48 protein-coding genes and 1 riboswitch are annotated in these 47,741 nt (G+C 69.9%); of the genes, 14 read left to right on the top strand and 34 right to left on the bottom strand.

All coding sequences use genetic code 11. The annotated features are described in order from the left end of the window. The first annotated feature begins 56 nt into the window (after window positions 1–56). Window positions 57–1,214 (top strand): acyl-CoA dehydrogenase family protein, encoded by a 1,158-nt coding sequence (locus ACFWF2_RS19120; protein ID WP_379308765.1) that lies wholly within the window; start codon window positions 57–59, stop codon window positions 1,212–1,214. A 1-nt stretch (window position 1,215) separates the two neighbouring features. Here the strand turns inward: ACFWF2_RS19120 and hisF are convergent, their stop codons facing one another. The 6 genes from hisF to ACFWF2_RS19090 all read right to left on the bottom strand — a co-directional run bounded on the left by hisF (window position 1,216) and on the right by ACFWF2_RS19090 (window position 6,043). Further along, on the bottom strand, window positions 1,216–2,031 hold the full coding sequence (hisF, locus tag ACFWF2_RS19115; RefSeq protein ID WP_379308764.1) for an imidazole glycerol phosphate synthase subunit HisF: 816 nt from the start codon (window positions 2,029–2,031) through the stop codon (window positions 1,216–1,218). A gap of 5 nt (window positions 2,032–2,036) precedes the next feature. Further along, window positions 2,037–2,858, bottom strand: a complete 822-nt coding sequence (locus ACFWF2_RS19110; RefSeq protein WP_379308763.1) for an inositol monophosphatase family protein — start codon at window positions 2,856–2,858, stop codon at window positions 2,037–2,039. 8 nt (window positions 2,859–2,866) lie between these two features. After that, window positions 2,867–3,598, bottom strand: a complete 732-nt coding sequence (gene priA, locus ACFWF2_RS19105) for a bifunctional 1-(5-phosphoribosyl)-5-((5-phosphoribosylamino)methylideneamino)imidazole-4-carboxamide isomerase/phosphoribosylanthranilate isomerase PriA (RefSeq protein ID WP_379088469.1) — start codon at window positions 3,596–3,598, stop codon at window positions 2,867–2,869. Window positions 3,599–3,661: 63 nt separating this feature from the next. Beyond that, on the bottom strand, window positions 3,662–3,853 hold the full coding sequence (locus tag ACFWF2_RS19100; protein WP_379308762.1) for a hypothetical protein: 192 nt from the start codon (window positions 3,851–3,853) through the stop codon (window positions 3,662–3,664). Window positions 3,854–3,929: 76 nt separating this feature from the next. After that, window positions 3,930–5,150, bottom strand: a complete 1,221-nt coding sequence (locus tag ACFWF2_RS19095; protein ID WP_379308761.1) for an RNA-guided endonuclease InsQ/TnpB family protein — start codon at window positions 5,148–5,150, stop codon at window positions 3,930–3,932. Window positions 5,151–5,440: 290 nt separating this feature from the next. Next, window positions 5,441–6,043, bottom strand: coding sequence for a maleylpyruvate isomerase family mycothiol-dependent enzyme (locus tag ACFWF2_RS19090; RefSeq protein WP_379308760.1), 603 nt, complete (start codon window positions 6,041–6,043; stop codon window positions 5,441–5,443). 224 nt (window positions 6,044–6,267) lie between these two features. On the opposite strand from ACFWF2_RS19090, the gene ACFWF2_RS19085 reads away from it, so the two are divergent. From ACFWF2_RS19085 to ACFWF2_RS19075, 3 genes are read left to right on the top strand one after another with little or no spacing between them, the layout of a single operon-like run. Continuing rightward, window positions 6,268–7,506, top strand: a complete 1,239-nt coding sequence (locus ACFWF2_RS19085) for a DUF2786 domain-containing protein (protein ID WP_379308759.1) — start codon at window positions 6,268–6,270, stop codon at window positions 7,504–7,506. A 52-nt stretch (window positions 7,507–7,558) separates the two neighbouring features. After that, entirely contained in the window at window positions 7,559–8,335 is a 777-nt protein-coding gene (locus ACFWF2_RS19080; protein ID WP_379308758.1) for a helix-turn-helix domain-containing protein, read from the top strand. A 54-nt stretch (window positions 8,336–8,389) separates the two neighbouring features. Beyond that, the gene (locus ACFWF2_RS19075; protein WP_379308757.1) at window positions 8,390–9,373 is read left to right on the top strand and encodes an alpha/beta fold hydrolase; all 984 of its coding nucleotides are present in this window, start codon (window positions 8,390–8,392) and stop codon (window positions 9,371–9,373) included. 17 nt (window positions 9,374–9,390) lie between these two features. Here ACFWF2_RS19075 and hisH read toward each other — a convergent pair whose 3' ends face one another. From hisH to ACFWF2_RS19025, 10 genes are all read right to left on the bottom strand, one after another. Beyond that, complete coding sequence (gene hisH / locus ACFWF2_RS19070) at window positions 9,391–10,026, bottom strand: imidazole glycerol phosphate synthase subunit HisH (RefSeq protein ID WP_379308756.1); 636 nt, start codon at window positions 10,024–10,026, stop codon at window positions 9,391–9,393. Further along, the gene (gene hisB / locus ACFWF2_RS19065; RefSeq protein ID WP_189033963.1) at window positions 10,023–10,637 is read right to left on the bottom strand and encodes an imidazoleglycerol-phosphate dehydratase HisB; all 615 of its coding nucleotides are present in this window, start codon (window positions 10,635–10,637) and stop codon (window positions 10,023–10,025) included. Before hisB ends, hisH begins: the two co-directional genes overlap by 4 nt. A gap of 18 nt (window positions 10,638–10,655) precedes the next feature. Then, the gene (locus ACFWF2_RS19060; RefSeq protein ID WP_379308755.1) at window positions 10,656–11,783 is read right to left on the bottom strand and encodes a histidinol-phosphate transaminase; all 1,128 of its coding nucleotides are present in this window, start codon (window positions 11,781–11,783) and stop codon (window positions 10,656–10,658) included. After that, window positions 11,780–13,117 (bottom strand): histidinol dehydrogenase, encoded by a 1,338-nt coding sequence (hisD, locus tag ACFWF2_RS19055; protein ID WP_379308754.1) that lies wholly within the window; start codon window positions 13,115–13,117, stop codon window positions 11,780–11,782. Before hisD ends, ACFWF2_RS19060 begins: the two co-directional genes overlap by 4 nt. A gap of 153 nt (window positions 13,118–13,270) precedes the next feature. Then, on the bottom strand, window positions 13,271–14,869 hold the full coding sequence (locus ACFWF2_RS19050) for a serine/threonine-protein kinase (RefSeq protein WP_379308753.1): 1,599 nt from the start codon (window positions 14,867–14,869) through the stop codon (window positions 13,271–13,273). An 88-nt stretch (window positions 14,870–14,957) separates the two neighbouring features. Continuing rightward, window positions 14,958–16,739, bottom strand: a complete 1,782-nt coding sequence (locus ACFWF2_RS19045; RefSeq protein ID WP_379308752.1) for a penicillin-binding transpeptidase domain-containing protein — start codon at window positions 16,737–16,739, stop codon at window positions 14,958–14,960. A gap of 8 nt (window positions 16,740–16,747) precedes the next feature. Beyond that, the gene (locus tag ACFWF2_RS19040; RefSeq protein ID WP_379308751.1) at window positions 16,748–18,829 is read right to left on the bottom strand and encodes an acyltransferase family protein; all 2,082 of its coding nucleotides are present in this window, start codon (window positions 18,827–18,829) and stop codon (window positions 16,748–16,750) included. Between the two features lie 131 nt (window positions 18,830–18,960). Then, the gene (locus tag ACFWF2_RS19035; RefSeq protein WP_379308750.1) at window positions 18,961–19,824 is read right to left on the bottom strand and encodes an arylamine N-acetyltransferase; all 864 of its coding nucleotides are present in this window, start codon (window positions 19,822–19,824) and stop codon (window positions 18,961–18,963) included. Window positions 19,825–19,906: 82 nt separating this feature from the next. Beyond that, window positions 19,907–20,896 (bottom strand): TAXI family TRAP transporter solute-binding subunit, encoded by a 990-nt coding sequence (locus ACFWF2_RS19030; protein WP_379308749.1) that lies wholly within the window; start codon window positions 20,894–20,896, stop codon window positions 19,907–19,909. A 33-nt stretch (window positions 20,897–20,929) separates the two neighbouring features. Beyond that, entirely contained in the window at window positions 20,930–23,056 is a 2,127-nt protein-coding gene (locus ACFWF2_RS19025; RefSeq protein WP_379308748.1) for a TRAP transporter permease, read from the bottom strand. 157 nt (window positions 23,057–23,213) lie between these two features. Between ACFWF2_RS19025 and ACFWF2_RS19020 the strand changes: the two genes are divergently transcribed. After that, on the top strand, window positions 23,214–24,392 hold the full coding sequence (locus ACFWF2_RS19020) for a winged helix DNA-binding domain-containing protein (RefSeq protein WP_379308747.1): 1,179 nt from the start codon (window positions 23,214–23,216) through the stop codon (window positions 24,390–24,392). 51 nt (window positions 24,393–24,443) lie between these two features. On the opposite strand, the gene nadC is transcribed toward ACFWF2_RS19020, so the two are convergent. The 3 genes from nadC to nadA form a co-directional block, all read right to left on the bottom strand. Beyond that, window positions 24,444–25,304: a carboxylating nicotinate-nucleotide diphosphorylase gene (gene nadC / locus ACFWF2_RS19015; RefSeq protein ID WP_379308746.1), complete on the bottom strand. Its 861-nt coding sequence runs from the start codon at window positions 25,302–25,304 to the stop codon at window positions 24,444–24,446. Window positions 25,305–25,391: 87 nt separating this feature from the next. Further along, window positions 25,392–27,047: an L-aspartate oxidase gene (locus tag ACFWF2_RS19010; RefSeq protein ID WP_379308745.1), complete on the bottom strand. Its 1,656-nt coding sequence runs from the start codon at window positions 27,045–27,047 to the stop codon at window positions 25,392–25,394. Between the two features lie 38 nt (window positions 27,048–27,085). Further along, a complete protein-coding gene (nadA, locus tag ACFWF2_RS19005; protein ID WP_379308744.1) occupies window positions 27,086–28,123 on the bottom strand; it encodes a quinolinate synthase NadA in 1,038 nt (345 codons plus the stop codon). Between the two features lie 78 nt (window positions 28,124–28,201). Between nadA and ACFWF2_RS19000 the strand changes: the two genes are divergently transcribed. After that, window positions 28,202–28,930, top strand: a complete 729-nt coding sequence (locus ACFWF2_RS19000; RefSeq protein WP_379308743.1) for an NUDIX domain-containing protein — start codon at window positions 28,202–28,204, stop codon at window positions 28,928–28,930. A 10-nt stretch (window positions 28,931–28,940) separates the two neighbouring features. On the opposite strand, the gene ACFWF2_RS18995 is transcribed toward ACFWF2_RS19000, so the two are convergent. After that, a complete protein-coding gene (locus tag ACFWF2_RS18995; protein ID WP_379308742.1) occupies window positions 28,941–29,615 on the bottom strand; it encodes a TetR/AcrR family transcriptional regulator in 675 nt (224 codons plus the stop codon). Window positions 29,616–29,710: 95 nt separating this feature from the next. On the opposite strand from ACFWF2_RS18995, the gene ACFWF2_RS18990 reads away from it, so the two are divergent. The 3 genes from ACFWF2_RS18990 to ACFWF2_RS18980 are packed head-to-tail and all read left to right on the top strand — an operon-like array spanning window position 29,711 to window position 31,990. After that, on the top strand, window positions 29,711–30,664 hold the full coding sequence (locus ACFWF2_RS18990) for an ABC transporter ATP-binding protein (RefSeq protein ID WP_379308741.1): 954 nt from the start codon (window positions 29,711–29,713) through the stop codon (window positions 30,662–30,664). Then, window positions 30,661–31,467: an ABC transporter permease gene (locus ACFWF2_RS18985; protein ID WP_379308740.1), complete on the top strand. Its 807-nt coding sequence runs from the start codon at window positions 30,661–30,663 to the stop codon at window positions 31,465–31,467. Before ACFWF2_RS18990 ends, ACFWF2_RS18985 begins: the two co-directional genes overlap by 4 nt. A 34-nt stretch (window positions 31,468–31,501) precedes the next feature. Further along, window positions 31,502–31,990 carry a nitroreductase/quinone reductase family protein gene (locus tag ACFWF2_RS18980; protein ID WP_379308739.1) on the top strand — a complete coding sequence of 163 codons (489 nt, stop codon included), beginning with the start codon at window positions 31,502–31,504 and terminating at the stop codon, window positions 31,988–31,990. A gap of 7 nt (window positions 31,991–31,997) precedes the next feature. On the opposite strand, the gene ACFWF2_RS18975 is transcribed toward ACFWF2_RS18980, so the two are convergent. The 6 genes from ACFWF2_RS18975 to bioB all read right to left on the bottom strand — a co-directional run bounded on the left by ACFWF2_RS18975 (window position 31,998) and on the right by bioB (window position 35,989). Then, a complete protein-coding gene (locus ACFWF2_RS18975) occupies window positions 31,998–32,165 on the bottom strand; it encodes a hypothetical protein (RefSeq protein ID WP_379308738.1) in 168 nt (55 codons plus the stop codon). A gap of 94 nt (window positions 32,166–32,259) precedes the next feature. Then, entirely contained in the window at window positions 32,260–33,363 is a 1,104-nt protein-coding gene (locus tag ACFWF2_RS18970) for an AI-2E family transporter (protein WP_379308737.1), read from the bottom strand. A gap of 123 nt (window positions 33,364–33,486) precedes the next feature. Beyond that, window positions 33,487–34,020, bottom strand: a complete 534-nt coding sequence (locus tag ACFWF2_RS18965; RefSeq protein WP_379308736.1) for a DUF1353 domain-containing protein — start codon at window positions 34,018–34,020, stop codon at window positions 33,487–33,489. Window positions 34,021–34,092: 72 nt separating this feature from the next. Next, window positions 34,093–34,737, bottom strand: coding sequence for a DUF2567 domain-containing protein (locus ACFWF2_RS18960; RefSeq protein ID WP_379308735.1), 645 nt, complete (start codon window positions 34,735–34,737; stop codon window positions 34,093–34,095). A 2-nt stretch (window positions 34,738–34,739) separates the two neighbouring features. Further along, the gene (locus ACFWF2_RS18955; protein ID WP_379308734.1) at window positions 34,740–34,949 is read right to left on the bottom strand and encodes a hypothetical protein; all 210 of its coding nucleotides are present in this window, start codon (window positions 34,947–34,949) and stop codon (window positions 34,740–34,742) included. Window positions 34,950–34,975: 26 nt separating this feature from the next. Next, on the bottom strand, window positions 34,976–35,989 hold the full coding sequence (gene bioB, locus ACFWF2_RS18950) for a biotin synthase BioB (protein WP_019046302.1): 1,014 nt from the start codon (window positions 35,987–35,989) through the stop codon (window positions 34,976–34,978). Window positions 35,990–36,139: 150 nt separating this feature from the next. On the opposite strand from bioB, the gene ACFWF2_RS18945 reads away from it, so the two are divergent. Further along, window positions 36,140–36,724 (top strand): TetR/AcrR family transcriptional regulator C-terminal domain-containing protein, encoded by a 585-nt coding sequence (locus ACFWF2_RS18945; protein ID WP_379308733.1) that lies wholly within the window; start codon window positions 36,140–36,142, stop codon window positions 36,722–36,724. 7 nt (window positions 36,725–36,731) lie between these two features. Here ACFWF2_RS18945 and ACFWF2_RS18940 read toward each other — a convergent pair whose 3' ends face one another. Then, entirely contained in the window at window positions 36,732–36,869 is a 138-nt protein-coding gene (locus ACFWF2_RS18940) for a hypothetical protein (protein WP_379085493.1), read from the bottom strand. A gap of 61 nt (window positions 36,870–36,930) precedes the next feature. Further along, window positions 36,931–37,683, bottom strand: a complete 753-nt coding sequence (locus ACFWF2_RS18935; protein ID WP_379308732.1) for a DUF6597 domain-containing transcriptional factor — start codon at window positions 37,681–37,683, stop codon at window positions 36,931–36,933. 62 nt (window positions 37,684–37,745) lie between these two features. Here ACFWF2_RS18935 and ACFWF2_RS18930 point away from each other — a divergent pair, with 62 nt between their 5' ends. Then, on the top strand, window positions 37,746–38,324 hold the full coding sequence (locus ACFWF2_RS18930; RefSeq protein ID WP_379308731.1) for a TIGR03086 family metal-binding protein: 579 nt from the start codon (window positions 37,746–37,748) through the stop codon (window positions 38,322–38,324). 40 nt (window positions 38,325–38,364) lie between these two features. Here the strand turns inward: ACFWF2_RS18930 and ACFWF2_RS18925 are convergent, their stop codons facing one another. The 5 genes from ACFWF2_RS18925 to ACFWF2_RS18905 form a co-directional block, all read right to left on the bottom strand. Beyond that, window positions 38,365–39,561, bottom strand: a complete 1,197-nt coding sequence (locus ACFWF2_RS18925) for an MFS transporter (RefSeq protein ID WP_379308730.1) — start codon at window positions 39,559–39,561, stop codon at window positions 38,365–38,367. Between the two features lie 73 nt (window positions 39,562–39,634). Then, window positions 39,635–40,984: an LLM class flavin-dependent oxidoreductase gene (locus ACFWF2_RS18920; protein WP_379308729.1), complete on the bottom strand. Its 1,350-nt coding sequence runs from the start codon at window positions 40,982–40,984 to the stop codon at window positions 39,635–39,637. Then, window positions 40,981–41,742, bottom strand: a complete 762-nt coding sequence (locus ACFWF2_RS18915) for an ABC transporter ATP-binding protein (RefSeq protein ID WP_379308728.1) — start codon at window positions 41,740–41,742, stop codon at window positions 40,981–40,983. Before ACFWF2_RS18915 ends, ACFWF2_RS18920 begins: the two co-directional genes overlap by 4 nt. After that, entirely contained in the window at window positions 41,718–42,581 is an 864-nt protein-coding gene (locus ACFWF2_RS18910; RefSeq protein WP_379308727.1) for an ABC transporter permease, read from the bottom strand. Before ACFWF2_RS18910 ends, ACFWF2_RS18915 begins: the two co-directional genes overlap by 25 nt. Further along, on the bottom strand, window positions 42,581–43,672 hold the full coding sequence (locus ACFWF2_RS18905) for an ABC transporter substrate-binding protein (protein ID WP_379308726.1): 1,092 nt from the start codon (window positions 43,670–43,672) through the stop codon (window positions 42,581–42,583). The genes ACFWF2_RS18910 and ACFWF2_RS18905 overlap by 1 nt, the downstream gene beginning before the upstream one ends. A 114-nt stretch (window positions 43,673–43,786) precedes the next feature. Continuing rightward, a riboswitch (cobalamin riboswitch) is annotated at window positions 43,787–43,909 on the top strand. Between the two features lie 33 nt (window positions 43,910–43,942). Here ACFWF2_RS18905 and ACFWF2_RS18900 point away from each other — a divergent pair. The 3 genes from ACFWF2_RS18900 to ACFWF2_RS18890 are packed head-to-tail and all read left to right on the top strand — an operon-like array spanning window position 43,943 to window position 47,084. Continuing rightward, entirely contained in the window at window positions 43,943–44,974 is a 1,032-nt protein-coding gene (locus ACFWF2_RS18900; protein WP_379308725.1) for a FecCD family ABC transporter permease, read from the top strand. Next, window positions 44,971–46,053 carry an ABC transporter ATP-binding protein gene (locus ACFWF2_RS18895; RefSeq protein WP_379308724.1) on the top strand — a complete coding sequence of 361 codons (1,083 nt, stop codon included), beginning with the start codon at window positions 44,971–44,973 and terminating at the stop codon, window positions 46,051–46,053. Before ACFWF2_RS18900 ends, ACFWF2_RS18895 begins: the two co-directional genes overlap by 4 nt. Further along, window positions 46,053–47,084 carry an ABC transporter substrate-binding protein gene (locus ACFWF2_RS18890; RefSeq protein ID WP_379308723.1) on the top strand — a complete coding sequence of 344 codons (1,032 nt, stop codon included), beginning with the start codon at window positions 46,053–46,055 and terminating at the stop codon, window positions 47,082–47,084. The genes ACFWF2_RS18895 and ACFWF2_RS18890 overlap by 1 nt, the downstream gene beginning before the upstream one ends. 21 nt (window positions 47,085–47,105) lie before the next feature. On the opposite strand, the gene ACFWF2_RS18885 is transcribed toward ACFWF2_RS18890, so the two are convergent. Beyond that, window positions 47,106–47,573, bottom strand: a complete 468-nt coding sequence (locus ACFWF2_RS18885; RefSeq protein WP_379308722.1) for an SRPBCC domain-containing protein — start codon at window positions 47,571–47,573, stop codon at window positions 47,106–47,108. Between the last annotated feature and the right edge of the window lie 168 nt (window positions 47,574–47,741).

The raw sequence follows: 47,741 nt of genomic DNA, 5'->3' as shown, positions 1-47,741 counted from the left end.
ACCCCCGCGGGGGCGGCCCGGCTCGTGGCCGTTTCCCGGCCGGTAAGGAATTCCTGATGCGCAGAACAGTTTTCGACGCCGATCACGCCGCGTTCCGGGCGACGATGCGCGCGTTCATCGAATCCGAGGTCGTACCGAGCTTCGGCAAGTGGTACGACGACGGGCTCGTGCCGCGCGAATTCTATTACCGGCTCGGCGAACTCGGCGTCTTCGGGCTCGAGGCGCCGGTCGAGTTCGGCGGGGCAGGGCGCGAGTCGTTCGGATACCGGACCGTGCTCGCCGAGGAGATCGCGCGGGCCGCTGTCTCCTTCGGTGGTTCGAGCGCCCACGTCACCCGGTGCCTGCCGCTGGTCAAGACGCTGGCCACTCCGGCGCAGCAGGCGCGGTGGATGCCCGGCATCGTCACCGGCGACATGATGTTCGCGCTGGCGGTGGCCGAGCCGGGCACCGGTGCGGAACCCGGCGAGATGCGCACCACCGCACCGCTGTCCGTCGACGGCGGCACGTATGTGGTGAACGGATCGAAGACCTACGTCACCGGTGGCGTGCACGCCGACCGGGTCATCGTGTGCGCGCGCACCGCCGCGCCCCGCCCCGACGACCCGTCCTACGGTCTGTCCCTGCTGGTCGTTGACGCGACGGCCGCGGGCTTCCGGGTCGGGCGCCAGCTCGACACGCTGGGCCGCAAGGTCAGCGGCACCGCCGAACTGACCTTCACCGATGTGCGGGTGCCCGCCGCCGACCTGCTCGGCACGCCACACCAGGGGATCACCCATCTCGCCTGGCAGCTGCCCCAGGAACGCCTCGGCATCGCCGTCGGCGCCTACGCCCAGGCCAAGGCCGCGATCCGCTTCGCGCGCAAGCACACCCAGGACCGCGTCGCGTTCACCCACCCCGTCTCGGCCTTCCAGAACACGAAGTTCGAACTCGCCGCCTGCCAGACCGAGGTCGACGCCGTCGAGGCGGTCGTCGATCGCGCGCTCGCCGCACACGACCGCGGCGAACTCGGCGCCGCCCACGCCGCCTCGGCGAAACTGTTCGCCACCGAAACCGCGGGCCGTGTCATCGACCGCTGCCTGCAATTGCACGGCGGCGCAGGCTATCTCACCGACTCCCCCATCGCCCGCCTCTACGCCGACCACCGCATCGACCGCATCCAGGGCGGCAGCAGCGACGTGCTGCGCACGATCATCGCCGCCGAAATGGGGCTGTAAGTCAGCGGACGGTGATTCCCTCGGCGCGCATCGCGGCCTTGACCTGGCCGATGGTGAGGTCGCCGAAGTGGAACACGCTGGCGGCCAGGACCGCGTCGGCGCCCGCGTGCACGGCGGGCGGGAAGTGCTCGACCGCGCCCGCGCCGCCGCTGGCGATCACCGGGACGCTCACCGCGGCGCGGACCGCGGCGATCATCGGCAGGTCGAAGCCCGTCTTGGTGCCGTCGGCGTCCATCGAGTTCAGCAGGATCTCGCCGACGCCGAGTTCGGCGCCGCGGATGGCCCATTCGACCGCGTCGATGCCGGTGCCGCGCTTGCCGCCGTGGGTCGTCACCTCCCAGCCGGACGGGGTGTCGGGCTGACCGTCGGGCACGGTGCGCGCGTCGACCGAGAGCACGATGCACTGGGCGCCGAAGCGCTGCGACATCTCGAACAGCACCTCGGGGCGGGCGATGGCGGCGGTGTTCACCGACACCTTGTCCGCGCCGGCGCGCAGCAGCCGGTCGACGTCGGAGACGGTGCGCACGCCGCCGCCGACGGTGAGCGGGATGAAGATCTGCTCGGCGGTGCGGGTCACCACGTCGAGCATGGTGCCGCGATCGCCGGTGGAGGCGGTGACGTCGAGGAAGGTCAGTTCGTCGGCGCCCTGGGCGTCGTAGGTGGCGGCCAGTTCGACCGGGTCGCCCGCGTCGCGCAGGTTCTGGAACTTGACGCCCTTGACCACCCGGCCCGCGTCGACGTCGAGGCAGGGGATCACGCGAACGGCCAAGGTACTCGGCGCCGCCGTCTCCGGCCGTTCCTCGGTGCGCGGTGTCATGGTGTTCACCCTCGTTCTTCTTCGGTGACCGTGCAGATCATGTCCAGGAGTTCTTCGTGCACCCCGGGCGCGGCGGCCAGCACCGAACCGGAGGTGATCGTCCACGGCGCGCCTGCCAGGTCGGTGACCACGCCACCCGCGGCCCGCACCAGCGCGACACCGGCCGCGTTGTCCCACGGATGGTGCCCGAACACGACCGCGCCGCCGAGCACGCCGGAGGCCGTGAAGGCCAGGTCGATGCCGGTGGCGCCGTGCATCCGCACCCGTGAGGACAGCCTGCTCAGCGCGCCGAGCAGGTCGAACCGGAACTGGCCGGGGATGCGGCCCGCCGAGTCGAGATTGAACGCGCCGAACCCGATCATCGCGTCGGCGAGCTTGCCCGGCTCCAGCGGCGGCATCGCGACGCCGTCGACGAGCAGCGGACCGCCGGCGACCGCGGAATAGCGGTGGCCGAGCAGCGGCAACCAGGTCAGGCCGATCACCGGTTCGCCCTCGTGCACCAGCGCGAGCAGCGTGCCCGACATGGGGTGGCCGGAGGAGTAGTTGAAGGTGCCGTCGATCGGGTCGAGCACCCACGCCGTGCCCGAGGTGAGCGCCGGGCCGCCGAATTCCTCGCCGTGCACCGCGATTCCGGTGCGCTGCTGCAGTTCGGCGGTGATGGTGCGTTCCAGCTCGAGGTCGAGTTCGGTGGCGAAGTCGTTGCGGCCCTTGGCGACCGCGCTCGGCGCACCGATCCCCTCGACGAAGCGCGGGACGACCCCGTCCAGTACCTGGGTGGCGACGGCCAGCAGGTCGGTCAGTTCGGCGGTGCTCGGTGCGGCGGTCATCGTGGGGGTCAGCGCACCGCGGCCAGGGCTTCGGGCAGGGTGAACCGGCCCGCGTAGAGCGCCTTGCCGATGATCGCGCCCTCCACGCCCTCCTCGGCAAGGCCCGCGATGGCGACGAGGTCGTCGAGCACCGAGATACCGCCGGAGGCGACCACCGGTGCCTCGGCGGCGTTGGCGACCTCGCTCAGCAGCTCGAGGTTGGGGCCGGTCAGCGTGCCGTCCTTGGAGACGTCGGTGACGACATAGCGCGCGCAACCGTCGCGCTCGAGGCGTTCGAGCACCTCCCACAGATCGCCGCCGTCGGTCACCCAGCCGCGACCACGCAGCCGCCATTCCCCGTCGATCTGCTTGACGTCGAGCCCGACCGCGATCCGGTCGCCGTACTCACCGAGCACCCGCGCACACCACTGCGGGTTCTCGATCGCCGCGGTACCGATGTTGACCCGCGCGCACCCGGTGGCCAGCGCCGCCTTCAGCGAGTCGTCGTCGCGGATACCGCCGGACAGCTCGACCTTGACATCGAGCTCACCGACGACCTGGGCGATCAACTCCCGATTGCTTCCCTTGCCGAACGCCGCGTCCAGGTCGACCAGATGCACCCACTCGGCACCGGCCTGCTGCCATGCCAGCGCCGCGTCCCGCGGCGACCCGTAGCTGGTTTCGCTACCGGCCTCCCCCTGCACGAGGCGCACGGCCTCACCATTGGCGACATCGACAGCGGGCAACAGCACAAGACTCACAAGGGCAGCTTAGTAGGTCCGGACTCCGGTTCCCTTCATCGGTCTGCCGAGGTGAGGCCCGTGTCACCCGGGCAGCGGAAGCCGTGTGACGTTCACCCAGGTGGGCCGCAGCGGATTGCAGAGTTCAGGTATTCCACCGCCGATCAGCTCGTCGAGGACGACGCTGCGGCCACCGACCGAGAGGGTGATGGCCTCGCCTCCCCTTCCCCGAGCCTCCAGTCCGTCGCCCCACGACAAATGGATGTCGGAGGCCACGAATTGCAGCCCGGGAAAAGCACAAGACTCACATGTTGACGTCCTCCCGCGGCTGAAGCCGGGGATTCCAACCTACCTAGACGGTAGTTGGGTGGTATCGCCTCGCGGTTTTCCCACCTGGTTCCTGCTTCGCAGACCGGGTAGCCCCGAGGTCTCCACAGGCCGACACGGCATGCCCTGCCGCGTACAGAATATTCTTGGCCGCGTTAACATCCGCGTTCCCACTGTGCCCGCAGTTAGTACACCTGAACACCGCTTGGCTCTCACGGTTTTCCGGGTCCACACTGCGGCAGCCCGAACACGTCAAAGACGTATACGCCGCCGGTACCTTCACGACCTGAGCGCCCGTGTACCGGGCGACACCGTACAGAGCCGACTCGAAGGCATACCAACCCTTGTCCAGAATGGAGCGGTTGAGCCCGGCCTTCTGCCTGACCTCGCTGCCGGGATGTTCTAGCGTTCCCTTCGCAGAGGCGGTCATGCTATGGATACGCAGATCCTCGAGCGCGACGAGGGCATGCCGTGTGGCGAGCCGGCTCGAGGTCCACGCACAGAAATCGGCCCTGCGGTCACGCTCGCGTCGCCGAATCACCCGCAGCGCGGCAAGCGTCTTCTTCCGGTTCGCGCTGACTTTGCGCTGCCGGGCCAACTGCTGCTGCAACCGCCGATACCGGACCGCCTCACCCCGGGTGCGGAACTGCCGGTCCCACAGGGTGCCGTCTGACACCGCGACCGCCACCTTGACACCACGATCCACACCAACCGCCGAAGTCCCGACATGTTGGGGCGGGGTGGTGTGGCCGTCCTCGACGAGGAACGAAACAAACCAGCGCTGTCCGTCTCGCGATACCGTGGCCGACCGCACCATCCCACCCAGACTGCGTGACCAGCGAAACCGCACCCACCCCAGCTTCGGCAACTTCGCTCGCCCCCACCGCTTACCGAGCCGCTCGACAGCAATCTGTTTTCCGGCGGGAAACCGGAACGACGGCGACCATGCCCGGCCGGACCGCCACCGCACCTGAAACGTACCGTGCTGGCGGCAGGCTCGATCCAGATCCATCAAGGTTTGCTGCAACACGTGCGACGGCGCGGTCTTCAACCAGTCATGGGTGTTCTTGGCACCGGCGAGTTGCGCAGCCTGCTCGTGGTAGTTGATCCACGAGCCGCGGCGGCGGTACTCGCGTCGCTGCTCGAGCCCGGTGTTCCACACCGACCGGCAGATCGCCCCGATCGTTTCGGCGAACTCGGCCTGCCCGTGCGTGAACTCGACCCGATACTTACGTCCGGTAAGCACGGCTCACCTCGAATCCCCGAGATCGCCCCTCCCCAAGCATTCGCCCATTCTCACTGCTGCCGCGAGGAATCCAAAATCACTGGCGATGCGGCTTGCAGCTACCTGAACAAACCTTGCGCTCGACCCGGGCGTCCTGGTGATCCAGGCCTAGTTTCGGAGGGAACACGGTGCGCAAGGCTGGGTCGATTGACATAGGTGGTCTCCGCCCCGACGTCTTGGGTGCGGGTGGTCGACGTACGCCACCGCACTCCCAATGCGTCCGGGTACTGCGGGCGGAAAGCCGGCCGAAGTCAGCCACAGCGGCGGCGGAGTTCGGGAACACCCCCGCCGGTGAGTTCGTCGAGGACGACGGTGCGGCCCACGACAGCGAGGGCGATGGCCTCGCCGGGGCCGCGGACTTCCGGGCCGTCACCCCAGGACCATTTGATATCGGTGGCCACGAACCGCAGGCCCCTGGTCCGCTTGCCCGGGGAGGCGAACGGATCCGGATAGGACAGGACCGCGATCAGGCGATCAGCGGGAATGGTGCGCGGGCGCCGCAGTGGCCGCCGGATGTCCTGCTGGTGCACCATCAGATCCGACAGCATGAGCCGCGGCGAGAATTTCGACAGCTTGCCCGATTCGTGTTCGAACTTGTGCACCAGCTGCGCGGTCGGCAAGTCCGCGAACGAGGCGGCGAGCGCGTTGTTGATCCGGTCCACCGAACCGCGGTTGCGGGCCGCGGCGGCCGCGTAGTCGAGTGGGCCGAGCGTGTCCGTCAGCAGGTGACCGACGACGTCACGCACCCGCCAGCCCGCGCACAGCGACGGTGTCTCCCACTCCTGCTCGGTGAGCCCGCGTAGCAGTTCGACCAGTTCCCGGCGTTCGTCGGCCAGCATCCCCCGATAGCTCATGTCGTCACCCTAAGCCAGCGCGGCGCGATCTGGAACCGCTTCGGCTCGGATCCCCTTGGGCGAGAAACGAAGTCGATTCGCCGGTGCCGGGCACTCCCGAACGTTGCTGATCGACCGGATGAGCACGCCGCGCCACCGGGGCCGTACGGGACAATGGACGACGCGAACAATTCGCTGCTGCCCCCGCCCGGCAGTTCCTCCGACGGACAAGGATCCCGCAGCTCGTGGCCAAGCAGAACCGTCGTCGCCGCACAGGACGGCGACCGGCGGCCGCCGTCGGACTTCCGGTCGAGGCCGCGCTGTCGGGTGATCTGGCGCAGGTCGCCGACGCGATCGCGACCGTCGCCTTCCTCGCCGCCCAGGGTGACACCACCGCGATCGAGCGCTTCGCCGAGCAGGTCGCCGGTGCGGACCTGGCTCGGGGAGTCGAGCTCGCCGGTGCCCGGATCATCGACCGGGCGTTCGAGTTCGGATGGTTGCCCGCCGACATCCATGCCGCCGCGCGCAGGCGGGTGGACGAGTTCGCGGCCGGTTATCTGACGGATCTGATGGCCGCGCACCGCGTCGACTTCGCCGCCGAAGCCGTCGACGAGATCTGGCAGTCGCAACTGGACGAGGTGGGCGCCACGGTGTGGTGGACAGCGCAGCGCTCGCACCTCGCGCAGTGGGCCGACCGCACGCTGCTCACCGCTTCCGAAGCGCTTGTCGCCGCACTGACCGCCCTCGCCCTGCTCATCCGCCTGCCGAAACTCGAACAGATCCTGCCGCTGCCCGGCACCGCGCGCAGGCACGCGCACCACCATGTCGACGAGAAGACCCTCGGCCGGGTCCGCGGGCTCCTGGCCAAAGCCGAGTCGACCTCCTTCGCCGAGGAGGCGGAAACCCTCTCGGCCAAGGCGCAGGAACTCATGACCAAATACGCGATCGACCGCGCCTTGCTCGACCACGGAACCCCCGGCCACGACCTCCCCGCCGCCCGCCGAATCTGGCTGGAAACCCCCTACACCGACGCCAAAGCCCTCCTCGTCGACATGGTCACTCGCGCCAACCGCTGCCGCGCGATCTTCCTCGCCGACTGGGGCTTCGTCACCATCGTCGGCGACGACACCGACCTCGACGCCGTCGAACTCCTGTCGACCTCGCTGCTGGTCCAAGCGACCCGCGCGATGATCGAGACCACGACCACCGAGGAATCCCGCTCCCGCCACTACCGCAAGGCCTTCCTCACCGCCTACGCCGCCCGCATCGGCGAGCGCCTCACCAAGGCCGCCGAGGCGACGATCGCCGAATCCCCCGACCCGGACCGCCTGCTCCCGGTCCTCGCTTCCCACCAGCAGCGAGTGGACAAGGCCTTCGACACCTACTTCCCCACCGTCCGCACCAGGGGCATCACGATCCGCAGCGAGCAGGGCTGGGACGCGGGCACCGAAGCCGCCGACCGCGCCCGCTTCGACAACCACTGACCCGTTGCCGGGACGGCCACCACGCTCGTAGTCTCGAACGGTGCGGCCGATCATGTCCGAACGTGAACTCGCGGGCTGGGAGGTAGCCGGACCGAGCGCACCCTCGATCGATGGGGTGGCGATGGGCGGTTTTCGCGATCGGGTCGGCACCGGGGCCGACATGCAGGTCGTCGCCCGGCCGGACGTCATCGTGGTCGTCCAGTTCGGCGAGAGCAGACTCGCCGTGGGAAATACCCTCGGGCAGAACAGCTTCGGTGGTGTGGTCGCCGGCCTGTCGCCGGGACCGCACCGTGTCGGCACACACCGATTCGAATGTCTCGAGGTGCGTTTGTCGCCGATCGCCGCCTACCGGCTGCTGGGTGGTGTACCCGGCGATCTGCGCGACACCGTGGCCGATATCGGCGACGTCTGGGGCACGGCGGCGACACTGCTCCGCGAGCAATTGGCCGAAACGGCAACGTGGGCAAACCGATTCGCTCTGACGACCGGGTTCCTCACCGACCGGGCATCGACCAGGTCAGCCGACCCCGAAGTCGCCGCCTGCTGGCATCGCGTCGTCGCGAGCAACGGTGACGTGCGGGTACGGGACCTGGCCGAGCTCACCGGGTGGAGTCGCAAACGCGTGTGGTCGAGATTCACGGCGCAGGTCGGGGTGACGCCCAAACGTGCCGCGATGGTGGTCCGGTTCAGGTCGGCGTTCGACCTGCTGGTGTCGGGCCGCTCCCCCGCCGATGTGGCGGTGGCCTGCGGATATTCGGACCAGTCACATCTGCACCGTGATGTCTTGGCCTTCGCCGGGATCACGCCGGGCGTGCTCGCGGCGCCCTGACCGCCGGAACATTCGTTCAAGACGCCGCCCGCACCCGAGCCCGACAGTAGGTGCATGAGCAAATCCCAGGGACTCGAACACCGGATCCGAGCGGCCGAACAACGGGTGGCCGACACCTACGGACTGACCACCACCGAACGCCTGGTCACCCTCCGCGACCCCTCGGTGCAGGTCCGCGTCCTGACGACAGGATCCGGTGACCCTGTCGTCCACATCAACGGCATCTCGGCACCCGTCATGGGCATGGCGCCCCTCGTCGCCCAGTTGCCCGGGTTCCTGCACATCCTCGTCGATCTGCCGGGCCACAGCCTCGCGCCCCCGTATTCCTGGCAGGGACGGACCGTCCGCGAGCTCGCGATGGGCGTGCTCACCGGAACTCTGGACGCGCTGGAGGTGGAACAGGCCGCGTTCGTCGGCAGTTCGCTGGGCGGCCTGTTCACCCTGTGGGCGACGCTGGACGCACCGGACCGGCTGACGCGAGCGGCGATCGTCGCCACCCCGGCCACCGCACTACCCGGATCCCGGGGCATCGCCGAGATGGCATCGCTGACCTCCCCGATCCGTGGCGGTCTCGACCAGCGCCTGATGCAACTACCGTCCCCTCGGTTCGTCGCCCGCTTCGCCCTCACGGAGGCGATCGGCGCCCCCGCGGCACGTGCCATGTCCGACGACCTGCTCGACCTGCACCGCCTGCCACTGCGCCTGCCCGGCCAAGCCGCGTCGTACCGCGCCCTGCTGTGCCGACTCATGCGCGGCCGCACCCCGCGTCCCGAAAATGTCCTGACCGACGACGAACTGGCACGGATCGACACCCCGGTGCTGTTCGTCTGGGGCGAGCACGACGTGTTCAGCTCACCCGGTCAGGCACGACCATCGGTGACGAGGATTCCCGGCGCGCGTCTCGTCGTCGTCCCCGGTGGCCACGCCCCATGGTTCGACGACGCTGCCCGCTGCGCAGCACCGATCGCGGGCTTCCTGGCAGGCGAACCGCTCAGGCCCGCGACCGCGGAAGAAAGCCACCGCACAGGGAGCCGCTGAGCAGAGCAGCGTCCGAGCTACAGCGACCCGATCCAGTTGCGCAGCAGCTGAGCACCCGCGTCACCGGACTTCTCCGGGTGGAACTGGGTGGCCGAGAGGACACCGTTCTCGACGGCGGCGAGGAAGGGAACGCCGTGCTCGGCCCAGGTGAGCTTCGGGGGCGCGATGTGCTCGTTCTCGGGGAGTTCCCACTGCTGGGCGGCGTAGGAGTGGACGAAGTAGAAGCGGGTGTCGGCGTCGAGGCCGGCGAACAGGGTGCTGTCGGCGGGGGCCTTGACCGTGTTCCAGCCCATGTGTGGGAGGACGGGGGCGTCGAGACGGGCGACGGTGCCCGGCCACTCGCCGCAGCCTTCGGTTTCCACGTCGAACTCGACGCCACGGTCGAACAGGATCTGCATGCCGACGCAGATGCCGAGGACCGGTCGGCCACCGGCGAGGCGCTGGCCGATGATCCGCTCACCACGCACCTCACGCAGCCCCGCCATGCACGCCGCGTACGCGCCGACACCGGGGACGACCAGCCCGTCGGCGGCGAGCGCGGCCTGCGGGTCGGCGGTGACCTCCACCTGCGCACCGGCCCGCACCAGCGCGCGCTCGGCGGAGTGCAGATTGCCGGAGCCGTAATCCAGCAGGACGACGGATGTCGAACTCACAGCACACCTTTCGTCGACGGAACGCCGCTCACCCGCGGGTCGATCTCGACGGCCGCGCGCAGAGCCCGCGCCACCGCCTTGAATTCGGCCTCGGTGATGTGGTGCTGGTCGCGGCCGTAGAGCACCCGCACGTGCAGCGCGATCCTGGCGTTCTGCGCGATCGACTCGAACACGTGCTTGTTGAGCACGGTCGAGTACGAGGCGCCGGGGCCCGCGCTCGGAATGATGGTGTGCACCAGGTGTTCCGGCTCACCGGTGAACACGCAGTACGGCCTGCCGGACACGTCGACGGCGGCGTGCGCGAGGGTCTCGTCCATCGGGATGAACGCGTCGCCGAAGCGGCGGATGCCCTTCTTGTCGCCCAGCGCCTTGCCCAGCGCCTGACCGAACACGATCGCGGTGTCCTCGACCGTGTGGTGTGCCTCGATCTCGATGTCGCCCTCGGCCCGCACGACCAGGTCGAACCCGGCGTGCGCGCCCAGCGCGGTCAGCATGTGGTCGTAGAACGGGACACCGGTGGAGATCTCGGTCTGCCCGGTCCCGTCGAGGTTCAGCTCGACCAGGATGCTGGATTCCTTGGTGACGCGCTCCACCCGCGCTGTTCTGCTCATATCGGTTGCCTCCAGCGGTCAGTGGGTGAGGTCGGTGCCCGCGATGTCGCGGCTCACGCGCAGGAACTCGTCGTTCTCCGCGGCGAGCCCGACGGTGGCGCGCAGGTAGCCGGGGATGCCGACGTCGCGGATGAGCACACCGGCATCGAGGTAGTGCTGCCAGGCGCGTCCGGCGTCGGTGAACCGGCCGAAGAGGATGAAGTTGGCGTCGCTGGGAATCACCTCGAAGCCCTGCTCGGCCAGCGCGGCGGCGACCCGGTCCCGCTGCGCCGCCAGTTCCGCGACGCTGCCCAGGGTTTCGTCGGCGTGCCGCAGGGCGGCGCGCGCGGCGGCCTGGGTGACCACCGACAGGTGGTACGGCAGGCGAACCAGCAGGATCGCGTCGATCACGGCGGGCGAGGCGGCCAGGTAACCGAGGCGCCCGCCGGCGAAGGCGAACGCCTTGCTCATGGTGCGGGTGACGACAAGCTTGGTCGGGAACCGGTCGATCAGCGTGATCGCGCTCGGCGCGGCCGAGAACTCTCCGTACGCCTCGTCGACGACGACGATGCCGGGCGCCGCCGCGAGCAGGCGCTCGAGCTCGTCGATCGGGATGCTGTGCCCCGTCGGGTTGTTCGGGCTGGTCACGAACACCACGTCGGGGTGGCGTTCGGTGATCTGCGCGACGGCGTAGTCGATGTCGAGGGAGAAGTCGCCGCTGCGCTTGGCCTCGATCCACTCGGTGTCGATGCCCTCGGAGATGATCGGGTGCATCGAGTACGAGGGCACGAAACCCAGTGCGCTGCGGCCCGGTCCGCCGAAGGCCTGCAGCAGCTGCTGCAGGATCTCGTTGGAGCCGTTGGCCGCCCACACATTGGCGGTGTCGACGGCGACGCCGGTCTGACGAGTCAGGTACGCGGCGAGATCCGCGCGCAGGGCGACGGCGTCCCGGTCCGGGTACCGATGCAGGTCGGCGGCCGCGGCGCGTACCGATTCGGCGACGTCGTCGATCAGCGCCTTGCTCGGCGGGTGCGGGTTCTCGTTGGTGTTGAGCTGCACCGGCACCGTCAATTGCGGTGCGCCGTACGGGGATTTGCCGCGCAGGTTGTCGCGCAGCGGCAGCTGGTCCAGGGTCGCCGAGGCGCCGGGAACGGTGGGAGTACTCATGACAGCGCCTCGAAACGCGCCCGCACGGCCTGGCCGTGCGCGGGCAGGTCTTCGGCGTTGGCCAGGGCGACGACGTGTCCGGCGACATCCTTCAGCGCGGCCTCGGTGTACTCCACGATGTGGATGCCACGCAGGAAGGTCTGCACGCTCAGGCCGGACGAGTGCCGCGCGCAGCCCGCGGTGGGCAGCACGTGGTTGGAGCCTGCGCAGTAGTCGCCCAGGCTGACCGGCGCCCACGGGCCGACGAAGATCGCGCCCGCGCTGCGCACCCGCGCCGCGACGGCCGCGGCGTCGGCGGTCTGGATCTCGAGGTGCTCGGCGGCGTAGGCGTCGACGACGCGCAGGCCCTGGGCGATGTCGTCGACGAGGACGATCCCGGACTGCTTGCCGCTCAACGCTTCCCGCACTCGCGCGTCGTGCTTGACCACGGTGAGCTGGGCGTTCAGCGCCGCGTCGACCGCATCGGCCAGCGCGACGGAGTCGGTGACCAGCACGCTGGCGGCGAGCACGTCGTGCTCGGCCTGGCTGATCAGGTCGGCGGCCACGTGCACCGGGTCGGCGGTGGCGTCGGCGAGCACCGCGATCTCGGTGGGGCCCGCCTCGGCGTCGATGCCTACCAGCCCACGGCACAGCCGCTTGGCCGCGGTGACGTAGATGTTGCCGGGTCCGGTGATGAGGACGACCGGTTCCAGCGCGGCGCCGTCGGTGTCGGTGCCGCCGTAGGACAGCAGCGCCACGGCCTGCGCGCCGCCGACCGCCCATACCTCGTCGACGCCGAGCAGCGCGGCGGCCGCCAGGATCGTCGGGTGCGGCAGTCCGCCGAACTGGGCCTGCGGCGGCGAGGCGACGACCAGCGATTCCACGCCCGCGGCCTGGGCCGGGACGACGTTCATCACGACCGAGGACGGGTAGACGGCATTGCCGCCGGGCACGTACAGCCCGACCCGCTCCACCGGCACCCACTTCTCGGTGACGGTGCCGCCGGGCACCACCTCGGTGACGGTGTCGGTGCGGCGCTGGTCGGCGTGCACCTTCCTGGTCCGCTCGATGGCGACCTCGAGCGCGGCGCGCACGGCCGGGTCCAGCTCCTCGAGTGCCTTGGCCAGCTCGGCGACGGGGACGCGCACCGCGGCGGGGCGAACGCCGTCGAACTTCTCGCTGTAGTCCAGCGCGGCTTCGGCGCCCCGGTCGCGGATGTCCTCGACGACCGGCCGCACATGATGCAGCACCGAGTCGACGTCGACCCCTCCGCGCGGCAGCGCGGTGCGCAGCTCGGCAGCGGAGGGAGTACGACCGCGCAGATCGACGCGGGCGAGCTCGATGCGGGGAGTCATATCGGGGTGCAGTCCTGTCTGTGCGTGGCTCAGGTCAGGTACCAGCCTAATGGGCGCCCGCCATCGCTTTTCCGGCACATCCCGCCGAAGACGACGGACCCGGCAGGGTTGTCCCCGCCGGGTCCGTCATCGATCCGTTGTCCGGGCCGGCTGTCAGCGGGTGTCGCCGTCGATCCGCAGGCTGCCGCCGGAGTTCACGACCCGCATGACCATGGCCTTGGTCTGGCCGTTGATGGTGATGCTGGCCAGGCGCATGTCGGTCGAGCCGTCGGCGTTGTTGCCCTTGACCGCGGTGATGCTGGCAAAGGTGTCGACGGTGCGGTCGTTCCAGTACTCCCGGAACGCGGCCTCACTGCCGTAGACCTTCTGCGCGGCCGGGGTGAGCAGCGACCACGAACCGGCCGGGTTGGAGAAGAAGTCCTCCACCAGCAGGCCCGCCGAGCCGATGTCGACGGTGCCGACATTGGTGGTCTGGCCGAGCGCGGCCGGGACCGCGCTGGGCGACGCCGGACCGGCCGAGGCCTGCACCGAGGTCGACGGGTTCGCCTGCACCTGCGGCGAATTCGAGTCCGAGCTGTTCATCGCGCTGACCGCGACGGCGATGGCGGCGATCACGGCGCCGACACCGGAACCGATCAGCACCGCACGGCCCTTGCCCGCCTGCTTGCGCGGCAGGGGCGCGGGCTGGGTGGTTGTCGGCGGGTGCGCTGCGGTGTCGTGGCGCATCGGCGGGCGCGGGTTCGACCGGATCTGCCTGGTCGTCGCGGTGGACGCGCCCGCATGCGAGGTCCGGTGCCCGGACTGCCGGATCACCTGGGTCGCGGCCGACGAGTTGCGGCGGCCGTAGGCCTCGCTGGCAGGCACGAACCCGGCGGGCACGGCATCGGCGTCGGCGAACGCGGCCAGCGCGTCGCGGGACTCGGTCATCGTCGGCCGGTCCAGCGGGTCCGGGCTGAGCAGGTCGAGCAGGAAGTCGGTGGCCGGGCCCGCATTGCGCGGCTCGCGCACCTGACCGTTGGCCGCCGCGTAGAGCACGGCTAGTGGATTGGCGTTGGCGCCGTAGGGCGGTTCACCCTCCAGCGCGTGGAACAGCGTCGCACCCAGCGCGAACACGTCGGCGGCCGGCGTCGGATCGGCACCGCGCGCGACCTCCGGCGCCAGGTAGGCGGCGGTGCCGCAGATCAGGCCCGTCTCGGTGAGGGTGACGTCACCGGCAGCGCGGGAGATGCCGAAGTCGGTGATCTTCACCTCACCGTGCTCGCCGAGCAGGATGTTGCCCGGTTTCACGTCACGGTGCACGAGTCCGGCCTGGTGGGCGGCGATCAGCGAGGACGCGACCTGCTCACCGATGCGGGCGACCTCGGTCAGCGGCAGCGGACCCTTCTGCCCCAGCTCGGCGGCCAGGCTGACCGACTTGAGGTACTCCATCACCAGGCACGGGTCACCGTTGTGCTCGGTGATGTCGAAGACGACGATGGCGTTGGGATGCTGGAATCGCGCCGCGTTGCGGGCTTCCCGAATCGCACGCTGGCGCAAGACATCCCGCTCACCCTCGGGCAGGCTGGGCTTGATGTGGATCTGCTTCACAGCCACGGAGCGTTGGAGGCGTTCGTCGACAGCGCGCCATACAACGCCTGTGCCGCCGCTACCAATACGCTCGACCAGGCGGTAATGCTCCGCGATCTTCTGACCGGTATCGATGGCGCCTACTCCGAACCTTCTCGAAATTGTGACATCCCGCGTATTGACCATGGATATGGTCCGTCGACGAGTGTAGCTGGCCCGGTGCGGACCGCGTGCGGCAGCGGGGGGATTGCCCGCCCACCTAGGGTGACATAGATCATTGTTTGGCTCTCAGCATCCGTCCGGCCGCCTCCACCGCGGGCCCCGAACTGCCCGCGTCGGCGACGAAGACCGCGAACGCGAGGTCACCGTCGATGCCGACGAACCAGCCGTGCGCGTGCTCGTCGTCGAGGTATTCGGCGGTGCCGGTCTTGCCGAGCAGCCCCGGAATATCGCGTAACGCGGTGGCGGTTCCGGCGGACACCGTCTCCCCCATCATGGTCTCTATCTGCGACGTCACGTCGGCGGGCACCGCCGCGGACGCCCGGTCCGCGGTACCGGGCCGCCCGCGCACGATGGCGGGCGCCGGCGCGGAGCCGTGCGCGAGCGAGGCGGCGACGAGCGCCATCCCGAACGGCGAGGCGGTGACTGTGCCCTGCCCGATGCTCGACTCCACCCGCTGGGCCGGGTCCTGCGCGGGTGGGACCTTCCCGGTGACGGTCGTCAAGCCGGGTGTCACATAATCCACCCCCAGACCGAGCTGCGCGGCGGCCGCGGTGAGCCCGTCGGCGGGCAAGCGCACGCCGAGTTCGGCCATCGTGGTGTTGCAGGAGCGAGCGAACGCGGTATGCAGCGGCACCGGTCCGAGATCGAAGCCGTTGTCGTTGGGAATCGTGCGGCCCTCGATGGTCGCGCGGCCTGGGCAGGGCAGCACGGTGTCGATGTTCACCCCGCCCGCCTGCAGCGCGGCCGAGACGGTGACGGTCTTGAAGGTGGAGCCGGGCGGGTAGAGGCCGGTGAGCGCGATCGGGCCTTGCGCGTCGGCCGGTGCGTTCTGCGCGACGGCCAGGACTTCCCCGGACGACGGCCGCAGGGCCACGATCGCGGCGGGCTGGGTCAGCGGGGTCAGGGCGGCCTCGGCGGCGTTCTGCAGGTCGATGTCGACGGTGGTCGCGATGTCGGTGGTCGGGGTCGGGTCGGGTCCGGCGATGCGCTGGGTGCCCTGGGCGGTCTGCGCGCGCACCGCCCACCCCGCCGCGCTGTCGGCCTGCTGCTGCCAGAGTTCGGCCAGACCCGATGTCGTCGGTCCGGCCAGGGACTTGTCGACGGTGAGCAGCCTGGTCTGCGGTGCGAGCGTCACGCCGCGCACTCCGCTCAGCGCTTGCTGGACCGGGGCGATGTCGGCTTCGCGCAAGGCGACCGCGGTGATCGGTTTGCCCTGCGCCGCAGCCAGATCCGCCCGCAACGTGGCCTCGCTGACACCGTGCGGCGCGAGCAGCGCGGCCGCGGCGGCCAGATCGGCGTCGGGTGCGACGGTCACCAGCGTCACCACCTGCTGGGTCATCAGGTCACCGCCCGAGGAGTCCAGCACGCGCGCGGGTTTCGGATAGACGGGGCTGTAACCGAGCGGTCCGAGCTCGAGCCCGGGGGCGACGGTCGCGGGATTCCAGTCGATCTTCCAGCCGTCGGTGTCGGCGGCGGTGCCGGTGCTGGTGTAGGTCCACTCGTTGCGGCCCTCTGGGCCGAATTTCCAGGTCGATTCGAGGGTGAAGGAGCTGTCGTCGGTAGCCGACACCCGGACCGAGTCGTTCTTTCCGAGGTTCTCGAACAGGGTGGTCAGCACCGGACGGGCCTGGTCGGGAGCGTCGGTGATGGCCGCGGCCGCGGCGGCGTCACCGCTGCTCAGGGCAGCGGCGAAAGCGTCGGCGACGGTCTGTGGCTGATCGGGTCCCGACGAGCACGCGACCGGCAACAAGGCGAGCGCGAGGAGCAGGACCGGTGTCTTGCGGGAGATGCGCACAGGGCCGAGGGTAGCCGGAGTCGCGGCGTCGGTACGCATCTCGCTCGTTACCACCAGCCGGTGATCGCCCCGATCTGGCGCCCGAGCTCGGGGGCGAGCGAGCGCGCGTAGCTGGCGGTCAGGTGGTGTTCGTCGCGGTAGATGAGCACATTGCCCTCGACGACCCGGCACCGCTGCGGCCTGCACACGGCATCGGAGAGATCGAGCAGAGAGACGTTCGGGTACCCGGCCGCCGGTTCCGCGGCCGGGTCGACGGCGTCGAGCGCGTCGGCACGGTCCAGTCCGCAGCTGTCGGGATCGCCGCGGTGGGCCAGGCAGTCGGTGGCGCGGTAGAGGACGCCGTCGCGGCGCAGTCGCGGAGTATCGCGCAGCGCCAGCACATTCAGGCCGCGGTCCTGCATCGCCGACCACACCTCGAGGTATTCGCCGGGTACCTCGTCACCCAGACCGTCCTTGCGATACCGCGTGGACAGGGTGAGCACCCAGTCCGGCGGCTCGGCGGCCAGCCGGTCGAGCACCTCCACCGACCATTCGTGGCATTCGGGGAACGGCCATTCGGCATACGAGGGCTGATCGGCGAGGGTGACCGGGCATCCCTCCTTGAGATAGGAGACCACCCGGATGCCGTGCTCGACGCCGAGCAGTTCCAGCGCGGGAATCCAGTGCTCGGAGTGCGATCCGCCGACCACCGCGATCGAGCGGGTGGCGGTGTGGTCGCCGTAGGTACAGGTGCGGACCTCGCGGTTGGGGGTGATGCAGCCGTCGGTCGTCGGCGGCGGCGAGTCGGCCTGCCCTTCGAACACGGTGGGGCGCATCGGTTCCGGCGAGTACTCCGCGCCCGACAGCAGGGCGGCCGCCCCCGGATACCGGTCGACGTCGAGTGCCTGCGGCGGCACCGCAGGATTGGCCCGCAGCACCAGCTGCCAGCTCAGCGCCGAGGCGAGCACGGCGACGGCGAGCGCGCCGACCAGCACCCCCGTCGGCCGATGCCTGCCGACGGGGCTGTCCTGGCCGGTCGGCGGCAGCCGCAACGGCGTCTCGATCAGGCGGGTGGTGGCATACGCCAGCACCAGCGAGACGCCGATCACGATCAGCCCGTCGGCAAGGCCGGCGTGCGCGCGGCCGGATTCGGCCAGATAGAAGATGAGAATCGGCCAGTGCCATAGATACAGCGGGTAGGCGATGGCGCCGAGTTCGGTGCAGACCCGCCCGGCCAGCACCCGGTTCGGCCACGCCGCCACCCCCGCGACACCGAATCCGGAGGCGATCACCAGGCACGCCGCGGCTACCGGCCACAGCGCCGCCACCCCGGGAAACTGGATGGCGCCGTCGAAGATCGGACCGCACGACAGCACCATCAGCAGACCCACCGCGGCGGCGAATCCACGCATTCGCCGCGGCAACCGCAGCCACGGCGCGGCCACGGCCAGCGCCGCACCGGCCAGCAGTTCCCAGCCGCGCGCGACGCTGTCGTAGTAGGTCCACGCCTGATGCTGCGCGGAGCCGGACGCGGCGTACCAGAACGAGAGCAACCCCACCCCGGTCAGCACCATCAGCAGCGCGGGCCGACCGGCCGCGCCACGCCGTCGCAGCCACGCCCACCCGGCCAGGACCGCGAGGATCACCAGATAGAACTGACCCTGCACCGACATCGACCACAGATGCTGCAACGGGCTGACCGACGGATCGGGCGCCAGGTAGTCGAGTTCGGCGGTCGCGAGATACCAGTTCTGCACGTAGAACATCGAGGCCAGCGTCTGCGCCGCCGTCTCACCCAGCTGGGTGTACGGCCGCAGGGCGACCGTGGCGAGCACGATGGCCGCCAGCACCACCACCAGCGACGGCATCAACCGGCGCACGGTGCGCCGCGCGGTCACCCGGGCGGACACACCACCACGGCGTTCGACCCCGCGCACCACCGCGCCGGTGAAGAAGAACCCCGACAGCACGAGAAACACGTCGACCCCGCCGGATACCCGGCCCGCCCACACGTGGAACGCGACGACCAGCGCGATCGCGACACCACGCAACCCGTCCAGGTCCTGCCTTCGCCCGGCCGAGGCGACGACGGGTCGACGAAGAACCGCCGTCTCCGGCGCAACCGCGGACGCGGACTGAACTTTCGGCACGAACGACCCCAACGATTCGGACCCCACAGCACACAGCGGGGGTTGTTTCCCGGCAAGTAACCATCAATTTGCCGTAGCGTCACGTGGGAAGCAAACCGCCGAGCCGTGGTCGAGGCCCGAGATGTGGGCCGCTAGTGGGTCCGCCAGGGCATCGTCACCAGCGTGGCCGCGTCGGATTCGTCGAGGTCGATGTCGAATACCTCGGTCAGCACCTTGGGCAGTTCGCCCGGTTCGAGTTCCCGCGAGTACCCGGTGCCGTCGGGATATTCGGTGGTCATCGTCATATCGTCGAGAATGTGGTGGACCTCGGGCAGGAACCGCTGCAGGAAGGGCCGGGTGGTGAACGGCGATCGCGGCGACGTCGAGACGAAGTGGTTGCCGACGGCGTAATCGATCCGGTACTGCGGGTTCTCGGTGAAGGTGTAGCGATCGATCCAGCCGTCGCGGCCGAACTGGAACAGCACCCACAGGTCGCCTGCGCGGCGTTCGAGGCGGTAGCGCCACTCGCCGAGACTGAATTCACCACGCCCGTCGACCAATTCGAACGGTTCGAGCGGGCCGAAGCCGAAGCCGACGTCGCAGATCCAGACGCGATCGTCGTCGGGTGTCGTCACCCGCAGCAGGGCGTGGGTGGCGGGCCGGATCGCCCCGTCGGCGAGCGCGCCGTAGGTGACACGGCCGCTCAGGCCGGAGACACCGAACCCGAACCGTTCCAGCACGGCGGCGAACACGCCGACGTTCTCGAAGCAGTAGCCACCGCGGCGGCGCCGGATCAGCTTGTCCTGCAACGCCTCCAGCTCGAGTGGAATCCCGCGCCCGAGGATGATCTCGAGATTTTCGAAGGGAATCGTCGTGGTGTGGCCGCGAACCAGCGCACGCAACGTGTCGACGGAGGCGGTGCGCGGTCCGTCGTAGCCGATCCGGGCCAGATAGGCCCCCAGATCCAGGTCCTCGCCCAGCCAGCGGTCGTCGCGTCGCGCAGCAGCCTCGGTCATACGTCGCACAACCGCGCGGCGGCGATCCTTGTTCCCGGCCGTGACCGTCGCGACCGCACCCGCGGACGCGACGGTCCAGCACTCAGCCCAGCGCGACCGCCGACCCGCGGTGCAGCTGCACCGGCTCGGTCTTGCTCGCGGTGTCGGCATCGATGCCCTTCGCGGCCGGATTCGCCTGCTCCAGCTGCGGCTTGCGGTCGAGCAGCGTCTTGGTTAGCACGCAGGCCAGGTTCGCGTCCAGGTCGTCGCGGACGACGAGCAGGTTGGGCACCACGATGGTGGGCACGTCGGCGGCGAGGCCGTAGGTGGCGGCGGGGATGGCCGCCGTCTCGTACACCGGGTTGATCTCCTTCAGCTTGGGCAGCACCCCGGTGATGTCGAGGAAACGGACCTTGTCCCTGGCGGTGGTGAACAGGTCAGTGATGCCGGGCGTCGGCAGGCCACCCGACCAGAACATCGCGTCGATGGAACCGTCCTTGAGGCCGTCGACGGTTTTGGTCAGGTCGAGGCGTTGCGCGGAGACATCGCTGTCAGGATTGAGACCGGAGGCTTGCAGCACGCGCTGCGCGATGACCTCGGTGCCCGATTTGGGCGATCCGGTGGACACCCGCTTGCCGCGCAGGTCGGCCAGCGAGTTGATCCCGGCGTCGGTGCGCACGATCACCTGGGTGTAGTTGTCGTAGAGCCGGGCCAGCGCGCGCACCGGCTGCGGGCTGGTGAAGCTGCCCTTGCCCTGCACGGCGTCGGCGGCGGAGTCGGCCAGCGAGAAGCCCACCTGGTAGGTGCCGCCGACGACCTGCTGGATGTTCTGCACCGACGCGCCGGTCTCGGCGGCGGTCGCCTTGACCGTGCCCCCGGTGGCGGCCGAGATCTGCTCGGCGTAGGCATTGCCCAGCGCGAAGTACACGCCGGTCGCGTTGCCGGTGGCGATGCCGATCCTGGTGTCCTGCTTCACTTCACAGGTCACCTCGCCGCCCGCGTCGGCGGTCGGGGTGTCCTGCCGCCCGCCGCATCCGGTGAGCAAGGCCGCCGCGGCGGATACCGCGACCACGGCGACAACTGTTCTGACCATGAGGTCCCTCTCGTCGGAGCTGATGTCCACGGATCACGATGTGTCCGTGGCTGTTCGGCGTCGCATCCGGTCGACGACGCCCGCGAGTACGGCGACGAGCAGCACCGCGAGCCCGATGCCGGTCGCGGTCGGATTCGGGTAGAGCAAGGTCAAACCGGCCACCGCGGCCAGCCCGCGCGGGACCGGCCCGACCGCGCCGATGCCGAACAGCCAGCCGCCCGTCGCCGCCGCCAGCGCCGCCACGCCGACACAGGCGGCCGCGCTCACCCACAGCACGTCGAGCAGGGCGCCGCGGCCGAGCAGGTGCTGGCCGGAGTCGGTGAGCACGAACATCAGCGGCACCAGGAACGCGGGCAGCGCGTATCGCAGGGCCGCCCACATGGTGGGCATGGCTTTCGCTCCGGTGACCGCGGCCGCGCCGACGGCGGCCAGCGCGGTCGGCGGCGTCACCTCCGAGAGCACCGAGAAGTAGAAGACGAACATCGCGGCCGCCGGCGCGGCGACGTCCAGGTCGAGCAACGCGGGCCCGATGATCACCCAGCCGATGACGAACGACGCCGTCACCGGCACCGCCAGCCCCAGCAGCGACAGCGCGATCGCCGCCAGCACCGCGGTCGTCGCCAGGACCACGGCGGGGTCGTCGGACAGCACCGACCCGGCCCGCACCAGCAACGACGCCAGTTGCGCGCCGAGGCCGGTCTTGGTGGTCATCGCCGTGATCACGCCCGCCGCCGCACACACCGCGACCACGGGCAGCGCCGAGCGCATGCCGAGCGACAGCGCGCGCAGGGCCTCCAGCGCGAACTGCCCGATCTCCTTGCCCGACCACCGCCGCCCGTCGGCACTCGGAACAGCTTGTTGGCCAGCTACTTTCGCGTCTTCGTCGCCGGATGCCGCCCGCGCGCGCAGCATCCGGTCCGGCACGGCCAGGATCAGGGCGAGCACCGTGGCGTAGACGACGGCGCGGGTCGCGCTCATCCCGGCCAGCAGCAGCACGACGATCACGATCAGCGAGGAGAAGTGATACCCGAAGCGCCCCAGCAGTTTCCACCACGGCGTCGGCAGCGGTCCGTCGGCGAGGTCGGCGGGCGAGCGTCCTTCGGCGTGGATGCGGCGGGCGTCGATCTCGACCGACAGCAGGATGCCGAGGTAGTAGAGCAGCGTCGGGATCAGCGCCCAGCCGAGCACTGTCACGTACGACACGTCGAGATATTCGGCGACGATGAACGCCGCGACGCCCAGCGTTGGCGGCGACAGGATCGCACCGACACCGGCCGCGGCGAGCATGCCGCCCGCCTGTTCGGGCCGGTAGCCCGCCCGGCGCAGGATCGGCCAGGTGACCGCGCCGGTGCTCACCGCGGTCGCGGTGCCCGACCCGGAGACGGTGCCGAGCAGGAACCCCGACACCACCGCTGTCCGTCCCGCCGCGCTGTGCGAGCGACGGAACAGCGAAACCGACAGATCGACGAAGAACCGTGCGGCACCGGAGAATTCGAGGACGGCTCCGTAGAGGGTGAACAACACGATGTAGCTGGCCGCCACGTCCAGCGGCGTCCCGTAGAAGCCGCTGCCGGAGTTGTACAGGGCGTCGACGATCTGGTCGACATCGAGTCCGGCGTGCGCGATCGCCCAGTCCTGCGGCAGCAGTCCGCCGTAGTAGCCGTAGGCGAGGAACACCAGGCACACCGCGGGCAGGATGATCCCGGTGGTGCGCCGGCACGCTTCCAGCACCAATACCAGCAGCAATCCGCCCATCACCACATCCAGTGGCGCCAGCATCCCCTGCCGGTCGAGGAACGCGTTGTAACCGCCACCCGCGTCGCCGATGCGCACCGGCAGGATCGGATACAGGCACACCAGCAGCGCGACCGCGGCCAGCACCCAGTCGAGCGCGGCGGGACCGTCGGCGCGATCGAGCCTGCCCCACCAGGACCGGTAGCTCAGGTACACCAGCGGCAGCGCGACGGCGAGAAACACCACCAGGTAGTACTGACTGCCTTCGGCCAGCGGCCGGAACACCTGCCACACCGACAGCAGCGCCAGCCCGAGCGCGACCACGGCGACCAGCAGGCCCGCGAACCCGGACAGCACCCGCGCAGGCCGCTCCTCGTCGTCCACGCCCAGTTCAGCGGCAGTGACGACCGGTGGCGCTGAGCTCATGAGCGGACCATAGCAACGGGATTCGCGCGTCGGAGTGAAAACGACGACCGCACGGTCTGCACAAAATGGACATTTCGCGCCGGTCGATTCGGCCGCCGATCAGCGCAGCGAACCCGCGGATGGCGAGACTGTCGGTGCCCACACCTACGATCCGGACATGCTCTCGATCGATGTCGCGCAGCGACGCGCACGCCTGGCGACCCGGCATCGCCTCGCGCCGTCGGCTCGCTCGACCGACCCCGTCGACATCGCCCGCTCGATGGTGGTGCTGCACGCCACCGATCCGGCGACGGTGTACCTGTCGGTCGGCGCCCGCGGCATCGATCTCACCCCGGTGGATGTCGAGAAGGCGCTCTACGACGACCGCACCCTGCTGCGGCTGCTCGCCATGCGCCGCACCATGTTCGTCGCGCCGACCGAATTGCTGCCGGTCCTGCAAGCCTCCACCTGCGATGCGCTCGCGCACAAGCAGCGTCGCGCCTACGGCCGCTATATCGAGCAGGCCGGGGTCGTCGACGGCGACATCCAGTCCTGGCTCAGCGATGTCGAGGCCGAGACGCACACCGCGCTGCTGGCCCGCGGGGCGGCGACCGGCGTGCAGTTGAGCAAGGACGTGCCGCGCCTGCGCACCCAGATCGATACGGCTCCCGGCAAGTCGTATTCGAAGCCGACCAGCATCACCACCTGGGTCCTGGTGGTGCTCGGCGCCGAGGGCCGGATCGTGCGCGGGCGCCCGAACGGCAGCTGGGCCAGTAGCCAGTACACCTGGGCGCCGGTCGAAACCTGGCTGCCACAAGGGTTCTCCCCTGTTCCGGCCGAGCAGGCCCGGGTGGAACTGGTGCGCCAGTGGCTCCGCGCCTTCGGGCCCGCTCCTGTCACCGACCTGAAGTGGTGGACCGGCTGGACCCTCGGTGAGGTCCGAAAAGCCCTGGCGCACCTGGATACCGTCGAGGTCGACCTGGACGGAGTCACCGGCATCCTCCTCGCCGACGACCTCGACCCGGCGCCCACCCCGGAGCCCTGGGCCGCCCTGCTCCCCGCCCTCGACCCGACTCCCATGGGCTGGCAGTCCCGCGACTGGTTCCTCGGCCCGCACGCCGAGGCCCTGTTCGACCGCAACGGCAATATCGGCCCCACCATCTGGGCCGACGGCCGCATCGTCGGCGGCTGGGCCCAACGCTCCGACGGCGAAGTGGTGACCGGGCTCCTCGAAGACATCGACGCCGACACCCGGAAGCTGATCGATGCCGAAATAGACCGCACCACAACCTGGTTCGGCGAAGTCCGCGCCATCCCCCGCTTCCGCACCCCACTACAACGCGAACTCACCGCCTGATCCTGCCCGCCGTCGAGGCGGGCGCCTCGGAACCGGTGACCGGTTACCTGCTCACATATCGAGGCCGAGGTCGAGCACGCGGACCGAGTGGGTGAGGGCGCCGATGGCGAGGTAGTCGACGCCGGTGCGGGCGTAATCGGCGGCCTGTTCGATCGAAAGCCCGCCCGAGGACTCGAGTTTCGTGTTCGGGGCGGCGGCGTCGCGGCGCTGGACGGCGGCCTGGGTCTGCCACAGCGGGAAGTTGTCGAGCAGGACCAGTTCGACGTTCTCGGCCAGCACCGCGTCGAGCTGTTCGAGGCTGTCCACCTCGACCTCGCAGGCGATGTCGGGAGCGAGCTCACGGACGGCACGCAGGGCGTTGACCACCGAGCCCGCGGCGACCACGTGGTTGTCCTTGATCAGTGCCGCGTCACCCAGCCCCATCCGGTGATTCACACCGCCACCCACGCGCACCGCGTACTTCTGCAGCGCCCGCAACCCTGGCAGCGTCTTGCGGCTGTCACGGATCTCGCAGTCGGTGCCGTCGACCTCGTCGACCCAGGCCGCGGTGGCGGTGGCGATGCCGGACAGGTGGCACACCAGATTCAGCATGGTCCGCTCGGCGGTGAGCAGACCGCGCGTCGGGGCCTCGATGCTCAGCACGGTGGTGCCCGGCTCCACCCGGGTGCCGTCGGCGACCCGGTCGGTGACGGTGTAGTTCCCGGCGCCGATCACCTCGTCGAGCACGAGCAGCCCGACATCGAGCCCGGCCACGGTGCCGTGCTGGCGCGAGACCACCGAGGCCTTGCTCACCGCGTCGGCGGGCACCGTCGCGACCGTGGTGACGTCGGGTCCGTAACGCAGATCCTCGTCGAGCGCGGTACGGATCAGCGTCACCAGCTCGTCACGATCCAAGGCGGCATCCAGAGCCATCACTGCACTCCTGTTCTCGGGCGCACCGTGCGCCGGTTCGATAAGGCGTCCGTCCACCGGTCTTGCTCGGGCGACCGCGCCCGGTACTCATCGCGCACAGACCGGCACCGCGACGACATCGACGGTGGACAATTCGAGCGCGCCGTCGTCGCCCAGCCGCACCGCGGTGCTGTGTCGCCGGTCCTCGACCTGGCCCGGGTACTCCGAGCGCGTATGGCAGCCCCGGCTCTCGGCGCGGTCGGCGGCCGCGACCAGCAGCGCTCGGGCGGTCAGCGTCAGCGCGGCGTCCTCGATCCGGCGCAATGAGCGCGGGGCGTCGAAAACCCCCTCGCCGGAGCCGGTTCCGTCGAGCGGCTGGACAGCCCGCGGCGAGGCGTTGTCCAGCGGCGAGGCCACCGACCGCGCCGCCTCGATCCGCGCCAGTGCGGAACCGAGCCCGGCACCGTCACGCACGACGGAGGCGTGCTCGGTCATCACCTGCTGCACCAGGGCCCGATCGGCGAATTCCACCGTCCACGACGGGATCTCCTCGATCCGCGAGCGCACACCGTGCCGTTCGGCGGCGGCCACACCGGCCCGTTCGCCCACCACCAAACCCTCGAGCAGACTGTTGGAGGCCAGCCGATTCGCACCGTGCAGTCCGGTCCTGGCGACCTCACCCGCGGCATACAGCCCGGGAACCCCAGTCCGCCCGTGAGTGTCGGTCAGCACCCCACCGCACTGGTAGTGCGCACCGGGAGCGACCGGAATCAGTTGCGCCACAGGGTCGATCCCGGCCGCCAGACACGAAGCGGTGATCGTCGGGAACCGCTGCGCGAAGCCATCGATCCGGCGCGCGTCGAGGAAGACGTGATCGGTCCCCGTCGCCCGCATCCGCTCCGCGATGGCCCGCGACACCACATCCCGTGGCGCCAGATCACCCCGCGGATGCACGCCCGCCATCACCGAGTCACCTTCGCGATCGACAAGAATCGCGCCTTCACCGCGCACGGCCTCGCTGATCAACGGCCGCCTGCCCACTCCGCCGGGCGTATAGAGCACCGTCGGATGGAACTGCACGAACTCGAGATCGGCCACCGCCGCCCCGGCCCACAGCGCCAGCGCCACACCGTCACCGGTCGCGCCGGGCGGATTGGTACTCGAGGCGTAGAGCTGTCCGAGCCCGCCGGTCGCCAGCAGCACCGCGGGAGTGCGCACGACACCGAAACCGTTGTCCGACACCGCGACGACGCCACGCACACCGTCGGGCCCGGTCACCACGCGCAGGGCGGCGGCGCCGAACAGCACCGGCAGGCCCGCCGCGTTGAGCGCCCGCTGCACCTCGGCCCCGGTGGCGTCACCACCGGCGTGAATGATCCGGCGGGTACTGTGCCCGCCCTCGCGGGTCCGCGAGATCTGGCCGTCCCGACCGAGATCGAAGACCGCGCCGAGGTCGGTCAGCGCCGCCACCGCCGCCTGCCCGCCCTCGACGATCGAGCGCACCGCGTCGACCTCGCACAGCCCGGCGCCGGCTTCGACCGTGTCGTGCACATGGGAATCAACCGAATCACCCTGTGGCGCGACGACAGCGATTCCGCCTTGCGCATACTGCGTCGAGGTGTCGGTGGGCCCACCCTTGCTCAGGATGAGCACCCGCAGCCCACGCAGCGACGCAGTGCGCGCGGCCGTCAGCCCCGCGACACCACCGCCGATGACCACCAGGTCGACCTCGGCCTCCCAGGAGACCGGAACCGTCGCCGTCATGGTCGTTTACCGGCTCGACCACGCGGCGAAGGGCGCGGTCACTCCCCACCACCGGGGTTGCCGATCGCGATCATCCGCTGCACCGAGGCGCGACCGGCCTCGGCCATCGCCAGGTCGACGTGCACCTCGTCGGCGCCCTCGACCAGGCAGCGCAGCAGCGCGGCCGGGGTGATCATCTTCATGTATTTGCAGGAGGCGCGATCGTTGACGGCCTGGAAGTCGATGCCGGGCGCTGCCTTGCGCAGCTGGTGCAGCATGCCGACCTCGGTCGCCACCAGCACCTGGTTCGACGTCGAGTTCTTCGCCGCGTCGATCATGCCGCCGGTGGACAGGATGTGCACCCGCTCGGCCGGGAACGCGCCCTCGCCCGCCAGGTACAGCGCCGAGGTGGCGCAGCCGCACTCCGGGTGCACGAACAGCTCGGCGTCGGGGTGAGTGCGCGCCTGCTCGGTGAGCTCGTCACCGTTGATGCCGGCGTGCACGTGGCACTCACCCGCCCAGATGTGCATGTTCGCGCGGCCGGTCTCGCGCTTGACGTGCGCGCCGAGGAACTGGTCGGGCAGGAACAGCACCTCGACGTCGGGGTCGATCGAGGCGACCACGTCGACGGCGTTGGAGGACGTGCAGCAGATGTCGGTGAGCGCCTTCACCTCGGCGGTGGTGTTGACGTAGGACACCACCTTCGCGTCGGGGTGCTCGGCCTTCCAGGCCCGCAGTTCCTCGGCGGAGATGGAATCGGCCAGCGAGCAGCCCGCGCGCTGATCCGGGATGAGCACCGTCTTGGCGGGGCTGAGAATCTTGGCGGTCTCGGCCATGAAATGCACGCCGCAGAACACGATGGTGTCCTCTTCGGCCTCGGCCGCGATCCGCGACAGCGCCAGCGAGTCGCCGACGTGGTCGGCCACGTCCTGGATCTCGGGCAGCTGGTAGTTGTGCGCGAGGATCGTGGCGTTGCGCTCACGCGCCAGCCGCCGCACCTCCTGCGCCCACTCCGGCGTCGCTTCGACACCCGTGTACCCCGTGGGTCCGTCGAAGACCGAACCCATCAGCGTCGGCTGTGTAGTCGTCGTCGCCATGGTGGCTCCCTTCCTCGTGCGAACGGCTCCATCGCCTCGATTCGCACCAAACCAGGTTTTCGACTTAGAATCGAAAACGTGCCCCATAGTAACACCATCCACGAATCGCTCACCGCGGTGTTCCAGGTTCGCCGCTTCCCCGCCGACGTTTCCGCAGGTGGCGGTGCTGCGGGTCGTTCCAGGCACCCGGAACTCGCGGTGCTGCTGTGGGAGCGGGCACTCGACCCACAGAAGGGCACCTGGTCGCTACCCGGCGGCAGGCTACGCGACGACGAGGATCTCGACGCCTCGGCCCGGCGCCAGCTCGCCGAGAAGGTCGACGTCCGCGAGCTGGCCCACCTGGAACAGCTCTCGGTGTTCAGCGACCCCGACCGCGTCCCGGCCCCGCGCCGCATCGCCTCGGCCTACCTCGGCCTGGTCCCGCTGACCACCGAACCCGAACTCCCCGCCGACACCACCTGGCATCCGGTCTCGGCACTTCCGGACATGTCCTTCGACCACCGCACCGTCGTCGACCACGCCCGCACCCGCCTTGCCGCCAAACTCTCCTACACCAACATCGCCTACGCCCTGGCCCCCGACACCTTCACCATGTCCACGCTCCGCGAAATCTATTGCGCGGCCCTGGGTTACGACGTCGACACCACCAACCTCCAACGAGTCCTCTCCCGCCGCAAGGTGATCACCCCCACCGGCGACACCGCCCCCTCCGGCCGCGCGGGCGGCCGCCCCGCCGCCCTCTACCGCTTCTCCGACTCCGGCCTCCGCGTCACCGACGAATTCGCCGCCCTACGGCCGCCGCACTGATCGGGGCCGTTCACTTCCCGGCGTCGGCGAGGATGCCGAACAGCAGGGCGTCGACACCGGCGACGAACACCTCGTCGTTGGTGATCGGGCCCTGCGCTGAGGCGGGTTCGGTCGCGAACAACGCGGCGAGGTGCGGGAAGCCGTCCGGCGGTGCGGCGAGACCGGCGCCGAGTTGCGCGGCGGACAGACCGGCCGCTTCCTGCGCGGCGAAGGTCGCGCCCCAGCCGGACAGCAGGGCGATGCCCATCATGGTCGCGCCGGCGGCGAGCCCGGCGGGGGCCAGCGCGCCGGCCATCCGGTCCAGGTAGCGCACCGAATTGGGGCCCATGGCCGTCGGGCCCGCCTGCGCCAGCCACGGGTGCCTGCGGTGCAGCGTGCGGGACTGTTCGGCGAGGGCGAGCACGTCGGTGCGCACCTCGCCGGTGGTGGCCGGGTAGTCGTATTCGCCCGCCACCCGGTCGACCATGAGCGCGATCAGGTCGTCCTTGCCGTCGACATAGCGATACAGCGAGGCGGCGGCGGTGCCGAGTTCGTCGGCGACCCCGCGCATCGAGACCGCGCGCAGCCCGCCCGCGTCGGCGCGCCGCACGCAGGCGTCGGCGAGCTGGTCGAGCGTGTACGCCGGGCGCGGCCCAGGCCTGGGAGCGCCGCCGCGCGACCACAACGAGGATCCGGTGTGCGTCATAGGTGTCAGCATGCCGCAGAACACCAGTTGCGAACAGTGTTAGCAGATGCGTATCCTGCGATTGCGAACACTGTTAGCAATGAAGGGAGAATGTCGTGCATGCCATCGAAGCCACCGCACTGACCAGGACATACGGCAGGAACACCGTGGTAGACGGGGTAGATCTGCAGGTGCCGACCGGTCAGGTACACGCCCTGCTCGGCCCGAACGGCTCGGGCAAAACCACCACGGTGCGCATGCTGGCGACCCTGGCGCGTCCCACGTCGGGCCGGGCCGCGATCCGCGGTTTCGACACCGTCGGCCAGGCCGACGACGCGAAGCGGCAGCTCGGCCTGGTCGGCCAGTTCCACGCCGTCGACCCGCGCCTGACGGGGCGGCAGAATCTCGTGCTGCTGGCCCGCCTCAACGGCTTCCGCACCGCCGCGGCCCGTCGTCACGCGGCGGAGTTGCTGGATCGCTTCGAACTGACCGCGGCCGCCGATCGCACGGCAGGCACCTATTCCGGCGGCATGCGCCGCAGGCTCGACATCATCGCGGGCATGATCGTGCGCCCCGCCGTGCTGTTCCTCGACGAGCCGACGACCGGGCTCGATCCGCACAGCCGCAACGAGATCTACACCTACGTCCGCGATTTCGTCGCCGAGGGCACCACCGTGCTGCTCACCACCCAGTACCTCGACGAGGCGCAGCGCCTGGCCGACGCGATCACCATCCTGGAAGCCGGGCGGGTGATCGCGACCGGAACTCCGGAACAGATCCTCGCGGCCGTGCCCGCCGGTCTCGACCTGGTCGTCGCCGATCCACGCCGCCACGACGAGGTGCTGGCGATCCTCGACAGCTTCGGCGGCTCGCCGGTGGATCCCTCACCGGCACAGCGTGATTCGCCGCTGGAACTGTCCTTCACCTTCGCCGGCGAGGCCCCCGGCCTGCTCACGGTCCTGCGCGCACTCGACGCGGCCGACATCATCGTCCGCGATATCGGCACCCGCGCAACCACTCTCGACGACGCGTTCCTCGCGCTCACCGGTCGCGATCGGATCGCGGCATGAGCGCCGCCGACACCCGTGAGGTGTCCGTGTACGCCGGTGCGTCGATCCTGTTCGGGCGGGTGCTGACGAACTACCGCAACTCCCCCGGCCTGTTCGCGATCACCCTGGCCGCGCCACTGGGCATGATGCTGCTGTTCGGCTTCGTCTTCGGCGGCGCGCTCGCAGGCGGCGGCGACGCCACGGCCTACCGCGCCTACCTGGTTCCCGGCGTCCTGGTCCTGGTCGCGGCCATGGGCCTGACTTCCACCGCGTCGACCGTGAACGCCGACCTGCACAGCGGATTCACCGATCGGCTCCGCGCGCTGCCGCTGTCGCCTGCGGCCGCCCCGGCCGGATTCGCGCTGGCCGAGACCGTGGTCGGAGTCCTCGCGCTCGCGCTGATGTCCGGCGCGGGATATCTGCTCGGCTGGCGGGTGGACGCGACGGTCGGCGAGGTCGCGGCGGCGATCGCGCTGTTGCTGGCGTTCCGCTGGGTCCTGGCCTGGCTCGGCATCGCGCTCGGCGCCGCGATCAAGGACGAACAAGCGCTGCAGCAGGCGGCACCGATGATCTTCGGCGCGCTGATGTTCTCCAACGTCTTCGTCCCTACCTCGACCATGCCCACCGGCGTCGCGACCATCGCGGAGTGGAATCCGGTGAGCGCCATCGTCGGGGCCCTGCGCACGCTGCTCGGGTCCGATCCGGCCGCGTCGGCGGGCGCGTGGCCGACCCAGCATCCGGTACCGGCCGCCTGGCTGTGGATCGCGGCGCTGTTCGCCCTCTCCGCACCCCTCGCGATCCGCCGCTACGCGAGTTCGGCCTGAGCAACCTGTCGGTGGTCGCTGTCACACTGCTCGCATGGACAACAACGCGGCGGACGCGAAAGAGATCACTTCTTACGACGACCCGGACGCACCGTGGAACCGGGAGTACTCGGCCGAGGAGATGGCCGGGTGGAACGACGGCGTCGTCCGGGAGTTCCGGGAGAACAGCGGCCGGGTCGGCGGCGACTACGCGGGGGCCACGCTGCTGCTGTTGACGACCACCGGCGCCAAGAGCGGTAAGCAGCATGTGGTTCCGCTGGGCGCGCTGTATCGCGGCGACGTCCTGTATGCGAGCTCGTTCATCGAGGACCGGTATCCGGCCTGGGTCCACAATGCCAAGGCCGACCCACGGGTGACGATCGAGTTGGGCGGGGAGAAGTTCGCGGCGACGGCCGAGGTGCTCACCGGTGCCAGGTACGACGAGTTCGCGGCCTGGGCGCTGGCGGAGAACTCACTGCTGGCCGAGTATCAGGCCAAGGTCGACAAGCCGCTGCCCCTGGTGGTGCTGACCCGAAATACCTAGTAGGAGCTCAGGATTCGTATCGGCGATCGCGATGCTTCGGCGCTCGCCGGTACGTCCGCCCGCTGGGCACCGCGGTGGCCGCGGACGAACTGCGCAATGCGTGGCGGCGCCGCCACGCGGCGAGATCAGGTCGCTCGGTCGGTGCGTCGGTCTCGGTCTTCTCGGTGGCGCGCATGGCCGTTCCTCCCCCGGTGCGGATATGACCTGTCGACGGTAGGTGAGCCGCCGCGCCGGGCGCCACCGGTTTTCCGGTGCGCGACAGCACGTCGTCACGGCCGCTTCGCTTCGCCCTCTTCTTCCGGCACCTTCTTCGGCAGCGGCGCGCCGATCAGCACATCGGCCCACCGCGTCGACGGATCGATATCGAGCAGCAGCGCCTTGACCAGCAGGGTCAGCGGGATGGCGAGCAGGGCACCGAGCGCGCCGATCACCCACGCCCAGAACACCAGTGACAGGAAGGTGACGGTCACGCCCAAACCGACGGCGTCACCGACGAATTTGGGCTGGATGATCGACTGGATGACGAAGTTGATCACCGAATAGACCACGATCACCCAGATCATCAGCGCAGGCCCACTGTCGAGCAGGGCCAGCAGCGCGGGCGGGATGACGCCGATGACGAATCCGACATTCGGGATGTAGTTGGTGATGAACGACAGCAGCGCCCACAGGATCGGCAGCGGCACCCCCATCAACCACAGTGCGCCACCGTCGATCACCGCCACGATCGCGCCGAACACGGTGGACACGATGAGGTACTTGCGGGTGCCCTCGGCGAAGGAGAGCAGCGCGTCGGCGATGGCGGGCCGCTGCCGCTGCACCACGGCCATCCGCTTTTCCATGGTCATCCCGTCGATGGCCATGAACAGCAGCAGCGCGAGGACGAAGAACAGATTCGAGAAGACCCCGAGCACCCCGCCGAGCAGCTGCTCGACGAACTCGACCACCTTGCCGATATCGACGCCTTCGAGGACCTGGTGGATCTGGTCGGAGCTGACGCCCAGGTCCGACAGCAGCCCCCGGACGTTGTCGAGCAGCGAGTCCAGCTGGTCGGCGTACTCCGGGACCAGCGAGGCCAGTTGCCACGCCGACACCGCAAGTGCCCCGCCGATTCCGAGCAGAATCGCCACCACCGCGAGTAGGGCGATGATCATCCCCGCCCACGCGGACCACCCGCGCCGCTGCGCCCAGCTCTGCAACGGCTGCACCGCGATGGTGAGCATGAGTGCCAGGAAGACCGGTCCGACGATGCCGGAGAAGACTTTCAGCCCCCCGATCACGACGACGCCGGCGGCCAGCGACAGCAGGACGATCAGCCCGCGAGGAATCGACCAGGACGGTAGCGCTGCTGCGCCCGTGCTCGGCTCGGACATCGGCACTCCCTCGGTCGGGTGAACTCAGCCGGAGAGGACTTCGCGCTGCGCCGCCCAGCCCTCCGGAAACCGACGCTAAGGAGGTCACGGGCGGCGCACATCGCCCGTTCCGGATGAATCCGGCTAGGCGGTCTTCATCTGCGGGGCAGGCGGTGGCTCCGTCGTCCGCCTGCCCAGCCGCCCGACGGCCCAGAACGCCAGCTCGACCACCCAGAACAGCCACAGCGACAACGTCACCACGACGACGGGCACCGTCAGGAACACCACCGACGGCACCGCGATCACGACCCAGCGCGCGATGTCACCGGGCGTCGCGCCGCGCAACCGGCTACCCAGACGCACTGCGGCCCACATCATCCAGCGCCGCGGCGTCGAGACCGCGAACTCGTGCAGGCAGCGACGGAAGATACCGTCGGCGTCGGCGCGGCTGATCGTGTCCGTGCGGCACAGGTAGTCGTGCAGGATCGCGGCCCTGGTGTAGGCGCCGTAGCGCGGGATCAGCCAGACCAGCGAACGTGGCACCGAAGCGAAGTCGGTGCGGAAACCGGCGGGGACCGTAAAGGTTTGGACCGCACCCTGATACGTGAGCGGCTCGATGAGGCGCCAGAATTTCGCGTCCAGTTCCTCGACGACCGGACCACCACCGATGAATGCCACGACCGCTCCTCTCGAGCCGTCTACCTGCCGTTATAGACGATGGTAGAGACCAGGGGCGACGTGGAATCGCGCTCAGGCGCGCGGTTGCGGACTCGCATCGAAATCGCCGCTCGGCCGATACTCCTCGGCCTGGGCAGGCAGCGGATAGTCGTCGATCTCGGCCGGGCGCAGATCGCCGAGCAAACCCGCAGTGCCGGAACCGAGATCGGTGCGCGGGTGCAGCGCGGCGAGGAACAACAGCACGAGCGCGGCCAGGAACGGTTGCACCAGCAACGCGAGATCGGTGCCCACCTCGGCGGGCAACGCGACGATCTGCCCGACCGCGGGATCGTCCGGACGCGGATGCCGCAGCTCGGCGACCGCTTCGCCCACCCACATCATCACCGCGGCACCGAGACCCGAGGCGAGCAGGATCCCGACGACCAGCAGGGGCCCGCGTACGCTCCGCACCCGCCAGGCCGCGGCCGCGCTCAGCACCGCGACCACCGCACCGAGGCACAGGAACATCCCGACGGCGTCGAACAGGTGCAGGCTCTCGCCGGTGAGCACGGCGGCGCGACCGGGCTGGGTCACCCGCAGCCGTTCGGTCGGCGCGAGCAGTCCCCAGGCCACGCCCGCCGCCGCGCTCACCACGAGCACGGCGGCCGCGACGACACCGACGCCGATCAGTTCACGGCGCAGCACCTCGGGGCGCGGCCCGGCACCGACCTCGGCCACCACTACCGGCGTTCCAGCTGCGCCGATTCGATGACCCCGTGCCGGGAGCACTTGGCCCACCAGCCGTCGGGGCTCACCTGCACGATCATCCGCCGGCCGCACTGCTCGCAGAAGCGCGGCGGCTCGAGCCCGAGCGCCGCCGACGCGGGCATCGCGTCGGCGAGTCCGGGCACGATCCGCTTGCCGGTGAACGGGTTATAGCGCTCGTCCATATCAGTCACCCTACTGTGCCGATGCCTCAGAGGGTTTCGTTGAGCGCCTTGATCGGCATCTTCAGTTCACCCAGCAGATCGAGATCCGATTCGGCGGGACGGCCGAGGGTGGTCAGGTAGTTGCCGACGATGACGGCGTTGATACCGCCGAGCATGCCCTGCTTGGCGCCGAGGTCACCGAGGGTGATCTCACGACCACCGGCGAAGCGCAGAATGGTGCGCGGCAGCGCGAGGCGGAACGCGGCGATGGCGCGCAGCGCGTCGGCGGCGGGCAGCACCTCGAGGTCACCGAAGGGGGTGCCGGGACGCGGGTTGAGGAAGTTCAGCGGCACCTCGTCGGGCTCGAGCGAGGCCAGCTGCGCGGCGAATTCGGCGCGCTGCTCGATGGTCTCGCCCATGCCGAGGATGCCGCCGCAGCAGACCTCCATGCCCGCCTCGCGCACCATCCGCAGGGTGTCCCAGCGCTCCTCGTAGGTGTGCGTGGTGACGACCTTCGGGAAGTGCGACTTGGCGGTCTCGAGGTTGTGGTTGTAGCGGTGCACGCCCATCGCGGCGAGCTGGTCGACCTGCTCCTGGTTCAGCATGCCCAGCGAGCAGGCGACCTGGATGTCGACCTCGTTGCGGATGGCCTCGACACCCGCGGCGACCTGCGCCATCAGGCGCTCGTCCGGGCCGCGGACCGCGGCGACGATGCAGAACTCGGTGGCGCCGGTCTTGGCGGTCTGCTTGGCCGCCTCGACCAGGCTGGGGATGTCGAGCCAGGCCGCGCGCACCGGCGACTGGAACAGGCCCGACTGCGAGCAGAAGTGGCAGTCCTCGGGGCAGCCGCCGGTCTTGAGGCTGATGATGCCCTCGACCTCGACCTCGGGACCGCACCACTTCATCCGCACCTCGTGGGCGAGCTCGAGCAGCGCTTCCAGGCGATCGTCGCCGAGGCGCAGCACCTCGACGGTCTGCGCCTCGGTGAGGCCTTCGCCGCGCTCGAGCACCTGCTCACGGGCGATGGCCAGAATGTCGGTCTGGACGGGTGCCTGCGTCACGACGTGATGTCCCTTCGACGGGGTACGTGCACGTGGCACGGGTGTGATCCACCCGGCGTAGCCGTGCAACTTGAACGGTGTTCAGGCTAGGGTAGCTGCTAAGGGTGAGACACGACACCCGGGTCGGTGAATTCGAACGGAAGGACGCGCGTGCAGCTGCGGAAGACGGATGTGGTCGATGCCGCCGTCGACATTCTCGACCAGTACGGACTCGCCGATCTGACGATGCGCAGGCTCGCCGGTGCGCTGCAGGTGCAGCCGGGCGCGCTGTACTGGCACGTCAAGGACAAGCAGTCGCTGCTGGGCGCGGTCGCCGACCGGATCCTGGCGCCGATGGACGAGCCGATCACGGCCACCGGATGGCCCGAGCAGCTCACCGAACTCGCCCACCGCCTGCGCGACTGCCTGCTCGCCTACCGCGACGGCGCCGAGCTGGTCTCGGCCACCTACGCCTCGCGCCTGACCACCAGCAAGGCGCGCGAACGCCTCGCCGGAATCGTCATCCGGGCCGGAATGACAAGGGAGGAAGCCGAACTCACGGCCTACACCCTGCTCTACTACGTCCTCGGCCAGACCGTCGACGAGCAGTCCCGCATGCAGATGGACTCCGTCGGCGCGCTGCCCGACGGAGCCTCTCCGCTGCTCGAAACCCCCGATCCCACAGCCCGTTTCGACTTCGGTCTGCAGCTGTTCATCGCGGGCGTGCGCACCATCCTCGGTACGCGGGTGCGCTGATCGAGAGCTAGGCGCTGCCGGTCATCATCCCGAGCAGCTGGAACGGCATCATCGCGTACATGAACGCGACCCAGATCGGTCCCCGCACGGGATCCCCCGCGAGATAACCCTCGACCAGCCAGTTGATGACATCGGTAGATCCCATGGCGTCCACTCCTTGTCGTTACTTCGGTTCACTATCACTGTCGGGGTAGCCGATCACGGCGTTACCGCATTTCGTAGCGCCGCGCGTAGCGGGTGGGGGGTTCACCGAAGATCGTGCGGAAGTCGCGGCTGAGGTGCGCCTGGTCGGCGTACCCGAGCTCGGCGGCGGTTGCAGCCCAATCGATCTCGGTTCGCTCGGCGAGACGCTCGGTGATCTCGTGCAGGCGATAGCGGCGCACCACCCATTTCGGGCCGATGCCGACATAGTCGGCGAACAACCGCTGCAACCCGCGCACGCTCAGGCCGAATCGGTCCGCTATCGCGTCGACCCTGGTCACCGTGGTGTCCTCGGCGATCGCGGCCACCACCCGCGTGGCGAGCTCGGCCTGCGGATCAGGAGCGGGCAGGCGCTCGACCAGGAACCGCTCGACCGATTCGACGTCGACAGGCGACGGCAGGTCAGGACCGAAAACCGTTGCGGCATCGATCATCCGGTCCCGCAGGTCCGTCACCGGGCCATCGAGGAACGGCCGGAACATGCCCGGCCGGAACGCGACACCGAACACCGAACCGACTCCGGCCAGCTCCCGGTACAGATGCGACGACGACGGCCCGTGCACCTCGGCGCGGCCGTCGCGAAAACTCAGGTGGACGTTCGGCAGCGGCACCACCAGCTGCCGGTACGGCTGCTCATATTCCCAGGTGACGGTCCAGTACCGCGCCACGTAGCGCGTCAGCTCCCCCGACGGCGCGGCGAACGCGTGACGTTGCGACGCGCGCCAGGCACCCCCGAGTTCCCGCGGATCGCGTTCCACGCGGCGAGTGTATGTCGCGTTTGTTCAAGACAGCACCCGCGTCGCGGTGGTTACCTCGGTCTATGTCCGAAACCGAACGCGTGGCACGCGCCGCCGAACCGTTGTCGAAGCTCCTGCGCACCATCACGCCGGATCGTCTCGCCGCCCCGACCCCGTGCACCGAGTTCGACGTCCGCGCCCTCCTGAACCATCTGCTGTTCTGGGGTCCGTCGCTGATCGGCGCGGCCCGGAAGGAGGCGATCGCCCCGCCCGCGGCCGCCGAATCCGAGGTCGATCTGACCGAGAGCGACTGGGCCGCGGCCCTCGATACCCAACTCGACAACCTCGCCACAGCCTGGCGAAACCCCGATGCCTGGCAGGGCGTCACGCACATGGGCGGCCCGATGCAGCTGCCCGCTCCGCTGGTCGGCGGCATGGTCGTCGGCGAACTGATCGTCCACGGCTGGGACCTCTCCCGCGCCCTCGGCGCCACCGCCCGGTGGGACGACGACCTGCTCCGCTACGCCTTCGACGAAACCGCCGCCACCGCCGACCAGGGCCGCCAGATGGGCATCTACGGACCCGAAATCCCCGTCGCCCCCGACGCTCCCCTCCTCGACCGCGTCCTCGGCCTCACCGGCCGCGACCCCGCCTGGAAATAGGCCGTCGCAGCACCCGCGACTTCCCGGCTTGTCGGCACCATCACTCATCGCTGACCATCCGTGGCTGGACCCGGCCGGGGAACCAGCGATAGATCGCGACCGTGCCGAGGCCGACGCCGACGGCGAGCAGCGCGCCGGCGGCGGCCAGGCCCGCGAACGCGCCAACGATGCCGACGGAGACCGGACCGGCGAACATGCCCACATCATGGGTCAGCCGCCAGGCGCCGAGGAACTCCGCGCGGCGGTCCTCGGGTGCCGCGAAGGCGCCGACGGTCATGATCAGCCCGTTGCTGAGCCCGTTGGCCAGGCCGAGCAGCATGGTCGCCGCGCCCATGGTGAGCGCCGAGTAGGTGAACGGCAGCACGGCGTACCCGGCGGCGAAGCAGATGCCGCAGGCGATGCCGGTGACCCGGCTGCCCGCCCGGTCCAGCCAGACCCCGGCCGGATACGACATGAGCACATCGACCGCGCCCGCCAGACCGAAGAGCAGACTGGTGGTCGCGGCGTCGATCCCCAGATGCGCCGCCCACAGCGGCAGCAGCGCCGAACGCGATGCCCGTGCCGCGCCGACCGCCACCGAAGCGAGCCCGAGAGTGCCCAGCGCCCTGCGGTTTTCGGACAGCACGGTGTGCAGCGGCCGCAGCGCCGCCTGATCGATCTCGCCGGAGCGGATCGTCACCATCGCCACGCTCGCCAGCAACGTGGTCACCAGTTGCAGCCACAGCGCGCCGACCGGCCCGTACCCGTGCACCAGCGCCGCACCGAGAAACGGCCCGCAGAAGAACCCGAGCCGATGCGCGCCCGCCAGCGTCGACATGGCCCGGCCCCGCTGCTCCGGCGCGACCACCGACACCAGATAGGTCTGCCGCGCCAGTCCCCACACCGCCCCGGCAGCCCCGTTGAGCAGCAAACCCGACGCCAGCACACCGAGATTCGGCGCGAAGATCGCCGCGAGCACACCCACCGTCCCGAGCACGCTGCCGACCCCGACCGCCGCCCGCTCCCCGATCCGCGCGACGATCCGCCCCGCGGGCAGATCGGTCAGCACCATCCCGAGCCCGCCCAGGGCGACGATCAGCCCCGCCGCACCCGCCGACGCACCGAGATCCAGCGCACGCAGCGCGTACATCGGCGCGGCGGCCCCCACGCCGACGCCGTACAGCGCCATCGGCGCGAACACCGGCCACACCAGCGACCGCAGCCGCACCGGAGCGGAATCGATCACCTCCGCGGTCATCGTGCCCTGCCGACGCGGCGACTCGTCGGTCCCGGTCTCCCAGCGGTACAAGAGTTTTCGTCGCTCGACACACTCATCCGACGGAAACGGGTTCCGGCGCGAACCGGCTCCGCGGACGGGCGAGGCCGAAGTGGTCGCGCAGGGTGGTTCCCGTGTACTCGGTGCGGAAGAGCCCGCGCTCCTGCAGGATCGGCACCACCGTCTCGGTGAAGACCTCGAGCCCGCCGGGGTAGTACGGCGGCATCACGTTGAAACCGTCGGCCGCGCCGTGGGTGAACCATTCCTCGATCGTGTCGGCGACCTGCTCGGGGGTACCGGCGAAGACCCGGTGTCCGCGGGCGCCCGCCAGCCGGTGCAGCAGCCCACGCAGTGTCGGCCGTTCCCGCTCGACGATGCCCGCCACCACCTGCAGCCTGCTGCGCGCGTTGTCGGTGACATCACCGGCCCCGGCGAACACCTCCACCGGCACCGGAGCGTCGAGCGCGAGGGCGCGCAGCGAGGTGCCGGTGATCGATTCCAGCTGTTTGATCCCGTATTCGGGCACGGTCAGCTCGTTGAATTCCCGCTCCAGACGCAGCGCGGCGGCCTCGGTGTCGGCGATGAACGGACTGATCCCGGGCAGGATCTTCACCTCGTCGGTGTCGCGCCCGTACTCGGCGGCCTTGGCCTTGATGTCGGCGTAGAAGGTCTGCGCGTCCGAAAGCCGTTGGTGCGCCGTGAAGATAGCTTCGGCGTACTTGCCGGCGAAGGCTCGTCCCTCGTTGGAGGCGCCCGCCTGCACCAGCACCGGATGCCCCTGCGGCGTCCGCGCGGCATTGAACGGCCCACGCACGCGCAGATGTTCGCCGACGAAGTCGATCGGATGAATCTTGTCCGGGTCGGCGTAGATGCCCGCGGCGCGGTCGAGCAGGATCGCGTCGTCCTCCCAGCTGTCCCACAGGGCGACCACCGCGTCGACGAATTCCCGTGCGCGGGCATACCGTTCGGCGTGATCGGGGTGCCGGTCGAGCCCGAAGTTGGCCGCCGCCAAATCGGTTCCGGTGGTGACGATATTCCAGCCTGCCCGCCCACCGGAGATATGATCGAGCGAGGAGAACAGGCGAGCCAGGTTGTAGGGCTCGTAGTAGGTGGTCGACGCGGTCGCGATGAGACCCAGATGTGTTGTGGCCGTGGCGATCGCGGTCAGCAGCGTGATCGGCTCCAGGCCGGGCGCCGCGTTGTGGCGCACGTCGGTGCGCAGGGCGGGCCCGTCGGCGAAGAACACCGCATCCAGCTTCGCCGCCTCGGCGGTGCGCCCGATCTCCTGGTAGTAGGTGACGTCGTAGATGCGCTCCGGCCTGCTGTCGGGATGCCGCCAGGCGGCCTCGTGGTGCCCCGACGGGTAGATGAACGCGTTGAGACTCAATTGCCGCGGTGCACTCATGACGCTGCTTTCACTTCCTCGAATTCGGTGGTGTCGACGCCGAGCCCGGCCAGCAGGACCTCGCGCAGCCGGACGAACTCCGGGTGCGCGTGCCTGCGCGGGCGCGGCGCGTCGATGCGCTGATCGATGGCGATCCGTCCCTCGTCCAGGACCAGCACCCGGTCGGCGAGCAACACCGCCTCGTCCACGTCGTGGGTCACCAGTAGGACGGCGGGCCGATGCCGCTCGCACAGCGCCTGCAACAGGGCGTGCATGCGGATCCGGGTCAGCGCGTCGAGCGCGCCGAACGGTTCGTCGGCCAGCAGCAGTTCCGGCTCGCGGACCAGCGATCTGGCCAGCGCCACCCGCTGCTGCTCACCACCGGAAAGCTCACGCGGCCAGGCCTTCTCGCGTCCCGCCAGCCCGACCTCGGCCAGCGCCGAGCGCCCACGTTCGGCGGCGTCGCGCCCGGTGAGCCCGAGCACCACATTGTCGAGCACCCGCGCCCAGGGCAGCAGCCGCGAATCCTGGAACACCACCGCCCGCTGGGTCGGCACGGTCAGCTCGCCGGAGCCCGGCACGTCGGCGTCGAGTTCGGCCAGCGCCCGCAACAGCGTGCTCTTGCCGGAACCGCTGCGGCCGAGCAGGGCGACGAATTCGCCGCGCCGGATCTCGATGTCGATGCCGTTCAACACGATTCGATCACCGAAGCCGCGGGTGAGTGCGCCGGTGCGCACCACGATCCGCTCCTCGTTCAGTCGCCCAGTGTCTGTCGCCATGCCAGCGCCTTCCGTTCCGCCGCCCGCACGGCGAGGTCGCCGAAGAGCCCGAGGAGTCCGTAGATCACCAGACCGACGACGATCACGTCGATCTGTCCGTAGGTGCGCGCCTGCGTCATCAGATAGCCGATGCCGCTGGTCGCGTTGACCTGTTCGACCACGACCAGCGCCAGCCAGGAGATGGTCACCGCCAGCCGCAATCCGAGGAAGAATCCGGGCAGCGACCCGGGCAGCGCGACCCGCCGCAGAAAGCCCAACCACGACAGCCCGACCGTCTCGGCGAGCTCCACATACCGGGCATCCACGCTGCGCAGCGAGGCGTGGGTGTTGATGTAGACCGGGATCAGCACGCTGGTCGTGATGACGATCAGCTTCATCTCCTCGCCGATGCCGAACCAGACGATGAACAGCGGGATCAGCGCCAGTGTCGGAATCGAGCGCTTGATCTGCACCGGGCCGTCGACGACCGCCTCACCGAGCCGGCTCAACCCCGCCACCAGCGCGAGCACCACGCCGATCGCCACACCGAGTCCGAGCCCGATCACCGCGCGCTGCAGCGAGGTCAGCAGGTTGGACTGCAACCGCCCGTCGGCGATCAGGTCACCGGCGGTCTGGGCGACCGTCCACGGCGCGGGCAGCGTCTCGGGATCCAGTGCGCCCGTGGCCGATCCGAGCACCCACGCGCCGATGAGCAATGCCGGTCCGAGCGCGAAGCCGAACGGAATCGGCTTGCCCGGTCCGAGCCTGCGCCCGCCCCGCCCGCGCGGCGCGAGCGCCTCGACCGGGGCGGCGGTGCCGGTGCGGATGCGCCGCAGCACACCCGCGTCGATGGTCGCCATCAGCTCGTCGCCGGCGCGAACGCCGCCCCGCTGGTGGTGACCGCCTCGGTGACCGCGGCATCGAAGCGCAGATCGAAGCCGTCCACGGCCTTGATCTTCTTCGGCAGCTCACCCACGGCGTCGATCGCGTCGATGGTGGTCTGCTGGCGGACAACCAACTGCTGATCCAGGTGCGGGAACGTGTAGGTGCCGAGCGAGTCGATGATCCGCTTCGCGTCGTCGGCGCTGACCTTCTGGATCTCGACGTAATACTTGGTCGCCCATTCCTCGCGGTGTGTGTTGGTCCAGTTCCAGGCCCGCACGAACGCACCGACGAGGGCACGGGTGGCCGCTGCCTTCGCCGGGTCCTGCACCACCGCGCGGCGCGCGTACAGGTAGGCCAGGCCGCTGTAGATGCCGGTGGTCTCCGAGTCCGGGATCAGAGACGTGCCCTGGGTGCGCAGCAGGCGGGTGACATTGGGTTCGATCAGCGGAGCCACGTCGACCTGACCGGTGCGCACGGCGTCGAGGAATTCCGCCAGCTGCAGCCGGACCAACTGCACGTCGGTCGGCTTCAGCCCCGCCTTGGTCAGCGCCTTGAGCACCGCGGCCTGCTGCGCGGTTCCCTCGGCGTAGGCGATCTTCTTGCCCTTCAGATCCGTGAGCTTCGTGATCGCGCGCCCCGGCGCGACAGCGAGTTTCAGCGCCTGCGGGTTGGTCTGGTACGAGCCGACGATCGGCACGTCCTGCCCGGCGGCCAGCGCGTGGATCGGCGGAACGTCACCCACCTGGCCCACATCGGCCGCGCCTGCCCGGAACGCCTCGAGAATGGCCGGCCCTCCGATGAAGTTGGCGAACTCGATCTTGAACGGCAGCTTGTCCAGCTCACCGGACAGGCGAAGGGCCGACTGCAGCCGCTCCTGCTGATCGGCGACGATCAGGGTGGTGCCCGGCGGCACCTCGGTCGGCAGCGGCGTGTCAGGGGTGCCGACCGGAGCGTCACTGCCGTTCGAGCAGCCGCTCAGGCCGAGCGTCGCCACGGTAGCCATCGCGAGGAGCGCGGCGGTGGCTCGGCCACGCAGGCCGGGCAGGAAGGTGTGCGGTCGGTGCATGTACGGATTGAAGCAATCGGGCGGTTCACCGAACAGCTTTAGCCTTACCGTGATTGGAACCCGGCCGCGCGCGCCGCCAGCCGTCGCCGTCCCCGGTAGATCTCTGGCACGGGGTGCCGCGCTACAGTCGATGGGTCCTCCCCGGTGGGTGCGGGAATCCGGTGCAATTCCGGAACGGTCGCGCCACTGTGATCGCCTCGCGGCGAGAGTCAGACCTCCCTCGCCGGGCACCCTCCGAAAGGGCCGCGCCTTGCCTGTGGTGAACCCGCGATGATCCGTGCCCGGATCTCGCTCGCCTTACCCCTGCTCGGGGCACTGTTACTGGTCGCCATGCTCGGCGCCACCGGCTTCGGCGCCGAGATCGTCCCTGTGTCCGCGGTGCTCGACACCCTCGGCGCCCGCCTGACCGGGACGACACCCGCCGACCTGGGCATCGACACCATCGTCTGGCAGCTCCGAGTGCCACGCACGGTCCTGGCCGCGGTCGTCGGCGCCGGACTGGCGCTGGCCGGGGCGGCGATGCAGACCCTGGTGCGCAATCCACTCGCCGATCCCTACCTGCTCGGTGTCTCCTCCGGCGCGGGCGTAGGCGCGGCCGCGGTGATCACCTCGGGCCTGTTCGCCGGCGCGGGCATCTGGGCGCTCTCGGGCGGCGCGCTGGCCGGTGCGTTCGGCGCGGCCACCCTCGTCTTCCTCGTCGCCTTCGCCCAGGGTGGTCTGACGCCGCTGCGATTGGTCCTCACCGGCACCGTGCTCGGCTCGGCCTTCGCGGCGTTCAGCAGCTACCTGGTGTTCCGCAGCACCGATCCCGCCGCCGCGCAGTCCGTGCTGTTCTGGCTGCTCGGCAGCCTGGCGGGCGCGGACTGGACGACACTCGCGGTGCCGCTGGTCGTCGTGCTGGTCGCCGGTGTCGTCTTGATGGCCATCGCCGGGTGGCTCGACGCGCTCACTCTAGGCGCGACCACCGCGTCGTCGATCGGTGTTCCGGTGAAGGAACTGCGCATCGGCCTGTTCGTCCTGCTGGCGGTCCTCGTCGGTGTGCTGGTCGCGGTGTCGGGCGGAATCGGCTTCGTCGGGCTGGTGGTCCCTCATGCCGCGCGCATGATCGTCGGTCCGCGCCACCGCAATCTCCTCCCCGCCTGTGCCTTGTGCGGCGCGCTGTTCCTCGTCGTCGCCGACGCCGCGACCCGGGTCCTGGTGCGCCCCACCGAGATCCCCGTCGGCGTCCTCACCGGTCTGATCGGCGCACCGGCCTTCCTGCTCCTGATGGGCAGACGGCGCTACCAGTTCGGCACCTCATGACCGCGCACGACCACACTGCTCGTCGTCCGGCACCGGCCTCCGACGGCGAGCCCGGCAGGTACGCGGGTGACCAGGGCGCCACGCTGTCCCCGCAGCGCGTCGATTCCGCCGGTCCGAATCGTCACGGCGACCGGTCCGACGCGCGCACCGCGGCGGATGGTCCCGGCGAGGCCCGTACCCACGTCCCGCGGGCAGCGACGGACGATCTCCTCGACGACCGGGCGAACGGCACCGAGCACCGCGATGGCAGCGCTGAAGCCCACGGGAACGTCGACAGCGCGGCCCGATCGAACGCCGCGCTGCCCGGGGCGGTGCGGGTGGTCGAGCTGACGTGTTCTGTCGGCAGGCGGAATATCGTTGTCGGCGCAGACTTTTCGATCGAGCCGGGCGAGACCTTGGGCATTGTCGGGCCCAACGGCAGCGGCAAGACGACACTGCTGCGGACGCTGGCCGGTATTGGGAAGCCCGCGCGGGGACAGGTGCTCATCGACGGTCAGGTCCTGCACGACCTGCGTCCGCGCCAACGCGCGACGACCGTCGCTCTGGTCGCACAGGACGAGAGTCCCTCCGCCGACATGCTCGTCGGCGAGGTGGTCGCGTTGGGGCTGACCCCCTATCTGCCGCCGTGGGGACTCGGCGCACCGCGGGAACGTCAGCAGGTCTTGGAAGCGCTCGCCGCGGTCGACCTCGCTGGTTTCGCCGATCGACCGGTGCAGCAGTTGTCGGGCGGCGAACGTCAGCGCGCGCTGCTGGCCCGAGCGCTGCTACAAGACACCCCGGTCCTGCTCCTCGACGAGCCGACCAACCACCTCGACGTCACCCACCAGCTCGACCTTCTCGGCCTGGTGCGCGGACTGCGGCGCACCGTCGTCGCCGCCCTGCACGATCTGTCGCTGGCCGACCGCTACTGCGATCGGATCATCGTGCTGCACAACGGCTCCGCCCGACCACCGGCCCCGCCCGCGCAAGCACTGACGCCCGAGGTCGTCGCCGAGGTGTTCGGTGTCGACGCGGCCCGCGTCAAGCATCCGGCGACCGGCGAAGAACACCTGTTGATCACCCCGCGAAAGGCGCGATGATGAAGAACACCGGCCGCATCCTGGTCACCACCGCACTCGCCGCCGTCCTGGCGGCCTGCACCGGCACGACGGCAGACACCGCGACGACGATCAGCGTGCGCAACTGCGGCAAGGACACTCCGTTCCCCGCGCCCGCGCAGCGGCTGTTCGTCAACGACGGCAACCTCATCTCGATGGTCCTCGCCCTCGGCGCGCAGGACCAGGTGGCCGCCGTGTCGAGCATCCAGCGCGACGCCGACACCCTGCGCAAGCACTACGGCGCCGCCGTCGTCGACGGACTGAAATCCGTCGCCCCCGAATACCCGTCCCGCGAAACCGTGCTCGCACAGCGCCCGGACGTCATGGTGGCCGGCTGGAGCTACGGCTACGACGAGGCGAGCAACCTCACCCCCTCCTCCCTGCAGAAGGACGGCGTCGCGGCCTACATCCTCACCGAGAGCTGCCGCCAACAGGACGGCGCCGCCGCGCGCGGCACGGTCGAACCGTGGACCGCGCTGCGCACCGACCTGACCGATCTGGGCGCGATCACCGGCAGGCCCGACCGCGCAGCGGAGGTCACCGCCGACCTCGACAGCAGGCTCGCCGCCTTGTCCGCGGCACCGAAACCGGCGAAGGCGCCGACCGTCTTCCTGTTCGACAGCGGCACCGACACCATCTACTCCAGCGGGAAATTCGGTGCGCCCCAGGCGATCCTCGAAGCCGCGGGCGCGCGCAACATCCTCGACGATGTCGCCGACACCTGGACCAAGGTCTCCTGGGAGCGGCTCGCCGCCGCCGACCCGGACGCCATCATGTTCGTCGACTACCCGGGGCAGACCTACACACAGAAGGTCGATCTGCTGCGCACCAAACCGGGCATCAACGGCCTGCGCGCGGTCCGCGACGGCAGGTTCTTCAACCTGCCGTACGCACTGTGGACCAGCGGCCCGCTCAATATCGACGCCGCCGAGCAGATCCGCAAGCAGCTCGAAGCCTGGAACCTCGTGCCTGCGTCGAATATGACGCCGCGCGCCGACGACGCGGTCCGCTGACCTCGCGCCGGGTGCGGCCGGTCAGTCGACCGTGCCGCGCTCGGCCAACGCGACGATCTTCGCGAGCGCCACCTGCCAGGCCCTGTTGTTCTCGTCGAGGGTCATGCCCGGCGGCACACCCTCGTGCAGCACTTCGAGATCGGTACCTCCTGCTGCGTCGGCCAACACGAAGGTCATGGTCTGCTCGCCTGCCATATCCGGTATATCGGTGACGAACTCCAGGACCTGCTCCAGCCGCTCATCCTGGATCAGTGTCAGGAACCGTCCGTAGTACGCGTGGTGCCGCGGCCTCGGCTTCCCCGTATCGGTCATCTCGTCCTCGGTGACGGTGATCGAGAAGACTCCGCCCTCCTCCGGCTCGAACCGGTGCATCTCGCTGACCATCCCGTCGGGCACCATCCAGGCTCTGACGGAATCGGCATCGACCAGCAGCCGATACACGGTCGCGCGGGGCGCATTGATGTGCGTGCCGATCCTCGTGGTCGCCATAGCTCCACGGTAGCCCCAGAACCCGCCGAATGGTCGGTAGGGCACGAACGCAAAAAGGCCCTCCAACCGTAGTTGGAGGGCCTTTCGCAATGATGTTCCGGCGGTGTCCTACTCTCCCACACCCTGTCGAGTGCAGTACCATCGGCGCAGGTGGCCTTAGCTTCCGGG

This window comes from Nocardia sp. NPDC060259 (assembly GCF_042728775.1).
Lineage (GTDB): Bacteria > Actinomycetota > Actinomycetes > Mycobacteriales > Mycobacteriaceae > Nocardia.
The sequence above is the reverse complement of the archived record's forward strand: the minus strand, read 5'-3'. Positions and strand labels throughout refer to the sequence as shown.

Coding starts and splice junctions, on each gene's coding strand:
- ACFWF2_RS19120 (WP_379308765.1), top strand. CDS start 57: ATGCGCAGAACAGTTTTCGACGCCGATCACGCCGCGTTCCGGGCGACG.
- hisF (WP_379308764.1), bottom strand. CDS start 2,031: ATGACACCGCGCACCGAGGAACGGCCGGAGACGGCGGCGCCGAGTACC.
- ACFWF2_RS19110 (WP_379308763.1), bottom strand. CDS start 2,858: ATGACCGCCGCACCGAGCACCGCCGAACTGACCGACCTGCTGGCCGTC.
- ACFWF2_RS19090 (WP_379308760.1), bottom strand. CDS start 6,043: ATGAGCTATCGGGGGATGCTGGCCGACGAACGCCGGGAACTGGTCGAA.
- ACFWF2_RS19080 (WP_379308758.1), top strand. CDS start 7,559: ATGTCCGAACGTGAACTCGCGGGCTGGGAGGTAGCCGGACCGAGCGCA.
- ACFWF2_RS19075 (WP_379308757.1), top strand. CDS start 8,390: ATGAGCAAATCCCAGGGACTCGAACACCGGATCCGAGCGGCCGAACAA.
- hisB (WP_189033963.1), bottom strand. CDS start 10,637: ATGAGCAGAACAGCGCGGGTGGAGCGCGTCACCAAGGAATCCAGCATC.
- ACFWF2_RS19060 (WP_379308755.1), bottom strand. CDS start 11,783: ATGAGTACTCCCACCGTTCCCGGCGCCTCGGCGACCCTGGACCAGCTG.
- hisD (WP_379308754.1), bottom strand. CDS start 13,117: ATGACTCCCCGCATCGAGCTCGCCCGCGTCGATCTGCGCGGTCGTACT.
- ACFWF2_RS19050 (WP_379308753.1), bottom strand. CDS start 14,869: ATGGTCAATACGCGGGATGTCACAATTTCGAGAAGGTTCGGAGTAGGC.
- ACFWF2_RS19045 (WP_379308752.1), bottom strand. CDS start 16,739: ATGCGTACCGACGCCGCGACTCCGGCTACCCTCGGCCCTGTGCGCATC.
- ACFWF2_RS19035 (WP_379308750.1), bottom strand. CDS start 19,824: ATGACCGAGGCTGCTGCGCGACGCGACGACCGCTGGCTGGGCGAGGAC.
- ACFWF2_RS19030 (WP_379308749.1), bottom strand. CDS start 20,896: ATGGTCAGAACAGTTGTCGCCGTGGTCGCGGTATCCGCCGCGGCGGCC.
- ACFWF2_RS19025 (WP_379308748.1), bottom strand. CDS start 23,056: ATGAGCTCAGCGCCACCGGTCGTCACTGCCGCTGAACTGGGCGTGGAC.
- ACFWF2_RS19020 (WP_379308747.1), top strand. CDS start 23,214: ATGCTCTCGATCGATGTCGCGCAGCGACGCGCACGCCTGGCGACCCGG.
- nadC (WP_379308746.1), bottom strand. CDS start 25,304: ATGGCTCTGGATGCCGCCTTGGATCGTGACGAGCTGGTGACGCTGATC.
- ACFWF2_RS19010 (WP_379308745.1), bottom strand. CDS start 27,047: ATGACGGCGACGGTTCCGGTCTCCTGGGAGGCCGAGGTCGACCTGGTG.
- nadA (WP_379308744.1), bottom strand. CDS start 28,123: ATGGCGACGACGACTACACAGCCGACGCTGATGGGTTCGGTCTTCGAC.
- ACFWF2_RS18995 (WP_379308742.1), bottom strand. CDS start 29,615: ATGACGCACACCGGATCCTCGTTGTGGTCGCGCGGCGGCGCTCCCAGG.
- ACFWF2_RS18985 (WP_379308740.1), top strand. CDS start 30,661: ATGAGCGCCGCCGACACCCGTGAGGTGTCCGTGTACGCCGGTGCGTCG.
- ACFWF2_RS18980 (WP_379308739.1), top strand. CDS start 31,502: ATGGACAACAACGCGGCGGACGCGAAAGAGATCACTTCTTACGACGAC.
- ACFWF2_RS18975 (WP_379308738.1), bottom strand. CDS start 32,165: ATGCGCGCCACCGAGAAGACCGAGACCGACGCACCGACCGAGCGACCT.
- ACFWF2_RS18970 (WP_379308737.1), bottom strand. CDS start 33,363: ATGTCCGAGCCGAGCACGGGCGCAGCAGCGCTACCGTCCTGGTCGATT.
- ACFWF2_RS18955 (WP_379308734.1), bottom strand. CDS start 34,949: ATGGACGAGCGCTATAACCCGTTCACCGGCAAGCGGATCGTGCCCGGA.
- ACFWF2_RS18940 (WP_379085493.1), bottom strand. CDS start 36,869: ATGGGATCTACCGATGTCATCAACTGGCTGGTCGAGGGTTATCTCGCG.
- ACFWF2_RS18930 (WP_379308731.1), top strand. CDS start 37,746: ATGTCCGAAACCGAACGCGTGGCACGCGCCGCCGAACCGTTGTCGAAG.
- ACFWF2_RS18925 (WP_379308730.1), bottom strand. CDS start 39,561: ATGACCGCGGAGGTGATCGATTCCGCTCCGGTGCGGCTGCGGTCGCTG.
- ACFWF2_RS18920 (WP_379308729.1), bottom strand. CDS start 40,984: ATGAGTGCACCGCGGCAATTGAGTCTCAACGCGTTCATCTACCCGTCG.
- ACFWF2_RS18915 (WP_379308728.1), bottom strand. CDS start 41,742: ATGGCGACAGACACTGGGCGACTGAACGAGGAGCGGATCGTGGTGCGC.
- ACFWF2_RS18910 (WP_379308727.1), bottom strand. CDS start 42,581: ATGGCGACCATCGACGCGGGTGTGCTGCGGCGCATCCGCACCGGCACC.
- ACFWF2_RS18905 (WP_379308726.1), bottom strand. CDS start 43,672: ATGCACCGACCGCACACCTTCCTGCCCGGCCTGCGTGGCCGAGCCACC.
- ACFWF2_RS18900 (WP_379308725.1), top strand. CDS start 43,943: ATGATCCGTGCCCGGATCTCGCTCGCCTTACCCCTGCTCGGGGCACTG.
- ACFWF2_RS18895 (WP_379308724.1), top strand. CDS start 44,971: ATGACCGCGCACGACCACACTGCTCGTCGTCCGGCACCGGCCTCCGAC.
- ACFWF2_RS18890 (WP_379308723.1), top strand. CDS start 46,053: ATGAAGAACACCGGCCGCATCCTGGTCACCACCGCACTCGCCGCCGTC.
- ACFWF2_RS18885 (WP_379308722.1), bottom strand. CDS start 47,573: ATGGCGACCACGAGGATCGGCACGCACATCAATGCGCCCCGCGCGACC.